56 protein-coding genes, 2 pseudogenes and 1 riboswitch (2 of these 59 only partly in view) are annotated in these 57,671 nt (G+C 48.6%); of the genes and pseudogenes, 40 read left to right on the top strand and 18 right to left on the bottom strand.

Features of this window, described 5'->3' with window-relative positions; genetic code table 11:
* A protein-coding gene (gene rpsI / locus AOA63_RS18065) for a 30S ribosomal protein S9 (RefSeq protein WP_020376653.1) crosses the window boundary here: on the top strand, positions 1-8 show its end. The gene continues 385 nt to the left of window position 1, outside the view; the window shows 8 of its 393 coding nt (coding positions 386-393); the start codon falls outside the window, past its left edge; its stop codon occupies positions 6-8.
* Positions 9-106: 98 nt separating this feature from the next.
* Here the strand turns inward: rpsI and AOA63_RS19915 are convergent, their stop codons facing one another.
* On the bottom strand, positions 107-1,429 hold the full coding sequence (locus AOA63_RS19915; protein WP_082344132.1) for a tetratricopeptide repeat protein: 1,323 nt from the start codon (positions 1,427-1,429) through the stop codon (positions 107-109).
* A gap of 319 nt (positions 1,430-1,748) precedes the next feature.
* Between AOA63_RS19915 and AOA63_RS18055 the strand changes: the two genes are divergently transcribed.
* The 8 genes and pseudogenes from AOA63_RS18055 to AOA63_RS18020 all read left to right on the top strand — a co-directional run.
* Positions 1,749-2,492: an N-acetylmuramoyl-L-alanine amidase family protein gene (locus AOA63_RS18055; RefSeq protein ID WP_053961129.1), complete on the top strand. Its 744-nt coding sequence runs from the start codon at positions 1,749-1,751 to the stop codon at positions 2,490-2,492.
* A gap of 284 nt (positions 2,493-2,776) precedes the next feature.
* Positions 2,777-3,448, top strand: a complete 672-nt coding sequence (locus AOA63_RS18050) for an IS607 family transposase (RefSeq protein ID WP_053961128.1) — start codon at positions 2,777-2,779, stop codon at positions 3,446-3,448.
* The gene (locus AOA63_RS18045; protein ID WP_053961127.1) at positions 3,408-4,937 is read left to right on the top strand and encodes a zinc ribbon domain-containing protein; all 1,530 of its coding nucleotides are present in this window, start codon (positions 3,408-3,410) and stop codon (positions 4,935-4,937) included. Before AOA63_RS18050 ends, AOA63_RS18045 begins: the two co-directional genes overlap by 41 nt.
* Before the next feature lie 548 nt (positions 4,938-5,485).
* On the top strand, positions 5,486-6,385 hold the full coding sequence (rocF, locus tag AOA63_RS18040) for an arginase (protein WP_053961126.1): 900 nt from the start codon (positions 5,486-5,488) through the stop codon (positions 6,383-6,385).
* Positions 6,386-6,478: 93 nt separating this feature from the next.
* Entirely contained in the window at positions 6,479-7,612 is a 1,134-nt protein-coding gene (locus AOA63_RS18035) for a M20 metallopeptidase family protein (protein WP_053961125.1), read from the top strand.
* A gap of 272 nt (positions 7,613-7,884) precedes the next feature.
* Positions 7,885-8,844 (top strand): ornithine carbamoyltransferase, encoded by a 960-nt coding sequence (gene argF, locus AOA63_RS18030; RefSeq protein WP_053961124.1) that lies wholly within the window; start codon positions 7,885-7,887, stop codon positions 8,842-8,844.
* 472 nt (positions 8,845-9,316) lie between these two features.
* Positions 9,317-9,802: a Fur family transcriptional regulator gene (locus AOA63_RS18025; RefSeq protein WP_051351132.1), complete on the top strand. Its 486-nt coding sequence runs from the start codon at positions 9,317-9,319 to the stop codon at positions 9,800-9,802.
* A gap of 38 nt (positions 9,803-9,840) precedes the next feature.
* Positions 9,841-10,149, top strand: a pseudogene (locus AOA63_RS18020) (arsenate reductase family protein); the annotation flags it as partial.
* Here AOA63_RS18020 and AOA63_RS18015 read toward each other — a convergent pair.
* The 6 genes from AOA63_RS18015 to AOA63_RS17990 form a co-directional block, all read right to left on the bottom strand.
* A complete protein-coding gene (locus tag AOA63_RS18015; protein WP_053961122.1) occupies positions 10,146-10,982 on the bottom strand; it encodes a serine hydrolase in 837 nt (278 codons plus the stop codon). The pseudogene AOA63_RS18020 and the gene AOA63_RS18015 sit on opposite strands and share 4 nt — an antisense overlap.
* Positions 10,983-11,292: 310 nt before the next feature.
* Positions 11,293-12,540 carry a molybdopterin molybdotransferase MoeA gene (locus tag AOA63_RS18010; RefSeq protein WP_053961121.1) on the bottom strand — a complete coding sequence of 416 codons (1,248 nt, stop codon included), beginning with the start codon at positions 12,538-12,540 and terminating at the stop codon, positions 11,293-11,295.
* Between the two features lie 42 nt (positions 12,541-12,582).
* A complete protein-coding gene (locus tag AOA63_RS18005; RefSeq protein ID WP_053961120.1) occupies positions 12,583-13,110 on the bottom strand; it encodes a molybdopterin-guanine dinucleotide biosynthesis protein B in 528 nt (175 codons plus the stop codon).
* A 2-nt stretch (positions 13,111-13,112) separates the two neighbouring features.
* A complete protein-coding gene (gene mobA / locus AOA63_RS18000; RefSeq protein WP_053961119.1) occupies positions 13,113-13,688 on the bottom strand; it encodes a molybdenum cofactor guanylyltransferase in 576 nt (191 codons plus the stop codon).
* 41 nt (positions 13,689-13,729) lie between these two features.
* Positions 13,730-14,644 (bottom strand): DMT family transporter, encoded by a 915-nt coding sequence (locus AOA63_RS17995; protein ID WP_082344129.1) that lies wholly within the window; start codon positions 14,642-14,644, stop codon positions 13,730-13,732.
* Positions 14,631-15,482 carry a SirB1 family protein gene (locus AOA63_RS17990; RefSeq protein ID WP_026040833.1) on the bottom strand — a complete coding sequence of 284 codons (852 nt, stop codon included), beginning with the start codon at positions 15,480-15,482 and terminating at the stop codon, positions 14,631-14,633. Before AOA63_RS17990 ends, AOA63_RS17995 begins: the two co-directional genes overlap by 14 nt.
* A gap of 820 nt (positions 15,483-16,302) precedes the next feature.
* On the opposite strand from AOA63_RS17990, the gene AOA63_RS17985 reads away from it, so the two are divergent.
* The gene (locus AOA63_RS17985; protein WP_053961117.1) at positions 16,303-16,896 is read left to right on the top strand and encodes a hypothetical protein; all 594 of its coding nucleotides are present in this window, start codon (positions 16,303-16,305) and stop codon (positions 16,894-16,896) included.
* Positions 16,897-17,228: 332 nt separating this feature from the next.
* The gene (locus AOA63_RS17980; RefSeq protein WP_139061698.1) at positions 17,229-17,798 is read left to right on the top strand and encodes an NUDIX hydrolase; all 570 of its coding nucleotides are present in this window, start codon (positions 17,229-17,231) and stop codon (positions 17,796-17,798) included.
* Here AOA63_RS17980 and AOA63_RS19455 read toward each other — a convergent pair.
* The 3 genes from AOA63_RS19455 to AOA63_RS17970 all read right to left on the bottom strand — a co-directional run bounded on the left by AOA63_RS19455 (position 17,721) and on the right by AOA63_RS17970 (position 18,850).
* On the bottom strand, positions 17,721-17,999 hold the full coding sequence (locus AOA63_RS19455; RefSeq protein WP_139061697.1) for a hypothetical protein: 279 nt from the start codon (positions 17,997-17,999) through the stop codon (positions 17,721-17,723). The genes AOA63_RS17980 and AOA63_RS19455 overlap by 78 nt on opposite strands.
* Before the next feature lie 159 nt (positions 18,000-18,158).
* Positions 18,159-18,584, bottom strand: a complete 426-nt coding sequence (locus tag AOA63_RS17975; protein ID WP_053961116.1) for a hypothetical protein — start codon at positions 18,582-18,584, stop codon at positions 18,159-18,161.
* Positions 18,581-18,850: a YtxH domain-containing protein gene (locus tag AOA63_RS17970; RefSeq protein ID WP_053961115.1), complete on the bottom strand. Its 270-nt coding sequence runs from the start codon at positions 18,848-18,850 to the stop codon at positions 18,581-18,583. Before AOA63_RS17970 ends, AOA63_RS17975 begins: the two co-directional genes overlap by 4 nt.
* Before the next feature lie 368 nt (positions 18,851-19,218).
* On the opposite strand from AOA63_RS17970, the gene AOA63_RS17965 reads away from it, so the two are divergent.
* From AOA63_RS17965 to AOA63_RS17935, 7 genes are all read left to right on the top strand, one after another.
* Positions 19,219-20,349, top strand: a complete 1,131-nt coding sequence (locus AOA63_RS17965; protein WP_053961114.1) for a glycosyltransferase family 4 protein — start codon at positions 19,219-19,221, stop codon at positions 20,347-20,349.
* Positions 20,346-20,771 carry a GtrA family protein gene (locus AOA63_RS17960; protein ID WP_053961113.1) on the top strand — a complete coding sequence of 142 codons (426 nt, stop codon included), beginning with the start codon at positions 20,346-20,348 and terminating at the stop codon, positions 20,769-20,771. Before AOA63_RS17965 ends, AOA63_RS17960 begins: the two co-directional genes overlap by 4 nt.
* A 242-nt stretch (positions 20,772-21,013) precedes the next feature.
* A riboswitch (cyclic di-AMP (ydaO/yuaA leader) is annotated at positions 21,014-21,153 on the top strand.
* Positions 21,154-21,162: 9 nt separating this feature from the next.
* Positions 21,163-22,293, top strand: a complete 1,131-nt coding sequence (locus tag AOA63_RS17955) for a peptidoglycan-binding protein (protein ID WP_053961112.1) — start codon at positions 21,163-21,165, stop codon at positions 22,291-22,293.
* 139 nt (positions 22,294-22,432) lie between these two features.
* Complete coding sequence (locus AOA63_RS17950) at positions 22,433-22,771, top strand: DUF962 domain-containing protein (RefSeq protein ID WP_053961111.1); 339 nt, start codon at positions 22,433-22,435, stop codon at positions 22,769-22,771.
* Between the two features lie 76 nt (positions 22,772-22,847).
* Positions 22,848-23,354, top strand: a complete 507-nt coding sequence (locus AOA63_RS17945) for a hypothetical protein (RefSeq protein ID WP_053961110.1) — start codon at positions 22,848-22,850, stop codon at positions 23,352-23,354.
* A gap of 38 nt (positions 23,355-23,392) precedes the next feature.
* Positions 23,393-24,574, top strand: a complete 1,182-nt coding sequence (locus AOA63_RS17940; RefSeq protein ID WP_242848419.1) for a trans-sulfuration enzyme family protein — start codon at positions 23,393-23,395, stop codon at positions 24,572-24,574.
* A gap of 106 nt (positions 24,575-24,680) precedes the next feature.
* Complete coding sequence (locus AOA63_RS17935; RefSeq protein WP_053961109.1) at positions 24,681-26,090, top strand: aldehyde dehydrogenase family protein; 1,410 nt, start codon at positions 24,681-24,683, stop codon at positions 26,088-26,090.
* On the opposite strand, the gene AOA63_RS17930 is transcribed toward AOA63_RS17935, so the two are convergent.
* Positions 26,065-27,222 carry a pyridoxal phosphate-dependent aminotransferase gene (locus tag AOA63_RS17930; RefSeq protein WP_053961108.1) on the bottom strand — a complete coding sequence of 386 codons (1,158 nt, stop codon included), beginning with the start codon at positions 27,220-27,222 and terminating at the stop codon, positions 26,065-26,067. The genes AOA63_RS17935 and AOA63_RS17930 overlap by 26 nt on opposite strands.
* A gap of 141 nt (positions 27,223-27,363) precedes the next feature.
* On the opposite strand from AOA63_RS17930, the gene AOA63_RS17925 reads away from it, so the two are divergent.
* Positions 27,364-29,502: a RecQ family ATP-dependent DNA helicase gene (locus AOA63_RS17925; RefSeq protein WP_053961107.1), complete on the top strand. Its 2,139-nt coding sequence runs from the start codon at positions 27,364-27,366 to the stop codon at positions 29,500-29,502.
* On the opposite strand, the gene AOA63_RS17920 is transcribed toward AOA63_RS17925, so the two are convergent.
* The 3 genes from AOA63_RS17920 to AOA63_RS17910 form a co-directional block, all read right to left on the bottom strand.
* Entirely contained in the window at positions 29,473-30,531 is a 1,059-nt protein-coding gene (locus tag AOA63_RS17920) for a tetraprenyl-beta-curcumene synthase family protein (RefSeq protein ID WP_053961106.1), read from the bottom strand. The genes AOA63_RS17925 and AOA63_RS17920 overlap by 30 nt on opposite strands.
* A gap of 336 nt (positions 30,532-30,867) precedes the next feature.
* Positions 30,868-34,083 (bottom strand): S41 family peptidase, encoded by a 3,216-nt coding sequence (locus AOA63_RS17915; RefSeq protein ID WP_053961105.1) that lies wholly within the window; start codon positions 34,081-34,083, stop codon positions 30,868-30,870.
* 170 nt (positions 34,084-34,253) lie between these two features.
* Complete coding sequence (locus AOA63_RS17910) at positions 34,254-34,856, bottom strand: pyroglutamyl-peptidase I (protein ID WP_171822789.1); 603 nt, start codon at positions 34,854-34,856, stop codon at positions 34,254-34,256.
* Between the two features lie 818 nt (positions 34,857-35,674).
* Here AOA63_RS17910 and AOA63_RS17900 point away from each other — a divergent pair.
* The 7 genes and pseudogenes from AOA63_RS17900 (at position 35,675) to AOA63_RS17880 (ending at position 41,558) form a co-directional block, all read left to right on the top strand.
* The gene (locus AOA63_RS17900; protein ID WP_020376619.1) at positions 35,675-35,968 is read left to right on the top strand and encodes a metal-sensitive transcriptional regulator; all 294 of its coding nucleotides are present in this window, start codon (positions 35,675-35,677) and stop codon (positions 35,966-35,968) included.
* 66 nt (positions 35,969-36,034) lie between these two features.
* Complete coding sequence (locus AOA63_RS17895) at positions 36,035-37,594, top strand: CAP domain-containing protein (protein ID WP_053961104.1); 1,560 nt, start codon at positions 36,035-36,037, stop codon at positions 37,592-37,594.
* On the top strand, positions 37,588-38,442 hold the full coding sequence (locus tag AOA63_RS17890; protein ID WP_139061696.1) for an alpha/beta fold hydrolase: 855 nt from the start codon (positions 37,588-37,590) through the stop codon (positions 38,440-38,442). The genes AOA63_RS17895 and AOA63_RS17890 overlap by 7 nt, the downstream gene beginning before the upstream one ends.
* Before the next feature lie 35 nt (positions 38,443-38,477).
* Positions 38,478-39,407, top strand: a complete 930-nt coding sequence (locus tag AOA63_RS17885) for an alpha/beta hydrolase (RefSeq protein ID WP_171822788.1) — start codon at positions 38,478-38,480, stop codon at positions 39,405-39,407.
* Positions 39,408-39,705: 298 nt separating this feature from the next.
* A pseudogene (locus AOA63_RS20635) lies at positions 39,706-39,843 on the top strand (transposase); the annotation flags it as partial.
* Positions 39,803-39,958: a transposase gene (locus AOA63_RS20630; protein WP_082344145.1), complete on the top strand. Its 156-nt coding sequence runs from the start codon at positions 39,803-39,805 to the stop codon at positions 39,956-39,958. The pseudogene AOA63_RS20635 and the gene AOA63_RS20630, both read left to right, overlap by 41 nt.
* A 334-nt stretch (positions 39,959-40,292) precedes the next feature.
* Positions 40,293-41,558, top strand: a complete 1,266-nt coding sequence (locus tag AOA63_RS17880) for an MFS transporter (RefSeq protein ID WP_053961101.1) — start codon at positions 40,293-40,295, stop codon at positions 41,556-41,558.
* Positions 41,559-41,604: 46 nt separating this feature from the next.
* On the opposite strand, the gene AOA63_RS17875 is transcribed toward AOA63_RS17880, so the two are convergent.
* The 4 genes from AOA63_RS17875 to tnpA form a co-directional block, all read right to left on the bottom strand.
* Entirely contained in the window at positions 41,605-43,620 is a 2,016-nt protein-coding gene (locus AOA63_RS17875) for a S9 family peptidase (RefSeq protein WP_053961100.1), read from the bottom strand.
* Positions 43,621-44,022: 402 nt separating this feature from the next.
* A complete protein-coding gene (locus AOA63_RS20480; RefSeq protein WP_347474824.1) occupies positions 44,023-44,700 on the bottom strand; it encodes an RNA-guided endonuclease InsQ/TnpB family protein in 678 nt (225 codons plus the stop codon).
* A gap of 6 nt (positions 44,701-44,706) precedes the next feature.
* Positions 44,707-45,147 carry an RNA-guided endonuclease InsQ/TnpB family protein gene (locus tag AOA63_RS20475; RefSeq protein WP_347474823.1) on the bottom strand — a complete coding sequence of 147 codons (441 nt, stop codon included), beginning with the start codon at positions 45,145-45,147 and terminating at the stop codon, positions 44,707-44,709.
* Positions 45,144-45,545 (bottom strand): IS200/IS605 family transposase, encoded by a 402-nt coding sequence (gene tnpA, locus AOA63_RS17865; protein WP_053961229.1) that lies wholly within the window; start codon positions 45,543-45,545, stop codon positions 45,144-45,146. Before tnpA ends, AOA63_RS20475 begins: the two co-directional genes overlap by 4 nt.
* A gap of 168 nt (positions 45,546-45,713) precedes the next feature.
* Here tnpA and AOA63_RS17860 point away from each other — a divergent pair, with 168 nt between their 5' ends.
* The 14 genes from AOA63_RS17860 to AOA63_RS17795 form a co-directional block, all read left to right on the top strand.
* Positions 45,714-46,193 (top strand): NUDIX hydrolase, encoded by a 480-nt coding sequence (locus AOA63_RS17860; protein ID WP_053961099.1) that lies wholly within the window; start codon positions 45,714-45,716, stop codon positions 46,191-46,193.
* A 21-nt stretch (positions 46,194-46,214) separates the two neighbouring features.
* Complete coding sequence (locus tag AOA63_RS17855) at positions 46,215-46,934, top strand: GNAT family N-acetyltransferase (RefSeq protein WP_171822787.1); 720 nt, start codon at positions 46,215-46,217, stop codon at positions 46,932-46,934.
* A gap of 4 nt (positions 46,935-46,938) precedes the next feature.
* The gene (gene menC / locus AOA63_RS17850; protein ID WP_053961097.1) at positions 46,939-48,108 is read left to right on the top strand and encodes an o-succinylbenzoate synthase; all 1,170 of its coding nucleotides are present in this window, start codon (positions 46,939-46,941) and stop codon (positions 48,106-48,108) included.
* Positions 48,095-49,228, top strand: coding sequence for a M20 family metallopeptidase (locus AOA63_RS17845; RefSeq protein WP_053961096.1), 1,134 nt, complete (start codon positions 48,095-48,097; stop codon positions 49,226-49,228). Before menC ends, AOA63_RS17845 begins: the two co-directional genes overlap by 14 nt.
* Positions 49,229-49,332: 104 nt before the next feature.
* Positions 49,333-50,244, top strand: a complete 912-nt coding sequence (locus tag AOA63_RS17840) for a hypothetical protein (RefSeq protein WP_053961095.1) — start codon at positions 49,333-49,335, stop codon at positions 50,242-50,244.
* Positions 50,216-50,911, top strand: a complete 696-nt coding sequence (locus AOA63_RS17835; protein WP_053961094.1) for a response regulator — start codon at positions 50,216-50,218, stop codon at positions 50,909-50,911. Before AOA63_RS17840 ends, AOA63_RS17835 begins: the two co-directional genes overlap by 29 nt.
* Entirely contained in the window at positions 50,908-52,290 is a 1,383-nt protein-coding gene (locus AOA63_RS17830; RefSeq protein ID WP_053961093.1) for an ATP-binding protein, read from the top strand. The genes AOA63_RS17835 and AOA63_RS17830 overlap by 4 nt, the downstream gene beginning before the upstream one ends.
* Positions 52,290-53,117 carry a substrate-binding domain-containing protein gene (locus tag AOA63_RS17825; RefSeq protein WP_053961092.1) on the top strand — a complete coding sequence of 276 codons (828 nt, stop codon included), beginning with the start codon at positions 52,290-52,292 and terminating at the stop codon, positions 53,115-53,117. The genes AOA63_RS17830 and AOA63_RS17825 overlap by 1 nt, the downstream gene beginning before the upstream one ends.
* Positions 53,114-53,962, top strand: coding sequence for a PstC family ABC transporter permease (locus tag AOA63_RS17820; RefSeq protein ID WP_053961091.1), 849 nt, complete (start codon positions 53,114-53,116; stop codon positions 53,960-53,962). Before AOA63_RS17825 ends, AOA63_RS17820 begins: the two co-directional genes overlap by 4 nt.
* Entirely contained in the window at positions 53,955-54,818 is an 864-nt protein-coding gene (locus AOA63_RS17815; protein WP_053961090.1) for a PstA family ABC transporter permease, read from the top strand. The genes AOA63_RS17820 and AOA63_RS17815 overlap by 8 nt, the downstream gene beginning before the upstream one ends.
* A 42-nt stretch (positions 54,819-54,860) precedes the next feature.
* Positions 54,861-55,637 (top strand): phosphate ABC transporter ATP-binding protein PstB, encoded by a 777-nt coding sequence (gene pstB / locus AOA63_RS17810; RefSeq protein ID WP_082344125.1) that lies wholly within the window; start codon positions 54,861-54,863, stop codon positions 55,635-55,637.
* Between the two features lie 33 nt (positions 55,638-55,670).
* On the top strand, positions 55,671-56,327 hold the full coding sequence (gene phoU, locus AOA63_RS17805) for a phosphate signaling complex protein PhoU (RefSeq protein ID WP_028962750.1): 657 nt from the start codon (positions 55,671-55,673) through the stop codon (positions 56,325-56,327).
* Positions 56,328-56,460: 133 nt separating this feature from the next.
* Entirely contained in the window at positions 56,461-57,468 is a 1,008-nt protein-coding gene (gap, locus tag AOA63_RS17800) for a type I glyceraldehyde-3-phosphate dehydrogenase (protein ID WP_197648420.1), read from the top strand.
* A gap of 1 nt (position 57,469) precedes the next feature.
* Positions 57,470-57,671, top strand: the 5' end (the start) of a protein-coding gene (locus AOA63_RS17795) for a phosphoglycerate kinase (RefSeq protein ID WP_053961089.1). The gene runs 1,001 nt beyond the window's last position; only the first 202 of its 1,203 coding nucleotides appear in the window; it begins with the start codon at positions 57,470-57,472; its stop codon lies beyond the right edge, outside the window.

The following is a 57,671-nucleotide window of genomic DNA, read 5'->3' as shown; positions in this document are numbered from 1 at the left end:
AGCGGTAAAAAGCCCATCTGGGCTTTTTTATTTTGCGACGTACTGCGTGCGTGGCCATATAAAAATACAGCCTCCGCTGGGTGAGGCTGTATTTTTGATGCCGGGTCTAATTAACCGCACCGACCACTTCCGGTGCTGAAATGACGGGAAGACGGGGCGTGAATTTCCGCGGTTCTGAAGAATCATAGGCCGGATCGGTTAAATGTTTCCATAATTGGTTCAACGCATTGGGGTCACCGAGCTGGCTTTGCACAATGTAATATTCACATTCCAAATCACGTTGCTTACTCACGGGGCTCATGGCAAGGGCTTGACTCAAATATTCTTTGGCTTGCTCGTAATCGCCATGAGCCACGGCTCGGCGGGCTAATGCTCTTAACGCAAAGATTTTTGTGTCTTCCCATGGCCATCCTTCCGGTGCTGCCAAAACGCGATGAGCATATTGGTCCAGCATTTTGTCTGAACCCGGAATACGTAGCAAGGATTCTAAGATGACGGCTTGACCTTCTTGGAAATGGACGCGGTCAAACACGGTCAAAGACGCCTGCAATAATTCGCGTGCCCGGTCAACACGTCCAATATCTATCAGGACTTGCGCAATGTCCGCCTGCAAGGCCGCACGTTCTTCAGCACCACGAATTTGCGGAAGCAAACTCATGGCTTCATCAACGGCTTGTGATGCTTCTGTATTATGTCCAAGACGCCATTCTGCTGCGGCAATCCGGCTGAGTAACTCAGCTCGTCGACAAGGGCTGAGCTGCTTTTGCTCTAAGGCCATTCGATATAATTCCAAAGACGAAATCCATTGCCGTTGGCTATAACAGAAGTCGCCATAATGTTGTGCCGCTTCTGCGCGAATATTGGGTCCATCCCGTGTGTCAAGGCGTTCTGCATACTCCAATGCCTGCTGGAAGGAATTCATCGCCTTGTGGAATGAACCGTGGCGAGCTGCAGCCATCCCTAAGGTATTCGCGATTTCAATCGCTTGTACAGGATGATCGTCTGGATGAATTAGACTCAGGCTTTCTTCTAAATGCGCCAACGCTGCTTCCAAATTACCTTGGGACATTTCTAGTTTACCCATGGTCGCTTTAATGCGCGCTAAAATATCTTCACGACCGGTTCGCTCTGCCAAGGTTAAAGCTTCTTGTAATCCCAACATGCCATCTTCAAGCCGCCCGCTATTCCACAACGCCTGCGCTGCCTTTAATAGGACCTCAATGGTGCGCATATCGTCGCCGTTTTCTAAGAAGTAACCTAATGGTTTACCCAACCGGCTGGCGATAATTTCTAACGCTTTGTGGGATGGATGGATACGGCCCAATTCAACCTGACTAACATAGCTTTTAGTCAGTTCATCTCCGGCAAGTTGCTCTTGGGTTAATCCGAGTTTTTTCCTCAGGTCGCGAATTTTGGTCCCTACCATCATACATCCCTCCTAGGCATTAATGTACCATAAGTAAACCAAATATACATCATTAGTCTTGTAAAAAATTTAATAATTATCTTTTTGGTCAAATGCAAAAAGCATTGTGATATGAAATTATATCGAAGACACTAAACTAAACCGACAACATAAAAGGTTAATAGGTATAGTCTCATATTACTAGGCAATTAATACATGACTGATGACATCATATATATCAGGAATTTAGGCCGACATACTTGCTGCCAAATCGGTCTACACTAGGTTAAACACACTAAAATAATCCGTTATGGTCCTTGACAAATTTTGAGAGGAGATTCTCGTGAAAAAGCAATTAAAACGACGACTAGTTCATGGAATCCAGCTGGCTTTTTTTTCGGCGTGTAGCAGTCTTTTGCTGGGAATAGGAGACGTTCATGCCGCGATGTCTCCTGCTAACGGTATTGAAGGCGCATTATTGCGGGGACGAACCATTGTGATTGATCCAGGTCATGGAGGTTATGACCCGGGGGCTCGGGGGCGTATTGCCCGAGAAGATGAAATTAATTTAGCTATCGCTTTAAATCTGCGAAAATGGTTCGAGGATGCGGGAGCTCGTGTCTTGATGACATGGGACAAACCAGGCCAAATACCCTCTTCGCGAAAATATCGCGTCCAACAACGGGTAATCTGGATTAATAGAACTGGAGGCAATGCGCTTATCGACATTCATTGCAATTCTGCGGGATCACGGTGGCGCGGTCCCCAAACTTTTTATTGGAATGGAAAGGGTTCTTATTATTTGGCTCATGATGTTCAGGAGGAATTGCAATATTTTACTCATACCAATCGCCCGGTAACTCGCATCGATCAATACGTTTTGCGCTATGCGAAAATGCCGGCCATTAATGTTGAAGTGGGCTTTATTTCTAATCCGCAAGAAGAAAAACTCCTGATGAATCCCGAGTACCAACGGCAGATTGCCTGGTATATTTTTTTAGGGACGGAACGTTGGTTTCTCAAAGGGCATTGGCCTGAAACTCTTTTGCAATCTCCGCCTCCGACTCATTTATTAGTTCGTGACTAGCTTTGACTTCGCTATAATGAAAAGAGGTATTGGAAGGCGGTCGATGTCACGGGTATGGATAACCTGATGCGGCCGCTTAGGCGGCGAGCTGTCTAGTACTAGCCCAGTGTGGTCACCAGCAGATAATGGCTGGAGAGATCCAAAGGTCGGAATCAGTGGGAATGAGACCGGACGCGCTTAATGGGAAGCGAACTTCGTGGGGCGTCAGATTATCGCATTGAGAATAAAATGTGCTAGACACTGGCTACAGAGGTAACAATTATATATACTATTATCATCAATTTATGGAACAGGAAAAATTTCTCTCGATTGGTAAAGTCGCTCAAAAGCTCGGAGTGAGCACGCAAACCATCCGACGGTGGCAACAGAGCGGGAAGATCCAAGAGGTTCGATCCCCGACAAACCGCCGTTTATATAGCGTACAAGAAGTGCAACGCATTCTCGGTCGTCATCAAACGGCCCGCGTTGTGATTTATGCGAGGGTATCCTCTCCGAAACAAAAGGCGGACGGCCACTTAGAGCGGCAGGTCGAGCGGCTCAAAGCGTATGCCGCGGAACATGGCCTGGAAGTCTTTCGCATCTTTCAGGAACAAGCGTCGGGCCTTAACGAGAACCGCCAGCAACTCTCTCAACTTCTCGCGATGGCTGAACGGCGCGAATTTCAACGAGTATTGATTGAATATCCTGATCGATTGGCACGTTTTGGCTATCGCTATCTGGAACGATATTTGAACAGCCACGGCGTCACCATTGAGTCCGTGCACGTTCAGGAATCGAAAACATCGCAAGAAGAATTAACAGAAGATCTGCTCACGATCATTACCGTGTTTTCGGCACGGTTATATGGCAAGCGTTCGCAGGAATTTCGGCAGAAAACCCAACACCTCGTGAATGCGATGAAAGAAGGGGAGCCACATGGCGATGGTCACGAAGACCATCAAACTGGGTGTCCATAAGGAAGTCCATGCCATCAAGCGAAAGGCCATTGTCGAAACGCACGTCTTATACAACCGCGTCATCGCATTTTACATGGACTTCTTTGTGGCACACCGGGGCGTGTTTGAGGAACACGTCCCGTACACCAAGAAAAACGGCGAACCAGCGGAGCGGCACTTGACAAACCAAGAACTCCTCACATTCGCGGAACGGCATACCCTGTCCACCCCCGCGCATCCTCACCCGTTAATGCCGCTGGAAGCGATTCCCCAAGCGAAAGGGATGCCGACAGGATTACGCCGGGCGGCGATCAATCACGCGGCGGGCAAAGTCAAAGGCTGGTGTGTTCTGCTTCATCAATGGGAACAACACGGAAAGACAGGGCGCGAGCCACGGCTCGGTGAACCGAACGAACCTGTGACTTTCTATGCGGACATGGTCGATTATCCCGACTGGGACTTGTTGCCGCAAGCTACCGTGCAACAGACGTTTATCGCCGTCAAGTTGTGGTACGCAGGTCAATGGCAAAAAGTGCCCTTGCCGATTGTCTTACCCCGTTACGCGGCCGAAGTGTTCCGATCCGCTCAAGCCGAAAGCCAGCGGATCCGTACCGAGACGGCACTGATCAAGGCAAGAAAAGCCCCGAACGAGCCCTGGACGGATGAAGAGCGCGCTGCCGTGCGTCCCAAGGTTTGGGTCGCACGGTCGCTGTCGCTTTACGCACGACAAGACACACGCTATCCCGGCCATCTGCGCTTTGCCTTACACGTCCCATTAGAAAAATACGTGCAGACGCCCAAGAAGGCCCAAGAACAACTCCAAAAGAATCCGGATCTGTCTGTCGTCACCGCAGATCTAGGGGCCAATCGGTTAGCCGTCATGGGAGCCTTTCAGTGCGGTCGATTGCTCGCTACCCAGTTTATCTCTGGGAGTGCTCTCAACCACCAACGCCACCGGCTACTCAATGCGATTAGCCGCAAACGGGCACAAAGCGGTCGGTTACAAAAAAACGTGCCAGACAATGTGTTTCTCTGGAACAAGGTGCGCCATCTCGACGAGAACGCCGCGCGGCAGGTTGCCCGCCGGATCGTCGATTTTTCCCAACAACACGGGGCCAAAGTCATCGTCTTGGAGTATCTTCGCGGATACAAAGCCCCGAAAGAAAAAATGAGCCGTGCCGGGCGAAAGAACCATAAACGCGCTTACTGGCTGCGCGGCCAGATTGTGCGATGGGTACGCGACCTCGCATTCCGCGAGGGGATTCTGACGGTCGAGCGCAATCCCGCCTATACGTCGCAAATGTGTCCGCATTGCTCTGCGGACTATCGACAGGTAGGAGTCCGTCAACGACACACATTTACGTGTTCGAACCCGGATCACGCCTATCAAGCGGACGCCGATTTTGTCGGCATGATGAACCTGTATCGCAAGTGGAATGGCACCTTTACGTATCCTTCGAAGAAAAAGAAGACGAAGGATGAACTCAAGCCGACGCAGGCCACGGCCTAATACCGCGCCGGTCTATCGAATCGCCAAGGACGGTTCGATAGTGCCCCCGTGGTGGGGGATGTTTCTGAGGATGATCAGCAGGGGGCTGACTCACGCCAGAAGAGGGGATCATCCACACGCCGACAAGAGGATACACCCAAACTCCTCTCCTCTCGTCAGAGAGAGACAAAGGTCAGACAAACGGCAGTTGTTCATGTTTGATGATGTTTTGGGGCAACTGTTGACACCACGCAAGGACTCATGGTGGGGGTGACCTGACCTTGGGCCCGGGATGAATGATAAGAATACATAGCCCTCTCACATCGACAGGATGGTGAATATTAATGACTTAACCCGGCCAGGAGTAGAACCCAGACGATTCCCTCGCGAAGATTGAAAGCCTGTTACTGGGAACCACTCATCAGGTTATGATGGGCAAAAAAGTTTAACGAGATCCAGTGGCTTGTCACAACTGTTTGACAAAGTTATCGACCACTGAGACTAACAAATAAGGAGGGCGTGGTGCTTCTCCTGGCCTGAAGGCCGGATTTTCGCACCGCGAATAACTGATGAAACTTAAGACGGTACGCATCATCGGCGTGCCCCTCGATTATGGAGCCGATCGCCGAGGTGTCGATATGGGACCTAGTGCGATTCGTTATGCAGGTCTTCATGAGAAATTGCGCCAAGTAGGCCACAAGGTCATTGATATTGGAAATCTTCCGGTACCGGTCCCAGAAAGTCGCACCAAAAATGATACCCATCTAAAGTATGCAGACGAGATCGTTAAGGTCAGCCGCGTGCTAGCTCGCGCTGTAGAAAAGTCTTTGGATGATAATAACTATCCTTTGATTCTCGGGGGCGACCATAGTATTGCCATTGGTACGATTGCCGGCTTATTACGCAAATTTTCCCGCTTGGGCGTGTTATGGTTTGATGCGCACGGGGACTACAATACCGATCAAACATCTCCGTCGGGTAATGTCCATGGGATGCCGGTGGCGACGGCAGTAGGGTTAGGTCACCCGGCCCTCAAAATTCCTTTTCACGGTCATTTTGTTGATCCACACAAAATCGTTTATGTCGGAGTGCGGACCTTGGATGCGGACGAAGCCGAAGCCTTACGTCATTCTGGAGCTACAGTCTTTTCGATGCACGAAATTGACCGTTATGGGATGCGTGATGTGATGGCCAAAGCGATGGATATTGTCACGGACCAAACCGATGGGGTGCATTTAAGTTTCGATATTGATGCGGTTGATCCGCTATATGCCCCAGGCTCAGGTACGCCATACAGTGGCGGGCTCACGGAACGCGAGGCGCATTTAGCTTTGGAATTGCTGGCCGAAAGTGACATTGTCTCTTCGATGGAAATGGTGGAAGTGAATCCGATTCTTGATGAACATAACCGGACTGGAGAACTCGCGGCAAACTTGATTGCATCGGCCCTTGGACACCGAATTATCTAAGCGGCTGATGAAAAAATGTGATAGGGCTGTCCTTCCCGAACTGGTATCATAGCATGGAGAAAGAAAATTTCGCCGATTGGGAGGGATGGGATAATGGCCAACTGGGAACAGGACGTCATTACATATCGCCGGGATTTACACCAAATTCCGGAATTAGGGTTCCAAGAGACCGAAACCAGTCAATATTTATTGAATACGTTACAGCATTTAGGCTTAGATCCTGTGCAAATTGCGGATACCGGGGTAATGGCTGATATTGAGGGCAATCGTCCTGGCAAAACCATTGCGATTCGAGCAGACATCGATGGGTTGCCGCTTGAGGAAGACACGAACTTGCCTTTTCGTTCGCAACATCCAGGCGTTATGCATGCCTGTGGGCATGATGGTCATATGGCTATTGTCTTAGCTTTAGCGAGCCGGCTTCAAGCGGCACGGAATTTTCCTGGCCGGGTTCGTGTGTTTTTCCAGCCAGCTGAAGAAAGACCCCCAGGCGGCGCACCCAAAATGATTGAGGCCGGATGTTTAGACGGAGTCGATGAAGTATTAGGTCTTCACCTCTGGGCGAGTGATCCCGTGGGTACGGTTGCCATTCGCAGTGGCCCATTCATGGCCAATGCAGACCAATTCACAATTCGCGTCAAGGGAAAAGGCGGGCATGGCTCGGAACCGGCTGATACCAAAGATGCCGTTCTCATTGCCTCGATGATTGTCATGAATCTGCAGACCATTGTGTCACGGCGTCTCAACGCATTTGACACGGCTGTTGTGAGCTGTGGCACGATTCGGGCTGGGGCGACATTTAATATTATTGCGGAGACGGCGGAAATTACGGGGACCGTACGGACTCTTTCCAAAATCGTTCAAGATAAAGTCATTCAGGAAATCGAGCACATTGCCAAGACAACCGCAGCATTATATGGTGCCGAAGCAACCGTTTCATACCAATATGGCTATCCCGCGGTGATCAATCATCAGGCCAGTGTTGAACGTTTAGAACGCTCCGTCTCAGGGCTCGTCGATCTTCTTCATCCTGATCCGGCTATGGGGGGAGAAGATTTTGCCTATTATCTACAAAAAAAGCCTGGGACATTTTTCTTTTTAGGATGCCGACCCGAAGGGGAGAGTTTTCCGCATCATTCACCACATTTTCAGATCAACGAAAAAGCGTTACCTTTAGGCGTGGACGTGTTGTATCGCGGTGCTATAAGCTTTTTGGAAGGAAATTAAATGCCTTCATCCAATAAAACCTCTCTTTTCTGATGATGTCAGGGGGAGAGGTTTTTTAAAATATCATAAGGACATTGTTCGCCTAGGAGTGACATTAGGATTTTGATTACGAAGAAAGCCTGATGCCTTTCACCTAATAGGCGAAAAAATTTGCAAGCATTTCAATAGCAACAGTCTGGCATAGGAAAGTTATGAATTCCTGCGAATATTAATTGATAGTTATTGCATAAATATCCTGTGCGATGTATAGTAATGCACAGGAGGCGGTTTGTGTGGTTGAGCGGTTATTAGCAAAGGAAGCGCGGTTACAAGGTCGGTCTGTAGTGTCATTAAAGGACTGGAGTCCCAGTGAAATTAAGCAAGTATTAATGACGGCAAAATGGATGAAAACAAATCCGAAAGTGGCAGAAATTCAATATGCGCTCAAAGGCAAGTCTGTGGCCATGATTTTCGAATTACCATCGACCCGCACGCGGGTATCCTTTCAAGTGGCTATTCAGGCGCTAGGGGCAGCCCCGGTGATTTTGGACTGGCAAGATAGTCAATTGGGTCGCGGGGAACCGATTGAAGATACAGCACGTGTTTTGTCCCGGTACGTGGACGGGATGATTGTCCGGGCCAAGAGTCATCAAATGGTTCAAGCATTACAGAAATGGGCGACCGTCCCGGTGTTTAATGCGTTGACGGATATGGCGCATCCTTTTCAAGTCTTAGCGGATGCCTTGACGATATGGGAACATGTCGGTTATCTGTCTGGAGCAAAAATGGCCTATGTGGGCGATGGCAACAATATGGCGAATTCCTACATGATCATTGGCGCGAAACTCGGGATGCATGTCAATATTGCGTGCCCTGAAGCATGGCAACCGTCAGCAGATATCATTGCGTATGCTCAACAGGAAGCAGAAATGACGGGTGGTTCCGTTCAGGTGATGACAGATCCTGTGCAAGCGGTGCACGGCGTTGATGTCGTAGCTACCGATGTGTTCGTGTCGATGGGTGATGTGGACAGTGCCAGTAAACGGCAAGCTTTGGCTCCATACCAAGTGAATGCAGCTCTGATGCAACAAGCAAAAGCGAGCGCGATATTTCTGCATTGTTTACCCGCTCACCGGGGAGAAGAAGTGACCGAAGAGGTCTTAGAAGGACCGCAATCCGTCGTATTTGATGAAGCCGAAAACCGGTTGCACGTGCAAAAAAGTGTGTTATACCATACCTTGGCAGAATTTTAATTCGTATGAGAACCCGCTATTTGTGTGCAGATCTGGTTTCCACAGTGACAGATTGAAGTGGTCCAGGTGGATAAGCGAATGTTCCGGGAAGCAACCAGTCCAGAGCAGGGCTGGTTGCTTTCTTTCGCAATCTTCCGATCTTCGCGAGCTTCAGAGTCTCTAGAAATCTTGGTTGTTCTTTCGGTGTTTCCATCATCCATTGTGAGACGGCAAAGAGCCGGGGGAATTTGGTCAGGAAAATCCTTATACGTCTATTAGCCTGTTATATGAAGACATCAGCGGACAGTTAAAATAGGGCGGAACACAATGCGGTTATAGAGGTTAAACGTGATTTAACTGGCATTACTTTCTGTGCAGCGGAATTGTTGAAGATCGGTGGGAAAACATCGAACAAATAACTCAATATGATCGTGCGATAATGCCGAGTAAAGTGGTAGACTATTCTCATAGATATGAGAATGAGGTGCTGCATATGGTACACCTGTCTTCTGTATACCGGAAACTTGAAGAGGGCGCCAAGCGGCTGACTCCTCAACGAGAACTTGTGATTCGCATATTTGCTGAACATCCCGGCGAACATTTATCGGCAGAAGAAGTGCATCAACTTGTTAAGAAAGATTTTCAAGATATTGGGCTGGCAACAGTATATCGCTCATTAGAACTTTTAACCGATTTAGAAATTCTGAACCGGATTAGTTTTGATGACGGGCGGGCTCGTTATGAGTTTAATCAAGAAGAGACCCACCGCCATCATCATCTCGTTTGCATTCGATGCGGCAAAGTTGATGAGTATGGCGAAGATTTGTTAGATCCCTTAGAAGGGCGCATCCTAAAAGAGCGTGGCTTTCATGTGTTAGATCACGAGTTGAAATTTTACGGATTGTGCCGAAGTTGTGCGGCGAAGCGGGAGAAGACTGAGCGAACGGAAAAAGGAATCAAAGGAGAACGGATTCGATGACGATGCTATATTGCTATAGCCGATGAACAACCTGTGCCAAAGCACGAGCGTGGCTCCGTGCCCACCACATTGATTTTGAGGAACATGATTTAATTGCGGATCCTTTGCCGAAGGACCACATTGCCGAGTTAGCCGAAAAAGTTGGAGGCGTTAGCGCATTATTGTCCAAAACGAGCCCATCATACCGGAATTTGCGGCATCTCGTGCACTCGGAGTCGGAGTGGATCCAGCATATCGCTGAGGAACCGCGGTTGATTAAACGGCCAGTCTGGGTCATTGATGATCACTATTTTGTGGGATTTTCTGAAACGGTTTGGCAAGAAGCCTGGAATCGTTATGGCCATTAAAAGGACTGTGTTTGCGTAAAATAATCAAAAATGAACCGGCTAATCCGGGGAAGGACCACAAGCGCTTCATTGTCTATGTGGAACCGTAAATCGCGGGAGCGCTCACTGAGAATGGCCAACACATAATCACCCCACGGTGTGACAACGATCCCCACATCATTTCGTATGCCTTCAAGTGAACCACTTTTACTCCCGATTTGCACCCGAGGAGGATTATTACCGTCTTCTGTGATCCACTCATAAGGAAGGTGACGCGTCATAATGGTATTGTACTGTTGGCGACATAAAATATCCCACATTATTTCTGACGCATCCTTATTGACAAGCGTTCGGTGATAAAGCTGTGTTAATATCGTCCCCAGTTCTTTGGCCGTTGCCAGACCGATGGGACCGGGAATTGTAAAATCAATGCGTTTGAGCAGTCGAGTTTGGGAAAGACCGAGCGACTGGATAAAGCGATTGACATGGGGAATGCCGACATAACGTAAAATCATGTTGGTGGCTGTATTATCACTGACAATAATCATCAGCGTCATCACGTCTTTGAGAGAAAGGGAAAGCCCAGGAGACAGATATTGCAAGATACCGGACCCATCCACGACGTCCTCAACCTGTAACGTTAGGGGATCAGCCAAAGACTTGTGCTCATCGACAAGATATTGAAAGGTGGCTGCCATAATGGGGAGTTTGATCACTGAAGCAGTTTCCATAACATGATCGGAATCATGGATCAAGGTCTCATGCGTTTGCATGTGTTCTGCATAAAAACTTATATGACCGCTAAACGCGTGAATAACGTTTTCGATTCTTTTCTCGGTCTCAGCTTTTGTCATCGTTCGTCGGCGGAAAGCTTAACCTCTTGGACCAAGAGGAATGCGCCTTGTTCCCCCTGTCGTGGTTGTGATTGGCCTCAATAAGGCCTTTAGGGTCATTGAGCAATTTTTCGATTACACAAGACCGATCTTCATGTCTATATTTTTCTATATTTTGTACCAGGTGTACGTTGTCTTCCTTTTCCTTTCACACATTCTCTCTAGACAGTATGACAAGGATCGAATCAGGTCTCGTATAAACGTCTCTCTGGCCGTTCAATTTTTCGAAGTGCCAGATATCCTTCCCGGATTCTTTTTAGATTACAGCATCTTAAGATGGCGGGGATTTTTGACGTTTTTGCGCAAGCCAATATAGGCGTTCTGATCCCAATCCGGGAATCATCAAGCCCTTCACTTCCGTCTTGGCCGGAACCGGAGGACTATCCTTAGGAATAATAGCTAAAACGTCAGATTGCCGGTATGCCGTAATTATATCAGAGCCTTGCGGCAACTGCGTATCAAAAAATATCTCTCCTTGCTCAACCTGGATGCGGGCGCGTAAATACCTTGTTTCGCGTGTCGGTTTCATAAAGGGATGCCGTAATCGGCCGCTAATGTGACGGACTGGAAGATAAGCGCCGTACAACGATACCACAAAGGGTAGGCCGATCAGATACCAAGACATCATGGCCGCTCCCGGATTGCCTGATAGCGCCAAAATCGGTACATTATCTTTCTCGGCGCCGGCAATGGACTTACCCGGGTGCATATCAACCCGCCAAAACAGAAGCCGGGAATGGTTGCGAAGAAATTGGATGACATGGTCCTTGTCGCCCACCGAGACCCCGCCGGTGGTGATAACCAGATCGTATGATGTCAGGTCGGATAAAGCTTCAGCCACGGCATGGGACGTATCTGCTGCAGGAGGAGCCCAGATGACCTCAGCACCGGCTTCGCTTAATAACGCTGCGAATAAGTAACGGTTCACATTATAAATATGTCCCGGCTGTAAGGCTTCCCCTGGATTTTGTAATTCATCTCCCGTTGTCACTAGCAAGACGCGGGGTTTTCGGTAAACTTTGACAGTGGCATAGCCGGATAATGCGAGCAAACCCATTTCCAATGAACCGATATACTGTCCCGGTTGGAGTACTGCTGTTCCACCGGTGATTTCTGAACCTTGTGTACTGACGTTCCGCAAGGTTTTAACAGCCTGGCGAAGCTCGATATGCTGGTTATGCCGAGTTACGGCTTCTTGTTCGATCACGGTATCCAATTCTTTAGGAAGGGGTGCTCCTGTCATAATGCGCACGGCATATCCTTGGGGTACGGGCTGGGTAAACACTTCTCCTGCATTGACTTGGCCGAGGATGGAGAAGGTGCCAGGGGTATCCCCAGAACGCAAGGCATAACCATCCATGGCAGCGCGGTGAAAAGGAGGAGAATCACTATGGGCCACTACCTCTTCGGCCAGGGTGCGGCCCCAGCACTGTTCTATGGGAATTTGTTCGCTGTCCTGAATAAGTCCTCGAACACTTTTAAGCAAATCCAGAGCTTCGGTTACGCTAATATAACTCATATCGTCTGCCTTTCTTGGGTATCTCTGTAATAGGAGAACCGATTATCTGCTAAATTTGCGATGATAAACGAGTTGTGCGGAAGGATCATTCCACTCGAAACTTAACATCTTATGTTGTTGAATGATGTATTCGGCGAGATTGTCACGGGTTTCCTCGTTTAAGGGGAGGCATGTCGGATAAGCACAAACCGTAGAAAGTTTTCGAGAAGGCGGACCAATGATTAAACGAATATTGGAAACGTGTTCAAGAATGTCCGCCGAGTTGAAAACAATCTTCGGAGTTGGAAAATGTTTACCTCCTTCCCATATCATCCACTCAAAATGTTGAGCCACCTGCGACCAATCAATGGGTAACGCCAAAGAACTCCGCCATGTGGTTTGACCGGGCTGGATCAAGAGCGTATCCGCATGGTGAGCGGCTAAACGATCGGTATCGGAACCCGGGCGATCCATTGAGGGATGATGAGAAAACTTCAACACGAGTATGCGCCCGTTCAGACGTTGACACATGGCTTCAATCAGGCGTGTTTTTCCGACATTGGAATAGCCGACGATATGGAACACGCGCATGATTAATCACGCTCCTGATGATTTAGCCATGCTTGCCATTCACTAGGAGTATTGACGTTACGTAACCATGCCTCAGGCACCGGAACCCATTTCACGGTATGCCGCTTTAAAAAGGTTTCGACTTTCTGACCGCCCGTTTGGCGGAAATGGACCAGGTCAGTTATTAACTGTGTCGACCAAAATCCGGCCAAGGGCTGGCGATGGCGCTCGCCCTGTGGCAGGAGGGCTTCAACATCGTCTGACAAGTAAGGATGCAACCACTTATAAAAATCTGTCGGAAGGTTGGGCAAGTCAACAGCCATCACGGCTAAAAAATCCGCATGAGAAGAGGTCATAGCCCGTTCAATTCCAGCTAAAGGACCCTCAAAGGGTTGGCTATCCAACAAATCGTCATCACCTGGGTTTGCATAATTCCACGGTCTAGAGATCCATAACCTGCCGTTAACAACCGTTTTTAGTAACAAAACTGCCCGGTCCACCAGACGCATGCCATTGGGTAAAGGCAGTTGGGCTTTATCTTCGCCCATGCGCGATGATTGTCCCCCTGCCAATACCACTCCATCTATGATTGGGTCCACATTCCGCTCCTCCCCATGATTCCCATTATAATATACCTGTTTTAGAGGCCGGAATCCGCAGGATTCGGTTCCTTCGTGGAGATGAGGGTCATAACGATTCCCAGCGTGAGTAAGGTAAGACTGATCCATACCGTCCACGAAGGCATTTGCTGGAGAATGAGCCACGCTAACATCGCAGATCCAGGAATTTCACCAATCATGGCCATGGATACTTGTCCCGCGGGCATGAATCGCAATAACCAGTTAAATGTGGTATGTCCGCCCAAAGTTGGAATGATAGCCATGAGAAGATATAAGATCATCACATGCTCATTCATCGGACCAAGGGAATGGTTCTGAAATATATTGATAAGAAACAAGATGAAGCTGGACATGAGATAGGTTCCGGAGGAATACTGGCTCGCGGATAAGCTTTGTCGGGAGTGCTTTCCAGCCATGAGATACAATCCTGCAAAAAGTGCTCCTAACAAGGCATCGACCATGCCATCTGTTTGATGAAAGGACCAGGCTGTCCCAATGGGTAATATCACAAGACCTATGGTAGCGCTGGTTAATCCTATCTTAATGCGCGTGGGAAAGGGCTGTTTGCGCACGATACGCGTGTATGATGCGATAAGTAAAGGATGCGTCGAGACTAACGCCGTCGACAAGGCGACCGGTAAAATCATGAGCGATTGAATCCAGAAAATAAAGTGCAACGCTAAAAATAATCCCGATACCGTGAAATGTTTTAGATACCTTAAGCTGAACCATGTTGGCGGTTGGCGGAGCACGACGGGCATTAAAAGCAGGGCGGTCAGAATTAGGCGCCAAAAAGCAATGGCGTTGGCTGGGGCCGGCGTTAAACGTATAAGCACTGAGGCACTCGAAACAGACAAGACCCCAACTGCTACAGCCCCGTATAGCTGAAGAGCAGTTGGGGTGTGAGGTGTCCGAGATGGCTCAGACTTTAGCATAAGACTGGGTTAACATATCCCGAAACGCGCTTAAGGAATCGGCACGATCCGGATCTTGCGTGCTATAGATTTGAATAAGATTGGTCAACATGCGAACAAGCATAAAACGCGTGGGAGTCGGACTTAAATACGCTGGATGGAAGCCAAAACCATTGGTCATGAGAAATTGAACACATTCGCCCCGGTTCAACAATTGGCCTTTTTCAAAGGCATCAATGAAAAGGCTATCGTTATATTGGAGGAGAAAGTGTCCGGGCATGCTGATGCCGACCACTGGGATGCGTAAACGACGGGCAATCAATAGGTAGACTAAAGACAAACTAATGGGAATCCCTAACCGACGATCCAACACCTGGTTGAGATAGCTGTTATCGGGATCATAGTAGGCTTCTTTATTTCCCGTAAAGCCGAGCTCATCAAAGAAATAGTGATTTAAACTCTCGATGAGTTCACGACCTTTGAGATTGTGCTGATCCATGTGAACTTTAAATTCTTGGGCCATGGAATCCAGCATGTCTCGATAATGTTGGCGATTAATTGTCGGGTATCCGGATTCAGCAATGAGAAAGGCACCTTCTTCTAGGTCGATCCAAGCGGACGGCATGGCCGCAAAACGTTGGAAGCGTTCTCCCAGTTCGTCAAGACGAAGTCGTTCGAGAATACTATAGACCCGCGTCCGAACATGTGGATCCAAAGACGTTCTGGCTTCTTCCAGATATGGCTGAGCCTCCTGACGAGATTCGATCAATCGCTGTCGGGCTATTTGCGCCGTCTTGATATCATCATCCCCCAAGAGACGAATCAAAGCTTTAATTTCTCTCTCAGTCAATGTTTTCATGGCCGCCGCTCCTTTCTCCATGGCTCAAATGCGGCCGAGGTATCAACGTGTATACCTCCATGATATGGAATAGCGATCCTCAAGGTTCGAAGCCGCTACCAGCCGTTAACATATTATTCGCGTTAGGTCGTGATTCTCCTGCCAAATTTGAATCTCGCTATAAGAAGTAGTCGAGATTGTATATTTATTATACAAGGCTTGGCAAGAGCGTAGCACCGCATTTACCTAAGCTGTACCATTTTTCCCCGAATTTTCTAACAGCAAACCCGTTTGTCGCCCTCTTTGAGTTGAATTGGGAATGAGATTGAAATCTCTTGCCGTTATGTCGTCAACATCAGTTTATTGTGCGCAAGATTCTTTGTGGACCAGAACCCAAGGAGCTTTGATGAACGAAACTTGGCATTACTTTAAAAGCAATGATATCATAAGAATAAAGATGAAAAAAAGGCATCGTCCATGGAGGAGCTATGGTGATGAACATCCATTGGGACCGTCTCTCCCGTGTTGACGAAGGGGCGAGAGGATGGGTGTTTTTGTACATAAAAGGGTGTATAGTGTCTTCTTTCGGAACGATAAATAACGGCTGTCGCGGACACGTGTTTAGCGTGTCCGCAACGTGATTATCCCCAAACTCGGCAACATGCAAGCTGTTCTGGGGCAAAGCGAGATTTTTCTATTTCTACAAGGATATTTCAAGAAATCTTTCATATAAAAACTGGAACTTGCTGTCATGATTGAAGAGACAGCAAGTGGGAACCCTGATACTGATATAAGGATAGATGTGTTTGGCATCGTATAAGGGAAAGGAGGGTATACTTTTTTGGGCACAGATAATCAAAAAGTCCTTGTTTATATAGGGAGAATCGCCCAACAAAACCCTCTGATTCAAACCATTATTGGTTACCTAATGGCGGATCCGAGTCGGACACGTTTTGTTTATCAATTAAAAGAAGACTATGCCTTAAGTATGGCAATGTCTATTCATCGGCGTATTGAGATTCCCTTGGCTCCATGGCAGGGATTTATTCGGGGGGTCCCCGTTCCCGATCCGTTGACGTGGATTCAGGCGGCACAAGATTTTAAAGGACAGTCGATCATGGTGCGTATTTCCACTGATGATCCGGTCCTCTTGCAATTATTGAATACTTTACTGAAGGACGAAAAGGCCCAGGAATATCGGAATCAATTATTGGACCGGATGGAAAGTGTCCGCAAGGAACTGGACCGGGCGCTCGATCTATATAATGAGGTGCGCCACATTATGGAAATTGACCATGAACGTCAACCAGAACTTATAAAGTTTCTGGCTATGGCAGAAGATCAAATGCAGGGCATGGGTCAAGAGCTGAAGACCTTGAAAGCCCATTTGGAAAATACGCAATCGTCGTCTTGGCGTGAAGGAAGTGATGACTGATCAACCGCGTGGGGCCATGATGACCCTGTTGAAATGATGGCACACGTGGTCATTGCTTGTCAGTGCGCAAAGAGGCCATGAAACGCTTACTGGTCAGTCATGAGACCTCCCTCTTTGGCAGACCGCCTTATTTTTACGGGCCATCCTAGGACAATGGGCCCGAGTTACTGAGCGTGGCACGGCCTGGGTTGACATATCAAGATGAGTATCGACGGCGATGACTGCGAGTTATCAAAATGTTAACTTTGCCAGTTAAACCTCTGGGTGTAATTTGCCATCTTACACCTTTATCCACGGCGTCATAAACTGCTACAATAGCAACGGTGACGTATATGTCAGACGCGAACGAAGAAAAGCCAAATAATTTTGTGCAATGGCGGCATGCCCCGGCTAGTCAATGGATCTATTGTCCATTATGTCGCGAACCCTTGTTAAATCACACGTGGGATGGGCGGGAACGTCGCTATTGCTCTCATTGTGGTTTCGTTTATTGGGAACGGGCATTACCTGCGGTGGCGGTATTGGTTTTTGAACCGTCGCGTAAGGAAATTTTATTGGTGACACGCCGGTATCCGCCTTTTGTTGGAGGATTAACCTTTCCTGGCGGCGGGATTGAACTGGGGGAAAGTGTCGCCGACGCCGCAGTGCGAGAGGTTGAAGAAGAAACCGGGCTCGTTGTATCGTTGGATAGACAGTTTGGAACTTGGTCAACACCTAGTAATGATACGATCATTACATTTTTCCGCGGGCATCCCATCGGGGGACAATTGCAAGCTGGAACGGATGCGCAAGAAGCCCGTTTCTATCCCTGGGAAGAGGCTCCCTCACTCGCGTTTAGTTTGCACAATATGGTTCTTCAACTGTTTCGCATGGAGATGCGGATGACAATCCCGGCGTCGTAATGTTAATGGATACATGTCCGGAATTTGTACGGTTAAGGCATCGAGCACATCATGCAGCAAGGTAATCGTTTGATAAAAGTTTCGCGGATTAGGCTTTTGATGATAGTCCTCAGCTAAAGTGACCAATGTTTGTTGCAAAAATTGGATGAGAATATCGACGTGCCAGGGGTCTGATTTATCGCGGATATTGTTTGGCATCATGATCCCTCCCGTGCGAATTCCTGTTGTTTCACCCTATGTGGAAAGACGGCTTGGGGTGACCCAGCAGGAAATTTTTTGCTAAGAACAGCAAACACAGGCCTTCCCCGGCAGAACATCGCATCCGTTGATGAGAGTTCTGAGTTCAAGGAAGGCCTGCCATTACGACGGGATACTGGATGATGGGGGAGACTGTTTGGTTTTGCGTCTTTTGTGCCACAATGAATAACCTAAGGCCAGTGTCGATAACCACCATGGACGTACTTTGGTTTTCGGTCGTGAAGCTTTGAGGGTTTTCGCCTTACGGGATTCGATGAGTCCGGCAATGCTTGTAGCAATCAGTCCTATGCGATACGCCGAAGCCTTAAATTCCTGAACGGTTTGTCCAAGCCGGGAAGATGATTCCCGGGCCGTTTGAATCAATTCCCCCAATTGCCGGCGAAGAACAGATACTTCCTGTGTAATGGTCTTTTCTAGACGGATGACGCGTAAAGTTACGATGATAAGCATGACACCGAGCCCGACGACAATTAACGTTAGGATGACAAAACAAATAGCAATAATCGTTAAGGCGGTGCTTATGGTCATGCACCTTGATCCTCGTGAGGATCCTCACTGTCATCGAGCGGAATCTCGGTTACGGATTTTTTAAATAAAGCTTGTCCTTTTTGCGTTAACGATTCGCGAATATCACGTACATTCTTTTGAATTTGATCTAAGGAATCCTGCGTTTTCTTTTTTATGCTGCCCCGAGTTTCCGCGCCAGCGCTGGGAGCTAAAAGTATTCCTGCGAGCACGCCTAATGCGGCTCCTACAACTAATCCGCTTAACCGATCCCATGTGCGATCGTTCATAATTTCGCCTCCTCGATTTTCTTCTATTGTGACATATCTCGAGGCGATGGAAAAGTCCTGGTAGATAGCATTGTGAAAGACGCCCAGACATGCCCTCAGGTAGCCATGAGATGAATTTAGCGTACAGGAGTCTTTTTGGGGCCTTTATGGAGTCTGGTGGAATGCCTTTCTCGAGAGGATTATGGCCTCAATGGAAACTGACTATCGATGATGAATATTACGAACAATTGGGATTTACGCGATCAGAAGGCGGAAAGGACAGGACAGATCGGCTATGATATACTATGCTGGTTCAAAGAATATTTGGGTCAACATAGATACATGGTGGGATTGAGTGTGCAAAAAACGCACTTTTGGGCGTTGAAGATATGAGAATTGCATTTGTTACAGAAACATGGCGGCCGTCCACGGATGGGGTGGTAACCCGGATTACGGAAACAGTCCGGGAACTTAAACGGATGGGACACGAATTATTTATTGTGGCTCCTTGTGGCGGAGAACCTGTTTTTGAAGGGATTCCGGTAAAATCCGTACCCACATTTTCCGTGTCTTTTGTCTATGGAGGAAAGCCTTGGGGCATTCCCTTGCCTCGCGTCCAAAAATTTCTCGATGAATTTCGTCCCGATGTGGTTCATGTGGTGAATCCGTTTGTCTTAGGCATTGCAGGCGTATATGCGGCGCGCCGCCGCCAATATCCATTAGTGGCATCGTATCATACAAATATTGCGCAATATGCCGACTTCTACCATTTGGGATTTACCAAGCCTGCAATCTGGGGACTTTTGCGCATGTTACATAACCAGGCTGTGTATAATTTGGCGACATCTGAAGCCATTATGAAAGAAATTACGCAGCATGGAATCAAAAACGCGCGGCTGTGGCGACGAGGCGTGGATCTCTCAGGATTTCATCCGCGTCACCGGAACGAAGCCATGCGCCAACGGTTAACCGGTGGACATGCTGATCGGCTCATTGCGTTATACGTGGGACGCATTGCTAAAGAAAAAGGATTAGAACGGTTATTATCTTTGTTTCCAGGCAATCCCGGTGTGCACCTGGCTTTGGTCGGTGATGGGCCGGCTGTCGATTATTTTAAACAGCGCTTTGAGCGGACTCCTACGACATTTGTCGGAAAACTCTTAGGCGAAGAATTGGCAAGCGCATATGCCTCGGCAGACTTTTTTGTGTTCCCGAGTACGACAGAAACGTTAGGCTTGGTGTTATTAGAAGCGATGGCTTCGGGGTTGCCCATTGTGGCCGCGGAATCTGGACCGTCGCATGAACTCATTGATCCCAGTGGGGCAGGAAGACTATTTCCGAGTACCCAACCGTACCAATTAGCCCAATTGGTAAGCGAATTGATGAAGGACCGGACTTTACTGGCGGATCTTGGAGTGAAGGCGCGCCAAGAAGCGGAGAAATGGGGATGGAAAGAACCTACGCAAGAACTCGAGGCGCTCTACGAGGCGGCGATTCGCCACGTAAAGGGACATCAATGAGTCGGCTATGGCAATTTATCCAATTCGTATCGGTCGGATTGGGGAATGCCATAATCGATCTATTAGTTTTTAATGGGTTGTATTGGCTCATTCCTACACGGAATGTCGATCAGCTCGTGGTGTATAACACGTTAGCGGTAATGGCTGCAATCCTTAACAGCTATATTTGGAATAGTCGCTGGACATTTCGCCAGAATGTTAAAAAGCATGGGAAAGAAGCGCTGCGTCAACGCGTTTTGTTTATTGTGCAGTCACTAATTAATATTGTGGTAAACGATTTAATTTTGTGGTTAATTGCTCCTTTAGTCTTGCAGATTCATGCCATTCCCCATGTCATGGCCAACAATATTGCTAAATTGGCAGCGATGTTTTTAGCTTCCCTAACAAGTTTTATTATGATGAAACTCATTGTATTTACGTAAGTTGTCCGATCCAATTTGTGACATGTTTCTTCCAGTCAAATCCCAGAGGATAGCAAATATCTCGCCCAAACGTCATTTTTTGCGGTCTTTCCCACATCGCTTTAAACCCTGTGCGCTAAAAATTGGTATGATAGCGCAATCATGGACAAATATTGCGATTGTCTTGAAAAGGGACAGCGGGTGGGGCAAAACGCAAGGATAACCAGCATTATGGCATCTGACAGGTTGTCCAATCTTTCCTAAACTGACGCCAGCCAAATTGTTGATGATTCAACAACCGGGGGATCCAAATCTGGGGTGAATTCGACAGTTTTCGGTCGAAGGGGCCACTCTCCGCGCCCTAACCCGTCAGCTAACTCCGGAGGCAAAATTGTTGAGGGGAGATTGTTTAATGCATTATCGTTTTCTTGCCGGAGCCCTAATGACTGGGGCGACTGCAGCACTCGGTATGATGATTTCTGGATCTGCTGAAGCTGCCTCAATTCCCGAAACCACTCAAATGTTAGCGCAGCAACATCCTGCCATGAATCAAGTGCTCCAACAAGGGAGCGTGGGACACTGGGTGGCCACACTACAAGCCGATCTCTATTTATTGGGATACCACAGTGTCGGAACGGATGATGGAATCTTTGGACCCAAAACGCTGGCGGCTCTTAAGGCCTTCCAGGAAAATAACGGGTTTGCTCCTACAGGAGTGACCAGTCCGCCCGTTTGGCAAGATATTTTAGCTGGGTTTAATCTGACTCCGCGTTACACCGGTCCTATGACATTCTCCGTCAATGTGCCTCCCATTAATGCACAAGAACATCCAGCACTTTATCAGAAACTCTCCATCGGTTCCCAAGGACATTGGGTGGCGACGCTACAAGCTGACCTAAAGTTACTGGGGTATACTCAAGTGGGACCGACAGATGGAATTTTTGGACCTAAAACCCAGGCAGCGGTGGAAGCTTTTCAGCGAGCTCAGGGACTGACCCCTTCGGGTGTAACCACATATGATACCTGGAAACAGATTTTGATTGGTCTCGGAATTTTAGCGCCCAATACTGATCTGACCGCTGCAAATACGGCACAAACAAGTGTCAGCAACACGACCTCCAGTCAGAACACCCAAGGCACCCAAGCGGCTAACGTATCAGACGCGTCGCAAGTGTCCTCGTCGTCTTCCTCTACGCCCAGCACGATTGATGGCCGCCCCGTGATTGCGGTCTATCATATGCGCGCAACGGCATATGGTCCGAGTCTTAAAGACAACTACCCCTACGGACCGGTCGATGCATTTGGCCAACCTTTGGAACCGGGAATGATTGCTGTGGATCCATCACTCATTCCATTAAAATCCTACGTGTACGTGACCGGATACACCGATCCCAATTTGCCGGCCGGCGGATTTTTAGGCCGCGCAATGGATACAGGTGGAGCGATTGTGGGACACCGAATTGACATATTCATGGATGCCAATTCTCAAACCGTCTCCAACTTTGGCATTGAGCCCGTTACCGTCTATGTTCTAGGCAAGTAATTTCGCATTAGACAATGAGAGCAGTATTTCGCTGCTCTCATTTTTTATGGAAAAAAATAGATCAAATTGCTAGTCTGTGCCTCTCTAAGGAAGGATTTTCCGCGATTCTCGCGAAATATTATGATGAGGTGAAAAACAGATGAGAATGCATTCATTTGAAGAGTTTTGGCCATATTATCTTGCGCAGCACCAAAAGTCCGCTACGCGTCTCACCCATTTCATTGGCACTGGCACGGCGTTGATTGCGATTTTGCTGGCTCTTCTAACCTTTAACGCTTGGTATTTATTGCTTGCCCTTGTCATGGGTTATGGGTTCGCTTGGTACGGCCATTTATTTATTGAACAAAATCGACCGGCAACATGGCGTTTTCCTCGGTATTCTCTTCAAGCAGATCTGTTATTATTTTGGATTATGTTGACACGAGGATTTGCTTTTGAAGATTTCTCCTTGCCGCGCAACCCGTTGAAAGGAAAATGAGGTTCAAGACCTGTCGACCTGGCTAACATAGTTCGCTCCTCAACCGATATATATAGGGCAAGAGGAGGCGAGCGTGATGTCATTGTGGTTGCGCCATGGGCGGCAGATAGTTTTGTTGATGGGTGTCAGCGTCGTTCTCGCCGGTTGTGGCAGCCCCAATAGCATTGGCAACATGCCAGGACCCGTGCGCAAGATTATCAATACTCCCACCCTATCCGGCTATAATATTGGGGCGAATATTTTGCAGGCGACAGGCAACCAGGAATATCTGGGTAGTGGTCAAATTCCTGGTTACTATAACTATGGGCCGGCTTATGATAATGGCTCAAACACGTATTACGTTACGTTAGAAGTACCAATAAATGTGGCGGGTCTGGAAAAGAGCCTCCACTATCTCCCCCATCCCATTGAGTCGACAACGATTCCGGAAGAAGTCTATATTAATATTCCGCCGCTGCCGAATATGGCTTTTGACCGTCTTTATTTTGATCCCAGCACCCATTTAGCCCCGTTCTCCTTTAAACTATTGCCCAATGGGCAAGTTCTTGATGTCTCGTGGGATGCAGTCCTCGTCAACAGTTGAGTTTTCGTGTCCGGGTTGCTTAAATAGAAGAGTGGACCATGAAACTATACCAAGAGGTGGTGGCGACCGCGAATCAATCTAAGGATCAGCACGAAGACTGGGGATTTAGCACACGAGCCATTCACCAAGCGCAAAGCTCATTAGACCAATCCCGGTCGACAACAATGCCTATCTACCAAACCAGTACATATACCCAAGCGCTTGATGGGACACCCGTCCACTATGAATATGGCCGCGGAGATTCACCGAATCGGGAAGCGTTGGAAGATACGTTGACGGCGTTGGAACATGGCCAGTTTGCTGTCGTCTTTGGGTCGGGAATGGCGGCTTGTGATGCCATTTTACGGCACTTAAACCCTGGCGACCATGTCATTGCGGGATTAGATCTCTACGGAGGCGTCTACCGGTTATTAGAACAAGTCTATCGCCAGCATAATATCGCGGTTGATTATTGCACGTTCGATACCGATGATTGGGTGAAAAGGATCCGACCCACGACCCGTCTCATTTGGTTGGAGACACCAACCAATCCCCTTTTACATGTCATTGATATTGAACGTGTAACGCGCCAGGCGCATTCGCATGATTTGACAGTGGTTGTCGATAATACTTTTGCCTCACCCTATCTGCAAAATCCTCTTCGCTTAGGAGCCGACCTGGTGGTTCATTCGATGACAAAATATATTGCCGGGCATTCCGATGTCATCGGTGGTGTGGTAATTGGGGGGGATGGTCGCTGGCGCGAGCCTTTGCGGTTTCTTCGCAATGCGACAGGCCCGATTTTAGGTCCTTTTGACGCATGGCTTATTCTCCGTGGAGTGAAAACTCTGGCCTTACGCATGCAGCAACATACCCAAAATGCGTTACGTATTGTTCAGTTTCTGAAGACTCATCCCCGAGTCAGTCGGCTTTATTATCCGGAAGGACAAGTGGCCTTTTCCCAACAAATGCGGGGTGGCGGGGGAATGATTTCCTTCGTGTTAAAAGATGCTGATACCAAACACGTCTACGAAGTTTTGCGGAAGTTTCGCGTGTTTGCTGTCGCTGAAAGTCTAGGCGGTGTGGAATCATTAGTTAGTCATCCCGCCACCATGACACACAGTGCAATTCCTGAAGAGGAACGAAATCGCCGCGGCATCGTGCCAGGGCTGATTCGGCTGTCGGTGGGGATTGAGGACGTCAAGGATCTCATTGCTGATTTAGAAAATGCTCTGGATTGACATTTCAAGCGTTATTTCTGGTACTCCTTTCACTTGAGGTCACGGGACATCGGAGTAAAAAATATTCCATAACAGCGTCCAAAGTCTGTTAAAGAGGTGAGAGAACATGGCAGAGGTATGGATTGATGGGCGAAGAGTGCCTGTTGCAACCGCGTACCCGGTCTATCACAAATATCGCCATCAGGTCATCGGTATGGCTGGAGAAGCGGATGATACCGCGATAGCGTTAGCAATTGACAGTGCCAAGCGGGCTAGAAGTAAACCTCTTAGTGTGCATGAACGCTACCGTATTTTAGAGAAGGCGGCCGATCTTTTGCAAGAGCGGCACGAAGAGTTTGCTAAATTGATTTGTCAGGAAGCGGGGAAGCCGTTAAAAGATGCGCGCACGGAAGTCAGCCGGGGACAACAGACGCTCCGGTATGCGGCCGTGGCTGCGAGAACTTTACATGGTGAAGAAATTCCCGTGCGCGGCAATCCCGGATCGGAGAATCGGTTAGCTTTAACCTTGCGAAAACCCTATGGCACTATTTTGGCCATTACTCCGTTTAATTTTCCTCTCAACCTCGTCTTACATAAAGTGGCCCCGGCCATTGCGGGCGGCAATGCCGTCATTTTAAAGCCGGCTCCGCAAACGCCTTTGACGGCTATGAAATTGGCAGAACTTATGGCTGACGCGGGGCTTGCTCCGGGATGGCTCAATGTTCTTACCGGCTCGGGCCCGGAATTGGGGCAAAAGCTTGTGTCCCATCCCGACATCCAACTGATTAGCTTTACGGGGTCCGAGAAAGTGGGACAAGAAATCCGAGCCCATGCAGGACTCAAACCCGTCCTTTTAGAACTTGGCAACAACTCGGCGAATATTGTGCACGAAGATGCGGATATTGACTTGGCGGCTAAAACCCTCGCCGCCCGAGCCTTTGGATATGCCGGACAAGTGTGTATAGCCGTTCAGCGCATCTATGTTCAGCGTAACATTTTTGAGCAATTTCAAGAACGCTTGATTGCGGCATCGAAGGCTTTGGTGGTTGGCGATCCCGAAGATCCCCGTACGGATGTAGGGCCTATGATTACCGAAGATGCAGCCAACCGGGCTTGGGCCTGGTATGAAAATGCCTTACAACAAGGAGCGCATGCCCTCTTGCCCGCGGAAAAACAAGGCGCTTTGGTGACGCCGACCATATTAGTCAATGTGGCTCCTTCTATGCAGGTTATGGCGGAAGAAGTGTTTGCGCCGCTTGCGGGTTTAGTTCCCTATGACAGCATCGATGAAGCGATTGCTTGGGCTAATGAGAGTCGTTACGGCTTACAAGCCGGGGTATTCACCCGCTCTTTGTCGGTAGCCATGCAGTGTGCGCAGCAACTCGAAGTAGGAGGCGTCATCATCAATGATTCTTCCTCCTACCGAGCCGATAATATGCCATATGGCGGAATTAAAAATTCGGGTCTGGGACGAGAAGGGCCCGAATATGCGATTTTGGAAATGACCTATCCTACCGTCGTGGTGCTAAACTTATAGGATCTTGGAGGATCTGGGCCAAAATAGTTAAGCCCCGGGCCAGGTCCTCTTCTGATGAGGCTAAGGAAATGCGTACATAGTTGTCGGTCACGGAGCCAAATGCGGACCCCGGAGCTACGGCAACTTTTTCTTGTTTGAGCAGTTGCAGTGCAAAGTCTCGTGAACCCATTCCCGTGCGGGAGATGTCAACTAAGAGATAAAATGCTCCATCAGGGCGGTGAGAAGGGATCTGATAAGAGTTCAGCAAGTTGACTGCGAGATCACGCCGCCGCCGATAATGTTCAAGACGGGTCGTAATTCCTTGGGCACCGGTTTTTAGGGCGGTGAGTCCCGCATATTGTAGTGGTTCGGAAACGGATGACCACAATCCCATCGCAATACGGTTCAACGATTCGCTGTAGGGCCATGGCAGGGCCACATATCCTAACCGCCATCCTGTCATGGCATATGTTTTAGAAAATGAATACACAGAGATGGTGCGTTCTGGCGCAAGTTGTGCGGGAGAAATCACGGTATCGGTGTAGATGATTTGATCATAGACCTCATCAGAGATAATCCACAAATCATGTTTGTGAGCAAACTCGACAAGCGCTTCAATGACCTGACGCGGGGGAATGCTGCCTGCGGGATTGCCGGGGAAATTCACCACGATGGCGCGAGTTCTTGGTGTGACGAATTCTTCTAAAAGAGAGAGATCCGGCCAAAATTGGGGAGCTGGTAAGGGATAAAAAATCGGATCAAGATGCAACGCACGAATGCCACCTAAATAATCCGGCCAGCCCGGGTTGGGCACAAGAACCTGATCCCCAACACCGAGCGTGCCAAGAAAGGCTAAAAAGAGACCAGGGCTTCCTCCGGGAGTGACCAGAATTTCTTCGGGTGACCGAATTACGTGATTGACGCTGCGAATTTTTTCCGCTAGTGCTTCCCGTAACGGCAAAATACCCCATGAGGACGTATAACGATTGTGTCCGCCACGAGCCGCTTCGTTAAACGCGTCGATAACGGCCGGATCGGGAGGGAAATTGGGTTCTCCGGTTTCTAAGCGAATGGCCCCGGGCATTTGCAAAGCGATATCGAGAATTTCTCGGATTCCTGAAGTTGGCAGATTGTCTGGTTGGGCCCAGTACACAGATGTTCCCCTTTCTTGGTGCAAAAATGATTCAGTCACGGTAAACTCTAGTTTAAAACTTTATTGGGATTCGGAAAAGACAAAATTTTTCGTGCTGCTAAGGAAACAGGAACTTGTCCCTTTTATCGCGAATGATATGGTATGGACACCATTGGCATTTCCGAATCATTGCACCGAAAAATTGAATGGACTTTGCACAACGTTTTTCATTTGCCTGATTTCCGGCCGTTACAACGGGAAATCATAAGCCATGTGTTTTTAAACATCTCGCAACTCGCCATATTGCCTACTGGGGCTGGTAAATCGTTATGCTATCAACTTCCCAGTGTACTCCTTCCCGCTCCCACCGTGGTTATCTCTCCATTATTGAGTTTAATGCGCGAACAAACCCAGCGTTTGAATGAGCTGGGCATTAGGGCGGCGCACTGGAGCCATTGGGAACACTTGGGTGAGGGCACCGAAGATGTCTTGACAGCATGGGCTCGGGGACGATTGCGGGTGATTTTTCTCGCCCCTGAACGGCTTAGGCATCCGGATTTGCTGAGACAGATTGACCGCTTGCCGTGCAGTTTACTAGTTGTTGATGAAGCCCATTCGATTTCGGAATGGGGCCATGATTTTCGTCCCGATTACCGCCGGATTAAACAGTTTCACCGCTTACTGGGACAACCTCCCATTTTGGCGTTGACGGCCACCGCAACTCCGCAAGTGGAAGATGATATTCTCCGGCAATTAGGGCTCAGCCCGGAAAAATGCCTGGTCACACGACAATCTATGGATCGCGCCAATATTTTCTTAGCGGTAGAAAAAGTGGCCAGCAGTAAGGAACAGCACCACGCCGTTCTTGATGCGATACAGCAAGAATCTGGAGCTGTTATTGTCTATACTACCACCCGTAAACAAGCGGAGTATTGGGGGCGGTGGATTCATCAAGCCATTCATGAACCGACCGGTATTTATCATGCCGGACTTACGCAGAAGGAAAGAATGGCTGTACACGATGCATTTTCCACGGGTCACTTACGGATTGTGGCGGCGACCACCGCATTTGGAATGGGAATCGACCGCAGCGATGTGCGCGGGGTTTTGAACATTGGGATGCCGGAGTCATTAGATGCTTACACCCAAGAATGGGGACGGGCCGGACGTGATGGCCAAAGAGCTTGGGCTCGCTTGATTGTTACGCCCCAAGACATGACACAGCGGCGCAGAATGTTAGAACGAGAACGTCCGCGTGAACAAACGGTCCAGCAAATTATGAAGATTGTTGACCGTTGGCCGTTACACCGTGGAGTATGGTGGGACCTTAACAGCGCGGGGACGATGACGCTAGATGAAGGAAGTTTAGATTTTGAAGCCATGGCGGAGGTTATTGTGACGGCGCTGGAAGAAATGGATGTGGTTGAGGTACTGGCAAAAAAAGCGCATCAAATGTTCGTGCGCGTCAAAAAACCCGTGGAATCCTGGATGACCCAAGCCCTCAATGACAGGCTTCAACGCTTATATGCTCACCGAACCACCCAATATGAACAGATGAAAGCGTATATCGATACAGCCCGTTGTCGGCGTGAAGCGATTTACCAATATTTTGGCCAATCCCTGTCTACCCCTTCGCACACTCCTCAGCTGTGCTGTGATCGGTGTGCACAGTCTTCATTTTCCGGGCCACAACCGGCGTTGATAAACACGGAAAGTGATAGAAAGGTGTGGGAAAAACTCCGGGCATGGCGCCAGCAGCAAGCGCTTGATGAAAAGGTTGCTGCATATCTTATTTTTAGTGATCGAGTGCTGCACGAACTCTGTGAGCGCCAGCCAAAAACGTGGGAAGAATTGCGCCAATGTCCGGGCATAGGACCGGTAAAATTAGCGCGCTACGGTCAAGCCCTGATAGCGCTTTTTCGTCAGGCCTCTGAAGACAAGCCGATAAAGACATCTGACAGAGTTCGGGTGAAGTCGGCGAAAGAACAAGCGTGGAATCTTTTTGCTGAAGGATTGCCGGTGCCAGAAGTGGCTGAGCGAGTGAACCGAAGGCCTTCCACTGTCATCGGTTACCTAGAGGAATGGATCATCCAAGATGAAAGCCGGGCATGGAGTTGGTATGGCGAGAGTCTGGTTCATCCCGAGGTTCAACAACAAGTGGAAGACTGTTTGACCCATGATCCCAACCAGACGTTAAAGAGTTTGTTCATTGCTTTACAAGGAAAGTATTCCTATGACCAACTGCGCATTGCCCGAGCCCTGGTAAAGAAATCACGGAGAGCGCCCGACATGCGCTGCTAACCAGACGCCGATGCTCACACTGCCTCCGGTTGCTAGTAAGTGACATGCCGGACGGTTGAGTTCATGGCGGACTTTGCGGTCGGATAGATAGAAGCCGAGTAGCCCGCGGGCAACATAACGGTGAAAAGCCGCGTCAGGAAAGTTTCGGGCCTCTTGGACAATATGGTGATAAATCCATTGAAGCCGCTGGGTTGCCTGTTCGGGACTGTGGTAATAAGTGACAAAATTCAAATCGCCGCCTTCACGGTCCTCTTCTTGATCGATGAGATAATCGAGTAGAATGTGTAACGCCCCAATCCAGGGAAAATAGAGACGAAATAAGGTTTCGATTTGTTTATCGTCCGGATCTTTTTCTAATGCTAAGGTGAGTAAAGCAAAAATACCAAGAGTAGACCCCGTCGCGGCAGCAAACTCCCACCAAAATAAGCCATTTTCGGGATCCGATTCCTTTTGAAACCAGGTGGTGAGACGATCCAAGCGAGTAGGCACCGGACCATGCTTATACACTTGTAAATCCACATAGAGGTGAACTAAACGCGTGATCGCGGGTTGAACCGCTGGATAGCCGGGGAAATGGCTTAGGGCGGCTTGCGAACGGTGCACCAAAGACGCCAGGTAACCGCCATCTTCGCCATGGGGATGATTCCGGTAATAGTCTCTGACGGGGGCTAAGGGCGTGATGGCATCGATTAAGCCTTGATGCAGTTCCCGCAAATTGTCCGGATCTTGGGAGGGACCTCTGTCGGTGACGGTATCCAAGTAGTCGCATAAACTTTGGTAGGGGACTAGAAATTCCAAAAGATAGCCGTGAGGATCACGAGACGGTCCTCCAAACACCCCTCCGCCTTCACAGTGAAATTGTTTGGTTTGTAAAGAGCTCAAAGCCTGTTCACGTAAAACAGGGTCTGGGATGTCTTGCGCCATTTGGTGCAACTCACCGATTAAATGGACGACACGGGGACGCACTACCCGAAAATATTCTGCTCCCCATTGCCATGACCTGATGAAGTCTAGAATTTTTCCTGACATGGTATTCTCCTTAATTCGGCCTCCATAATCGCTTACCACAGTGTATGTCTTATCATGGCCGCTGATGCCACGTCGCTCAAATTAGGCTGGCTGTGAAAGGCGCTAGAGCCGAAAGGAATCACAACCAAAGAAATCGCAGAGACCCGCGTTCAGCGCGCAACGAAAACAAGTGGGCACGTGACTGATGGGACATTGTTGATGAATGACCCGTAATGAAACATTATGCAAAATAGTACCATGCGCGTTTTGCCTGTTACTAGTCTCTTAGACTATGCCTAAGTATTTCTGAGATCTTCTAGCGATATTTCAATTGAGACCGTCATGAAAAAGCCGAGCTTAAGCTCGGCTTTGGGGTCTCGGTGGTAAATGTCCTGGCGTCAATACCGGTTTTTGACTAAAATCCGGCATCGCGGGGGGATTTTCAGTGAGCAGGCGCATGCCCTCAGCAATGGCCCGATCGAGCTGGCGGTCATAACCATTATGGTAGTCTTCAGGACGGTTTTCTACGGGAATCGTAGGATCTGTCCCATAATTTTCAACTCCCCAACCCACATCTTTAAACCAAAAGGAAAATTCGGGTTGCGTCGTAATACTGCCATCGACTAACCGGTGCCGGGCCCATATGCCAATGACCCCGCCCCAGGTTCGTTGTCCGACTAAGGGACCGATTCCCATCAGCTTAAAGGAATGCGAGAAGATATCGCCGTCAGATCCCGCATATTCATTGGTGAGGGCCACAATAGGGCCCAAGATACTGTCTTGCGGATAAGGTTCCGGCTGACCATGACGGGGCACATCATAGCCCAGACGCTGGCGTTGCAAGTTTTCTAAAATCAACTGCGAAACATGTCCGCCGCCGTTGAAGCGTACATCTACAATGAGCCCTTCATATTCCGATTCTTTAAGGTAAGCGCGGTAAAATTCGGCGAATCCGCGGGGACCCATGTCAGGAATATGCACATACCCTAGCCGCCCTGAAGAGGCATGATGCACCTTTTCGCGATTATTATTGACCCATTGTCGATAATAGACAGGCATTTCTTGAGGTAACGCAAGGACATCGGCGGTTTTAAGAACCCTGTCACCTGGCCGAATATAACTCAGGCGTACGGCTTGTTTTGCCTTGTTGATTAAATGCGCCTCGGGAGGCAATGTGGGATCTAATGGCTTGTTGTCTACCATGGTGACAATATCGCCTTCTTGAATGTCGATACCAGGCGCCAATAACGGAGAGTTTTCCCCCTCAGTGGTGCTGTCGCCCCGTGCAATCGCAATGATTTGATAGCCATTAAATTCCGGAACCCAACGCCATTTGGCAGCTAAGAAACCAATTCGGTTACTAGGTTCTTTGCGATAATCGCCACCGATTTCATAGGCGTGGGATGTGCCTAATTCGCCCTGCATTTCCCAGACTAAGTCGGAAAATTCGGAGCGGGTGGCCACTCGCGGAAGTAGAATTTGGTATCGGTGAAAAATTTGTTCCCAATCAATGCCCGACATCGATTCAGACCAAAAGTTGTCCCGCATAAGCCGCCAGGCTTCACGCAACATTTGTTCCCATTCTGCGCGCCGGTTAACAAATAATGAGATACGTTGAAAATCAACGAAGCCTGTTTCCCGTCCCGGTTTTGTCGATGCTTTCTCATCCAGTTTGTCCCCGGCTTTGGCAATTCGCAGCTTTTTGCCCAATCGGATAGCCATAGTGTTACGGAGGGCGTTGAGCGAAAAACTGGTGATGTGAGAGCCTAATACCTCCTCCTTCAAGTCTTTTAAGGAATATTCGTGAAGAGTCGCCTGGGATGATTCACCGTCATAAAATGAGGTATGTAAACTGCCGTGAGGTTCCACCGTGGTCCAGTACACTTTATCGGGGCCGGCTTCTAACTGACGATACAGCCCTTCTTGCACGGGAAAGGGCACAGCCCGGTCTAATATCCCTTCAAAATCGATAGTGACCAGTTTGTTGGCATCAGACCCCTCCGTCTCGGATTTGTCATTGGTGTCCACGACAGGACGTGGCTCTGGCATGAAGGGTGAACGTTGTTCCTTTTGTAAAGGAATGAGATAAGGGTGCATGCCATTTGGAAAACCCAAATCAAAACGCAGATTATCGTACACCGGATCAAAAACTCGGTGGGACAGGAAATATAAAAATCGTCCAGCGGGATCAAAAACCGGGTCGGAATCAATCAGAACGGGGCGCGTGATCCACTGGCTTTCGCGACTAATCAAATTATACACTTTGATGGCGCAGGTTTTGGAAGATTGATGCAATCCATAAGCGACCCAGCGACTGTCGGGGGAAAAGTTGATACCGCGAACCGGACCATAAATCGACCCATCAATTTGAGATAAGGTAAAAGCCTTTAAATCCGCTAGCCATAATTCATGGCGTTGATTGGCTATGACAGCAAACTGGCCATCGGGCGAGACTTTCAATGCCGTAGCTTGGCCAATGCTGCCGGGAAATCGCGTGCGGGAATGGGTTTTTGGGTCCAGTAATTCGAGCCCTTCTTCACCGCCATCATCAGAGATGGTCAAGACCTGATCACTGCCTGGTATCCACTGACTTAACCGGTACCGCACTCCTTCGAGAGCGCCTAGAGGTTCGACGGGTCCTTCCCAGTTACCCATTTGAAAAAGCTTACCACGGGTGGTGATGAGTACTTTCTCTCCCGAAGGATTTAACGCATAGTCCGTCCAATAATCTTGAGCCTTGGCATAATAGGGTTCGACTTGGGTTTTTTGGCTGTAATATTCAATAGCCAAACGGGTATTCTCACCGCTTAGAGGATCGAGGACATATAAGTCAGCACCAGCATGATAGACAATAAAATGACCATCTGTGGAGGCATTACGTACGTAATAGGTTTCATGGTCGGTATGGCGTTCTAAATGGCGACCATCTGGCTCAATCGAATAAATATTGGCATAACCTTCATGGTCAGAAATAAAGTAAATACGGTTTCTAATCCACATAGGGGATGCAAAATTTCCATTGACCCCTTCATAGCGCTCAAAGTGGCCGCTTCCGTCTTGATCGATCCATAATTGACCGCGTGTTCCGCCCCGGTACCTCTTCCATCGGGCAGGATCTGCGGTATTACGTCCTAATACCACGCCTTGATCCGGCCCAAAGGCAATGTTGTTAGCTGGGCCCCAATGCATCGGTTCAGGCTCGCCGCCACTTAAAGGGAGACGATAAAGCATGAACAGTGAACGAAAGGGCTGGCCCGCATTGGATGAAATAATGAGGGAACCGTCAGGATGAAAGGCGACGGGTTGTGTGTTAGCGCCTAAATATGTCAAGCGGGTGACTTCTCCGCCTTCCTGAGGCATGATATAGACTTCATTGTCGCCTTCTTCGCGGCCGACAAAGGCAATCCATTGCCCATCGGGTGACAATAGGGGACGAGTTGCCGAGCCCCATCCTGCAGTGAGCCGCCTTGCCACCCCTCCATCCTGGTCTACGGTCCATAAATCATCTTCGGAAACAAAAACGACGTGATGTTGAGCAATGGTTGGATACCGATAATAACCGGCAATACCCATAATGACCCTCCTTAATTGAGCCGTTTGAAACCCGGACAATTTCCGTATCGGTTATGTCCAGTTTTTGTTATAGGGAAAAAAGACATACTGAGATGCTTAAAGATCGATCCTGTGATGGTCCTCCTCCCTCGTGCGGCAGATGAAGAGAGGACCTACGCGCCTGGGGACTGTCACCGGGACTCCTCTTCTTGTAGCCATAGCCAAATGGTTTCCAAGACGATACTGACCACGGCAATTTGGTCCGTTAATCCCATACTTGGCATATGCCGTCTTGAGGCGGCTTGGCTAGGTAAGAGAGGCAAATGCAAAAATCCTGCCGGGATGTCCTTTGCGCTATGACGCATAAGATATAAAGCCTGATTGCACATAAACGCTCCCGCTGACAAGGACAATTCGATGGGCAAACCGTGTTGGTGAACGGTCTCGACAATCCGACGGACGGGAAGCGTACTAAAATATGCCGGGGGACCGTCTGGTCTAATCATCTCATCATGATATTGTTCATGTCGGTTGTCCTCGATACGGCTATCAATCAGATTAATGCCAACACGCTCCAGAGTTGGTACGACACGGCCTTCGGCCTGTCCTAAACCCAAAATGGCATCGGGACGCACTTTGGCGATCAATTCAGGAATTTGTTGTTCCACGTCGCGCTTACTGGTTTTCAGTTCAGCACTGACAATATAATCGCGCTGGGGAAGACGGGTGGCAACTTCTTTGGACACATTGATCGTATCACCACCAAAGGGATCAAAGTATGTCACCAAAATCACAAGATTCCGTCCTTTCTTGGTTGAACCTCCGCGATCATCCGCCGGGATATGGAGCAATAGGAGAACCCAGAATAACCGCTTCACGGTAGCGCCTGATATTCCTGCCCTGAACGACGAGGTTTTACGGCGCATCCTGATAAACTATGTCCAAAGCAAAAATGTACGGCAGATTTGGAGGGTACTCTGCCGTACGTTATATCTGTTCCCTATTCATCGACAAAAGCCCTTTTCTAGTATATGGAAATGGACGCCAGACGGCAACTTACGCCGTGTGACTCATTGGTGGTGTTGGATGTTCGGCGCTAATTAGGTCAATCGGAATCCACGGTTCTAGATCCTCGACATAAGAGCAGATCGGATAATTATCACAGATTTTGTAGACGTCTCCCGAAATATGGTTGGTGACCGTGCGAAGAGGATGTCTCCGACATTTGGGACAAATCATAATTGTTAGCATCTTATTACCCCTCCTTGAAAATAACCATGCAAATGAACACTTCAAAAAACACAAGAATCCGTGTCAGTTATTACACACAATCAAAATGTTTAAACTTTACAAACGCCGTGTCATCTATTCATCAGTCAAGAGTTTCTAGGAGATAGATGAATAACTATGGTTGTTGATGTTATTAAACACGGAAGTTGTTTCAAAGATGTTTCAAGTTTCAGAAGATCACCTGAAAAGGTTGAAATTATTGGCTCCTCACCCGGTATCTCGTCTTCATACCGGGTAGGGTATATAATATGAAGATGTAACGGCATTTTTTCACGATGAGCCGGATATCCTAGAGACGGCAAAGGGCGGTGAGGGGTAAAGTATGGACACAGAAAAACGCCCTGTCATTGCGAAATATTGGGACCGAGACGATTTAATACGCCGTATGCGTCGGATCGAAGGCCAAGCACGTGGCGTCCAGGCCATGCTTGAGCGCGACGAGGATTGCAAAGCTATTTTGACTCAATTGGCGGCGATTTCTGGGGCACTCAGCCAAGTCGCTCGTGTCGTTAGCGCATGCGGGGTGGTAGATGGAATTGAACAAGCAGCCGGACCACTAGATCCGGAACAGATTCGAGCGATTTTAGCCGAACTCAATGCGAAAGGTCGGTTATAGGTCTAGAATAATAGCGGGAAAATTGACCTAAACTCAACCAGGGCAAAGACATTTCAGGAGGACTGAGTGGCTGGAATTCCTCGACTCGGCAAAATCGTTATGGTGTTATTGTTGGCTTTTGGCGGTAGTCGTCTTGATGCCGGCGTCACAAGCTTTGTGATACCGCCAGCAACGGATGGAATTCTTCCCGCTCCGGCAACGATATTTGGCCCGGATTCGACCCAAACCAATTATGGTTATGAATCGGCTAATACAATTAGCCCAATTATTCCCAATTCCTATACCGCGATCCGTTCACCGAAATTTGTCGGCGTTCAGTTTATTGGGGATAATCCTGGGATCTTAAAAGCAGACAACTTTCAGTTACAACTTATCGGCAGCAAAGGTCTCATCCACACGAGCCCACTGCGCTATGAGTCCAATGGATTTGTCGGGGTTCACTTGAAGAGACCCTTATTGCCAGGTCGTTATACGGTTCGTTTTATAACCCCAGGGTTCCAAACCCCGCTTTCTACGTGGTCGATTACCGTCAAGCCGTGGTCGACGGCTCAACAACAAAGTCTCCAGCCTTATTTAGCAACTGCTGATCAAAAGAATTTTATTAGGGCGTTAAATGCTGTACGGAGCCGTTTGTATGAGGCGCCCGTGTCCTGGAGCAAGGGACTGACTTGGGCTGCTGCCGCTCATGCGCGCTATGTGCAGCAAAATGGCTATCATGCCCCGTCATTTCATCTTGAAGAGCCTTTCAAACCTGATTTTACAGGACGAAATCCGTGGGACCGTGACATGACTTTTGGCTGGCCCACGCCGCTAGATGGTGAAGTCGGTATTGAGTGGAGTGTTCCCATGGCGCCCGTTGCGGTTATTCAAAACCTTGTCGATACGGTTTTTCACCGATTGTCTATTTTATCCCCTAATGCGGTGGCGATGGGAACAGGCGAAAGTACAGGTCCAACAGGAGCCGTGGTCATGGACCTAGGCTTTGGATACCGCTCCACATTGCCATTTGCCGTGGTCTATCCAGCGCCGGGACAGCATGGAGTTCCCACGGGATGGATAGATATGGAAAGTCCGAGCCCGGTAGTGGGAGGATTTTCAAAGCAATTTGGATACCCTATTACCGTGGACTTTCCCACGGTGCAACAACTTAGTGACGTGCATGCTGAGATTACATGGGGCAATGTCACACTCCCGGCGGTTGTTGATGAACCGGGTCTTCACGACATGGCTAGCAATCAGGTGGGCATTGTTCCTTCTCAGGTGCTACGACCCGATAGCCAATATCAGGTGTCGGTGACGGCCAATGCCCATTTTAATAATCAAAGTGTGCATCCCATCCGCTTAAGTTGGCATTTTACAACGGGAGGTAGTGATCAATCAGTCGCTGTAGAACCGCGTTCATCCGGTATCGTGACGATTTCTGTGGTTAAAGCGGGTAGTGGTGTTCCGATTCAAGGGGAAGCGGTCCGCATCTATCGTGCCGTTTCCCCTGAGCATTCCATGGTTGTGGGACAGGGAGTGACCAATGGTGAAGGTTTGGTATCGTGCCGTATCCCCAAACCGCCTCGTAAAGAAATATTTGAAGCCATAACAGCTAGTGGAAACAGTGCGCAATTTTGGTGGTGACAAACGTGCTTGCCGATCCAAGAAAACAGACGACGGTCATTCTTCTAAGAGATCGCCCTCTTCGCTTGGTGTATTCCTTGTGGCCAGGTCAGAGTGAACGCCCACCCTGGATATTTATCCACGGCATGGGATCATCACGGTGGGCGTTTGCCGATCTATTGGTACGCAGACCTGTGCCCGGACAATATCTTGCAGTGGATTTACCGGGATTTGGCGATTCCATGTTGCCCCCTTTCGTGCAGACGTTAGATGATTTTCGGGAAGCAGTGCATCAACTCATAGAACAGTTGCACCTGGTGCGGCCAATTTTGGTGGGGCATTCTTTTGGTGGGATGGTGGCAGGGAGCGTGGTCAGCCATTATCCCCAAGATGTGGGGGGATTAGTGTTAGTGGCGAGTGCAGGCTATTTTCCGCCTGACAATGCTATGAAAACCTTGCCATGGACGTGGCTTAACCGTATTGGCATTTGGATAACGAGTTTTGACTTTTATGGGGACCGGATGTTACAAGCTTTAGGACTGAATCCTTCCCAGATCCCGCCTATCACGCGCGAACGGATGCGCTATGGGTGGCGGCGGGCTAAAGAGATGGCTCGGATGCGAGAATTTTATGCTGCACCGAATTTCGTGGAAGACATTGCTCAGAGTCGAGTGCCTACTGTGGTCATTCATGGGGATCGCGATATTTTGTTTCCGTTGCCAAAGGTGCGTGAAGCCATTGGTTCGGCATTTCCTCTTCTCGTACTTCCGGGCGCCGGCCATCTTCCCTATGACTATGATCTCGATAGGTTTATCGGGCTATTAAATGAAGCCTATCAAATGATTCAGCATAAGGAAAAAGAATCGTGAAGAATATGGCACGTGTCCTTAAAAAAGGGCTAATTATGGCGTTAGTTGTTTTTGTGGTGGCTACGATATACGAGCTTGTCGCTGGATGGATGTTTTTACATCCCAGACGGTCACCGGTGGTGGGAAATCCTTGGGGCTGGGGAATGGCCTACCAATCGGTGCATTTTGGACATCCCCTAGTGCTATCTGGATGGTGGATTCCCCAACCGTCGAATCACTCTGTTACGGTTATTATTGCGCATGGTTATTCATCCAACCGCTCCGAACCTTGTATTCCTTTATTGGCTGTGATTCGGGTTCTTCATGATATGGGAGTTAGTGTCTTAGATTTTGATTTTCGTGCGCATGGGTTATCACAAGGCCATATGGTGACGATTGGCGCATTAGAGTCGCAAGATTTAAATATGGCGGTTGATTATACCAGCAGATATTTGGCCCCAGGCAGTCATATCATTTTATTAGGCTATTCGATGGGGGCTTCCACAGCCCTTCTGACGGCCGAATCGAATTCCCACGTTTCTGGAATTATTGCCGATAGTCCCTATGATAGTTTAAAACGGTACTTGGAAGAGGATTTGCCGATTTGGCAGTACTTGCCCCGCAGCATATTCCAACCCGTTCTCATGACGGTATTGCCTCGTGTGGCGCATCTCTCTTTGGACGATGCCAATCCCGCCCAACATTTAAGGCAACTTGGCGATCGCCCGTTGCTCATCATTGCGGGAAAGCGAGATCCTTTAGTGCCAGTTCATAATGCCGTGGACCTGTATCACAAGGCGCAAAAGACCGATCCCAATGCGAGGTTATGGCTTGTTCGGGGAGCGGGGCATATTCAGGCATTTAAGGTGGTCCCATTTGATTATGCTGAGCATTTATATGCGTTTTTATCTCGCTGGGGCCATTTGTATGCTCCGTCCTATCTACCTAGTTTAAAGACCACCCATGGGAGAGGGGGTCCGCATTGACACGTTATTGGCCTCATCGTTCATCAGAAATTTCGGGGTGTGAGAGCTATCATGTTCGGCCTCAGGAGGATCGCCATGCTCTTCTTTGTGTACGATGAATGGGATTCACAAGGCTTTAAAACAGTTAAAAAACGGTAACGATGCCTTAATCAGAGCTGTTGGTGTTGCTGGCACGGATAACGGCGCGGTCTTGGTAATTTCCCACTGTCTTGTCTAGGGTGACGATAGGGGCAGTTCGACACTCTTTTCTCGGAGCAATGAGCTATCTGCACAAAAAGCGCGTCAAGAGGCGTGAGCGTTGAAAACCGCCCCGCGGGACGGATTCGACGGCGAGAGGGACCATGGACATGGGTTCATCGCTGCCCCGCCTAAGGTCGTGATTTCTCGACCGGGGAATCGCCTTCAGCGCGTCTCATCCCGCCGGGTCCGTCAGAAGTCCTACCGCGCAGGGAGCGAGCCTATGGGGCGGGAACCTCTGGTCGCCGACTTATTTTGCCGGATCGACTGGGGGATCTTCCCTGTCGATCATCAAGCAATACATCGGACAGTAAGAAACTCCACATTGATCCCTGCGGGGTAACGCCGTAAAATGGCACATCCTGATAAAATTATTATTAGCAAAGGGAATGCCTACGCCTCCAGACGTATTGCTAATGGGAGTTGGCAGGCGGCACCCTTAAATTTTTTCCAGTTTGTCAAGACGGCCGAAAGGCTTGGTAATGCGTGAACTTTTCTGACATTTGAGTGATTCACGTGGTTCCGGGAATCATGCAAGGGATTTCCTCACCCGACTGCTTATGGCGAATATGGGTGTTCCTCGATGCAGTGTTCCTTGGGGTGTCAACACGATTAAAGAAGGATTGTTTCCCAACGTCTCTCGAGAAAGTGTGGTGGACACCTTTGGCCACTCGTTCTGATCCCGCATTGGCGCTTCTGAGAAGAAATCACGATTTCGGCAAACTTGCACTGGGTCTCTTCTTTTCCACACTCGGCGACGCCGCGCTCTCCGTCGCCGTGGTGTGGCGGATTACCATGTTGGATGTGCACTTTCTGCCTCTCCTGGGTCTGGTTGTGATGATTCCGCGGATTCTCACGATGATAGGCGGATGGGTGGCCGATCACGTGCCGTTGCGCCGATCCATGATGTCTCTTGACCTGTTTCGCGGAATCGTCTTGATGGGAGCCGCGTTAGGCGTCAGTCACTGCAACATGGATGCCACCGTCTTTATCGGGATCGCGAGTTTGGGCATGGTCGCTTTAGCAGATGCTGTCTATGATCCCGCCCGCATGGCACTGATGGCACAGATCGTCGAGGCCGACGACCTTTTGGCTGGTAACGGGATTATTACCACCGTCAATCATTCCGGCCGAATTGCCGGGCAATTATTGGGCGGATTAATCATGGCTTCTCTACGATTCAGTGCGGTATTGTGGACTGATGCCGCGACCTTTGTCATCAGTGCGCTCTTGTTAGGCTGGATACACAACCGGGCTGAAAGTCCGGTAACCATATCGAAAAATGTTCTGAACCGCCGGTTTTTGGCCGAATTCTCGATATTCTGGCGCGTGCGGTGGCTGATGACCTTCGCGCCGGCTAGCGTCCTGATCAACATCGTTTTTTCGGCGTCCTTTTTGCTTTTATCCGCTTTTATCAAACACCGTTTCCATGCAACGGCTCTTCGCTATAGCCTATTTTTAATCATGTGGTCGGTCGGGCAGATTCTGGGGGCGATGACGGTGCCCCGCTTTCAGAATTTTCCGGTCAAAACGACGGCTGCGGGTGCTGCGTGTGTTCAAGGGCTGTGCTTTATGGTATTTGTTTTGTCTCCAAACATGGGTGTGAGTCTAGCGGCCTTCATGGGAGCTGGATACGCGAACAGCGCCAGTAACGCCTTGAAAAACACGTTATTTATGCGAGCGACCCCTTTGAATCTGCGAGGACGTCTCTTTGGCTTTCTCGGAGGCTTTGTGCAATTGGGCACGCCCTTGGCACCCCTGTTGGCTGCTCTCATATTAGATCATGAACGGTTGGGGATGATATGGATCGCCACTGCGGTGGTAAGTTTTTTGTTGGCAGCGATATATCTCACCTTGCAAGTCGATCCCTCCCACAAGGGAGATGAAGCATATGATTGTCAGAAAATTCCATGAGATAGGGCCCAGCTGCGTAAAATGCCAGCTGGGCACAGGATAGAAGTTAAACATATTGGGCTAACCAATCGGTGAAACTGTTGAGGCGAAAGATACGGTGCCAGGGTTTGCCATTACGACTCATACCGTGAAATTCCTCGGGATAGCGGATGAATTTCACGGGCGCCTTATTAAGATATTTGACGGCGGTGTACAGGATTTCGCCTTGTTCTATTGGGCAACGTAAGTCACCTTCTTGATGCTCAATAAGCAAAGGCGTGGTGATATTCTCGACATAAGTAATCGGACTTTGTTGACGATACCATTGATCATCCGACTGCCATGGCTTTTGGTCATGTGCGCGGCGCATCCAGTGCCATCCTCCATCTCCGGTGCCGACCATGGCTTTCCAGTCGACCACCGAACGCATGGTGATAGCCGCCTTAAACCGGTTTGTGTGCCCAACAATCCAGTTCGTCATATAGCCGCCATAAGAGCCTCCAGCCACAGCGAGGCGGTCTTTGTCGATCCAAGGGTTTTCTGCTAATGCGGTCTCAAGCCCTGCCATGATGTCCTGATAGTCAAGATTTCCCCATTCGTGTTGAATAGCTAAGCAAAATTCTCGACCATAACCTTGGGAACCCCGAGGGTTAGTGTAAATGACACCGTAACCGTGAGCGGCCAACCACTGAAATTCGAGGAAAAAGCTGTCCGCGTACATCATCATGGGCCCGCCATGAATTTCAAGTACGGCCGGATATTTCTTCCCCTCTTCGCGGTCGATAGGAGGAAGGACCCAACCATCGATTTCCGGACCGTTTTCCGCATGATAATGGAATCGTGTCGGTGTTGAAAGCTTTAAAGATGATAATAGTTCCTGATTAGGATTCGTTAATAATTGGGTGTCATAAGACGATGCGGATGATTCCAACCATTCAATTTGTGAAGGGTTGGTGGGAGAATTTTTCGCCAAGATCGCGAGCTGTCCATCGGAGGAGATATCGTAACTGTAATAGACATGGTCGCCCTTGGTGAGTAATTCCACTTGATCATGTTGCCAGTCAATGCGAGCCAGTTGCACAGTGCCGTTATAGCTAGTTAACGAGAAAATATGGGAGCCATCGGCATCAAAGCGCAGGGGGTTACTAGCGGGGCCTAACATATCCGATAAGGATTCGTCAGCAAAGGGCCGGTCCCACCACGGCGCAATCATGTGGATTTGATCCGGATGAGTTAAGGGGACGACATATAAAGACGGGTTGTCATATCCCAAATCTTCAGTCCGTGTACCGATAAAGAAAAGGTACTCGCCATGAGGATGCATGGTGGGAGATGCGGCACTAAGACCTGGCGGCGAGACGCGCTGGGGTTCTCCAGGTTTAGACGATTGTGTGTCCGACACATCGAGGACATAGATATGATGTTCAAAGGATTCGCGGTCGTAGTCTTCGCCATAACGTGAGCTAAAAAATAGTTGGTGGCCATCAGGGGAGATAGCCAGTTGACTATGGCGGTATGGCCCAAAGGTTAACTGTACAGGGTTAGCACCATCACGGGATAAACGTATAATGTGGGGACGTCTTGTCCCGTAGAATCCAATCCCATCCATTTTATGCGATAATTCCGTGATGACTTTAACATCTTTATTGAATTTTACATAGTCGTCGTCATTATCCGTAGCGGTCTCATCCACAATACCGGCATCGGTTAACAGCGCCGTGGCGTAGAGGGTGCGGGAATCGGGCGCCCAAATAAAGGACTCAATGCCGCCATCAATATGGGAAATTTGTTGGGCTTCTCCGCCTGCGGTAGACATAATCCAAATTTGTTTTTGTCCACTGCGCTTGGATATGAAGGCAAGCCACTCGCCATCGGGCGAAAATTGGGGCGCTTGATCATGCGGACCTTGTGTAAAGGGTTCGGGTTTTTCGCCCGGCCAAATTTTTATGAGCCGGGTATGATAACTGTTAGTTTTGCGATCAGCCTGATTTTCCACATAGACGGCAAGTTTCCTACCGGGACAAATCTGAATATCACCGCCTAATTTAAAACGAAACAGGTCGTCGCCTGCTATGGTTCTCATCTTCTATGATGCCTCCCAATATTGGCTGTTATTAACGGGCTTTATCCTTATGGCCTGGTCCTGCCCTAAGTGGGAAGATCTCGTCGCTATAGGGGAGGACTCAGAATGTTTCTCAATACACCTTAAAGAAACACCATAACCGATTTTTCCCAGGTTATTTGTTTTTTGGTACATGACCATATTACCGGAAAAAAGAGTGTGGCGACCACGGCAGAAAAACCAAATGATGAAGGGGTTTGCGCTGCATTTGTCTATGATAAGGATGCAGGTTTTCTCGACTTTGGTGACTTGCTCCCACCACCTACGCTAACGCTTAGAGGTGGGGGCTTCTTGGGACGTACTAGCTATCGCTAGTATAATGACCAAGCTATCCCCGTGTGCCCCACGGTTCTTTAGGACGGATTAGGCGATACCCAGTATCCGACACCCTTCATTTTTGATGTTGATGGCTGCATTGATGTCTCTGTCTAACTCTGCCCCACAATGCGGACATATCCACACTCGATCCGCCAATGTCAACGGTTTGTTGTCTTTTTGACAGAATCGACACCGTTTACTAGACGGAAACCATTTGTCTATGACAACAAGTTGTTTCCCTTGATCAGCCAGTTTGTATGCCAGAAAAGTTTTGAACATCCCGAATCCATTATCGTTCGTAGACTTTCCTAAATTAAGGCTTTGAGCCATATCACGCATATTTACGTCTTCTATCACAACTGCTGTATAGGCATTGGCTATCTGCCTAGAGAGTTTATGCAAGAAGTCTTTGCGCTGATTGGCCACTTTTTCGTGCAGTTTAGCCACTTTACGACGTTGCTTTTCACGGTTCTTACGGCCTTTTTTACGTTGGGATAATTTACGTTGAGCCTTCTTCAGTTTCGCCTCGGCTTGACGATAGAACTTGGGGTAATCCACAGAATTTCCTTGACTATCAATAACCAAAGATTTCGACGAATAATCCAATCCTAATACCGTTTCTGTTACGGGTGCCACGGGCTGACTACTCATCTCGAACTCAACCAATAGGGAAACATAATATTTACCCGTTGGGGTTTTACTAATAGTTGCAGACTTAATCACAGACCCCTACGGTAAGGAACGATGAAGCTTAATTCGCACATCTTTTAGTTTGGGCAATCGAAGCGTCTTATTATCTATTAACCGAATCGTGCCGCCTTGATTGTTCGTTGTATAGGACAACTTATCACGATGCTTACTTTTGAACTGCGGAAATCCTACGGACTTATCTCGGAAGAAATTCCGATACGCTGCCTGCAAATTGAGTTGTGCATTTACCAAAGCCAAACTATCCACTTCTTTGAGCCACTTAAACTCTTTTTTGAAATCGGCTGGAAGTAAATATCTTTGTTGTTTCAGAGATTCTTTGTCATCCTTGCATTGCTCATAGATTTCCTTACGATTCGCAAGCATTCGATTATAAATGAAACGGACACAACCAAACGTTTTATTGATGAGACTTTCTTGTTCAACGCTCGGGTCGATGCGATATTTGAATGCTTTATTCATATTTTTTTCCCCTGACTTTCAATATATCGGCTAACCATTTCAATCGGCGCACCACCTGTTGTAAGCAAACAAAAACTTCTTGACCAAAAATACTCTTTCCATAGGGATTTTCTTATGCGCGGGTAGTCTTTTTTGATGAGGCGAGATGATGCACTCTTATAGGCATTGATGAACTTCGACAATTCACTGTTCGGCTGTGCTTTGAACAAAATATGCACGTGATCTTTATCGTGATTCCATTCCTGCAATGCCACATGGTAAGTTGGTGCAATATACTCAAATATTTCTTTGAGACGATTCGATATTTGATCGTCAATGACTTTTCGACGATACTTTATCACAAGGATAAGGTGATAGCACATCAAGAACACTGAATGATTATTACTATCCAATTCCACAGCATCACCGTCAAATACAACTATACAACTGGTTATACCATGACGATGTGTATGTTGTAAGCAATGCTTTGAAGGCGGCAATTCATCTCCCACCTAGAGAGGATAGGAGACTTCTTGCCGCATCAGGTTAAAATAATAGTGAAGGGTTTATGTTAGGGAGATAAAAACGTGTGGGAGCCACCCTTGGGATTTAAAGCCGCTTCGGTAAGTGTACTTGTTGCTTATGATCAAGATGATTGGTGGATGCTCTTTATTAAGCGGCCTTCATGGATGAAGGAACATCCCCTCGAGATGGGTTTTCCCGGCGGGAAAAGGGAGGCCGGGGATGAAAGCCTATGGGAGACGGCAATGCGAGAAACTGAAGAGGAAGTCGGAATTTTATTGACAGCCACTCAGTGCTTGGGATGTCTAACTCCGGTCGTCGTAAAGGCGTCGAAATATTGGATATGGCCTTGGCTTGTTGCCACTTCTCACAAGGTTGCGTTGACCCCTAATCCCCAAGAGGTGACTGAAGCGGTTTGGATTTCTTGGCGAGATCTCCGAGCTGGATGTTACAAGGGCCCTTACGGCATAGCATATCGAAGTGATATCGGCACAATTTGGGGAGCAACGGCTCGCATTATTCAACAACTTCTACCATATGCGTGAATTGAGGACTGGAGTATGCCCGTGACGATTCGGTCGTTACAGACGGACGAGGAATTGCAACAAGTTCTGCATATTGAACAAAACGTGTGGCGCCATGGACATAGTACGCCTGTGAGTTTATTAAGGGTATTTGCGGATCACGGGGGACTCATTTTAGGGGCATATGATGAGGAACATAACATGATTGCCATGTCCGCTGCTTTTCCGGCCCGGTATCATGGGTTATGGTATTTGCATTCCCATATGATGGCGGTGTTACCCCCCTACCGCAGTCAAGGTATTGGCCGGCAAATGAAATCGTATCAGTTGAAATGGGCCCTGGACCAAGGATATGAGTTTGTAGGATGGACTTTTGATCCTCTGCAACGGCGTAACGCCCAGTTAAATCTCGGTATATTAAAAGCTCGAGTTTTAGAATTTTATCCCAACTATTATGGTGTGTTACATGACGCGATTAATGGGGCATGGCCTACTCATCGCTTTTTTGTGGGGCTTAATCCGAATTGGCCGGCGACATCGAACAAGACGGCCAAGAAACTTATCCCGATTCCGGAAAATATAGCGGTATTACGTCAACAAGACCCTTCTAAGGCCATGTGGTGGGCTGAATATTACGTGACCCAGTTTTCACAAGATGCCTTTTCGGTGCTGGGGCTGGCGAGATCGCCTCAAGGACGATTATGTTATGTATGCAGTGATAAACCAAGGCTCGGCGAGACTCGAGAAACGCGAAGGGGATAAATGTATGCGTCTAGAAGAAATTCAATTACAATTCATTTCACTGCCGTTGAAAACACCCTTTGCCACTTCCTTTGGCCGCGAAGACACAAAGCGTGCGTGGATCATTACGGTGCGCGGAGACGGCATTGAAGGCTATGCGGAATCGGTAGCATCGGATTGGCCCTTATACAGTGAGGAAACCCATGCATCCGTCTATTACGCCATCCGTGATGCCATTATTCCCCGCTTACAAGGAGACATCACGGACCCTCGGGAGATTTCCGTCCGCTTACAAAGTATACGCGGCAATCGCATGGCGAAAGCGGCTGTGGAAATGGCGATATGGGACTGGTTTGCCAAATCTGAGCGCCAGCCTTTGTATCGTTTGTTAGGAGGTCGTGAGGTAGACCGGATTCCTGTTGGGGTATCCATTGGCATTCAAGACAATCTCGAACAACTAGGCTCCGTCGCAGAAACCTATTGGAAGCAAGGCTACCGACGACTGAAAATCAAAATTCGACCGGGTTGGGACATAATCCCCTTGCGCATGTTACGCGCACGTCTTGGAGATGAGGTTCCTATAATGGCCGACGCGAACTCGGCTTATCGTCTCGCTGAGCGAGATCATTTCAAAGATTTTGAGGACCTGCATTTGATGATGATCGAACAACCCCTTGCCTATGATGATATTGTTGATCACGCGACGTTGGCAAAAACGCTTTCGACTCCCATTTGTCTGGATGAGTCCATTCATTCGGCTGATGATGTTAGAAAAGCGTGGGAATTAGGAGCGCTCGGCATCATTAACTTAAAAGTAGGGCGTGTAGGCGGTTATGGCCCGTCATTAGCCATTGAAGCATTTGCCCGGCAGCATCATATTCCACTATGGTGTGGGGGCATGTTGGAAACAGGGATTGGACGGGCTCATAATCTTCATTTAACGACTTTAGCGGGATTTACCTTACCAGGCGATACCTCCGCGAGTGACCGCTATTTTTGGCAAGATATTATTACAGAACCTTTTGTATTAAATGGTGATGGAACCTTAACCGTTCCCAAGGGTCCTGGCATCGGCGTCAATTTGGATCCGAAGCGTATGCAAGAAGTCTGTACGTATGAAGAAACGTGGAAAATTGCTGGTGGCATGGATGATCTCAACCTCAAAAGGAGGTTTCCGGAACTTGACTTGGGATGATAACCAGGGGAAAAAGCTATTGGCTGACTTGGTGCATATTGAATCGCCATCGCGGTATGTCCAAGGAATCCGCCAAGTGCAGGAACGGGTTCTTGACGCCTTAAAGCCTCTTTCTCTTCAATACCAGTGGCATTTTACCGAGCATGGTCCGATTCTTGAGATTTTCCGAATAATGCCTGGGCGCCAAGGTCCCCTATTACTGGCGCACGCTGATACCGTCTGGCCGCTGGGTACTCTCAAGACGATGCCCTTGCAGATACAAGGAGACCGCATTTTTGGACCAGGCGTTTTGGACATGAAAGCCGGTTTAGTGATTGGCGTCGGCGCTTTATACGATGTGCCTGCCGATGTTCCTTTTTGCTGGTTGATTACTCCAGATGAAGAAATTGGTAGTGCGCTGAGCCGACAGCTAATTGAAGAGAAGGCTCGAAAGGCATCGGTGACACTCGTTTTAGAGCCCGGAGGCAATGAAGGTGCATTAAAAATTGGCCGATCCGGTGTTGGCAATTTCCGAATGGAGATTACCGGCATTGAAAGCCATGCCGGTCTCGACCCGGATCAGGGAGCAAGTGCCATTCGGGAATTGGCTCAACAAATATTGTGGCTGGCGAGTTTAGAAAATCGTGTTCTTGGGACAACCATCAATGTAGGGGTGGTCAAAGGGGGCAATACGACCAATGTGGTGGCAGCATCGGCGGTTGCTGAAATCGATATCCGGGTCAAAACGCAAAAAGAGCAAGAGCGGATTGAAAAGACTTTGAATGCGCCGCCTCAGTTTGACACGAGGACCTCAACCCGGTACGTAGGAGGGTTTAACCGGCCGCCAATGGACCATGGTCCGGTGGCGGAGCAGTGGTTTCGCCAAGCCGCGGAAATCTGGGAAAGCGTGCGGGGGAAGCCATTAGCTGGAATTAATGTGGGCGGCGCCAGCGATGGGAATTTTACGGCGGCTATCACACCAACCTTAGACGGGTTAGGAGCGGTAGGGCAGGGAGCGCATGCGCGCCACGAACACATTGAATGGCGATTCGTGCCCTGGCGTCAAAGACTCGTTCACGAGTTGGTTGTCCGGGCAGGACAAGAACCGATGGATTCGTCAACCACCCTATTTAACGATTGAAGTTGTGTGGGCAGGTCATAGGTCATGGTGGACCCAGATACCTTCGACAAAAGGAGGAGCGGGAAGGGAGCCTTCAGCAGGCTCGGGGTGTTCCGCACTAAGGAATGAAAATTTATGCGTTAATTGGTCCGAGTGGCACAGGTAAGAGCCACCGAGCCTCAATGGTGGCAATTGAAAAGAATGCCGAAGCGATTATCGATGATGGGCTATTAATTGCAGATGGTCGTATTGTTGCGGGATATTCTGCGAAGCGGGAAGCGACTCGGGTCGCGGCTGTGAAACGTGCCATTTTTTCTGATCCCGAGCACGCGGCTTCGGTCCGTCAAGCGATTGCTCGCTTAAACCTGTCATCCTTATTGATTCTTGGTACCTCGGTGAATATGGTCAACCATATTGTGCATGCTCTCCATTTGGACCCGGATTCGGTGATGTGGATTCCCATTGAAACGGTCGCGTCCCCAGAGGAACGGGCCTTAGCACAAAAGATCCGTCGAGAACAAGGCAAGCATGTGATTCCTGCTCCGACGATGGAAGTGCGGAAAAGTTTTTCTGGATACTTAATCGATCCATTGCGGTTTATCTTTCGACGCAAAGGCCGGTCCGTGTTTGTGGAAAAATCGATTGTGCGTCCGACCTATTCAGGATTGGGGCGATTTTATATTTCTGATACCGTGATTACGGCGATTGTCATTCATGCGGCACGCCAAAGTCGAGATGTGTCCCATGTTTACCGGGTGGTCGTTCAAAGTGCGCCTGCTGGAGTGAGTATTACTGTGGAACTAGGCGTGAGTCGTCAGTTCCAGTTATTTGCGTTATTGGAAGAGGTACAAACGCATATTCGCCAGGCGATCGAGGAGATGACGGCGTTAAATGTGCTGGCATTAGATGTTGAAGCTAGGCATTTTAGGCTTAAGACGCGTTCTGAGACTTTGACGAGCGAATCGTCGTCACGAGTCTTACCTTCCCAAGTCGAGAGAGGAGGACATCATGCCGCAACGGGTGTTGGTCGTGGATGATGAAAAAGCCATTGTTGAATTAGTGGCTTACAATTTAAGACGTGAAGGCTTTGATGTGCTTACTGAATATGATGGACAACAAGGGCTCAAACGCGCTTTGCAGGATAAACCGGACCTGGTGGTTTTAGATGTCATGTTACCGGGACTCTCAGGACTTGATGTGTGTCGTTCAATTCGGCATGAAACCGACATTCCTGTAATCATGCTGACAGCCCGTAAAGACGAACTCGACCGGATATTAGGATTGGAACTGGGAGCCGATGATTATGTGACGAAGCCTTTTTCTCCGCGGGAATTGGTGGCCAGAGTCAAGGCGATTCTCAGGCGAGTGAAACGGCCAGCGGACAAAGATACCACAGAACCCGAAGTCGTGGAACATTATGGCTTGAAAATCGAATTTGACAAACGGGAGGTTTTGCTGGACGGGACGCCTTTGCCGTTGACGTTTACAGAATTTGAATTGTTATCGATTCTGGCGAAGAACCCTGGACGGGCATTCACTCGGGATGATTTGCTGGTCAAAGTGTGGGGACAAGATTTCTTTGGCGATGCCCGTACAGTCGACGTCCATATCCGCCATCTGCGGGAAAAATTACAAGAGGATTTGCAGTCACCGCGTTTTATTGAAACGGTGCGGGGAGTGGGATATCGGTTTAAAGAGTTATGAAAAAATGCAACCGCTGCTTTTTATTACCTTTGGCAATTCTGCTTGTTGCAACCCTGGCAGGACTGATTATGCGGACACCGCATGGTCCCGTCGAGGCCATTATTCTCTACGCGGTAGCGTGGATTTGGGCTTTTCATTTTTCTGAATGGTTAAGACACCGGGACCGGTTACTTGATGAAACGGTAATCCAGCTAACAGAAACTGTGGATCGCTGGGCTTCGGGGGATTTACAGGCGCGAGTTTACCTCGATCAAGCCGATCCATTAGATTCTTTAGCGCATGGGATGAACCGGGTGGCAGAGGTTTTAGCTGAACGTACTGAAGACTTGCAACAGGATAAAGAGCGTCTGGAAGCGATCCTGAGTAGTATGGCGAACGGTATTATTATTTTAGGGCACGGTTTGACCATTACTCTCATTAACCGGGCGGCGTATGAACTGTTTGGATTGGGTGATGAACCCGTAACCGGCAAACATCTTTTGGAAGTGATTCGGGATATGGCCCTGGATGATGCCGTGACCAAAGTAACGCGGGAGGGAGGCACAGATACTGTTTTATGGAGTCCTCCCGATAATGATAGTTTCGTTGTCGAAGTAACGGTCGGGGCATTAAATCAGCCTATTGGCGGCCTTGGCGCCGTTTTAGTGGCTCGGAATGTTTCCGCACAAAAGCAGGTTGAACGAATGCGCCAGGACTTTGTGGCCAACGTAAGTCATGAACTACAAACGCCTTTAACGGTCATTCGGGGATTTACAGAAACATTGTTGGATAATCCCGATGATCCTTCCGCACGCCGGTTTTTGGAACTTATTCATGAGGAAGCCACCCGGATGAGCCGTTTGGTCGATGATTTGTTGACATTATCTCGCATGGAACACCACTCGATGCCCATGAGACGCCAAGGTGTGGATGTTCCGGTCTTAATCGAGTCTGTAACCGTCAAATTGTCCCCCCGTATCCAAAGTGCCGGTTTAACCTTGGAAAATCACATTCCGGCACATATGCCTCTTGTGGCCGGGGATCCCGATCTTTTAGCCGAAGTCTTTATGAATTTGGTATCCAATGCTGTGCAATATACGCCTGCTGGGGGACGCATTACCCTGGATATGGCACTTGATGTGCCTAATCATATGGTCGGTATCTCGGTGAAAGATACTGGGATTGGTATTCCGGCTCAAGATGTTCCACGTATTTTTGAACGGTTTTACCGCGTGGATCGTGCTCGTTCTCGGGCTTCTGGTGGTACCGGATTAGGTTTAGCCATTGTAAAACATATCATGGAACTCCACCACGGCCGCATAGAAGTAAAAAGTACAGTGGGTGTCGGCACCGAATTTTTGCTATGGTTGCCAGAATTCGAGAGTGAGCGCGATGATTAATGATTTCACGTCGGCAATTCGTTATGGGCATACTGAGCGGACCATTGCTCTATGGAGCTCTTCGGGTTATCCATTTGCTCCGCACACAAGATCCCATCTTGCGTTTAACGATTATGGGAGCGAGCTCGTGTATGGGCTATGTGAAAGCGGTGCTCCCAAATTGGGAAAGGGGGCATAGTCGTGTTCATGTGGCCATCAGTGGGGGAGGATCTTATGCCGGTTTAAAGGCTATAGCTAATGGACAAGTTGAGATGGCCATAGCGGACGTGATACCTCCACCTGGCTACATTGTCGTCCCGTTGCGGCGATATTCTTTAGGGCGGATTCCCATTGTGATTGTGGCGCATTCTGGTGTGGGGATTAAGCGGCTATCATGGCAACAAGCCCGTCAAGTGTTTCAAGGTCTCATTCAAAATTGGCGACAAATTGGCGGTCAAGATGTCCCCATCGTGGTGGTGTCCCGGCCTTTGAGTTCTGGGGCCCGTGAGGTGGTACAAACCAGACTGTTGGCCGGAAGCGAGTTTTCGCCTCATGCTATTATTCAATTGTCTAATGGTGCGGTAGCGAAAACCGTGCGAGAAACTCCGGGTGCGATTGGCTATGTGGAAGCGGTCATGCCTTTAGATAATCTGCACATTATGTGTCTAGGTAATCATTGTTACCAGAGAAATGATCCGGGACAGTGGGTGTTATTTGCAGAACCTGCCATCTTCATCCGGGAAGATGCCGAACCCTTGGTCGTGGATTTGGCGGAATATCTCGCTCATGATCCTAGTCGTCCTGCATTTGGCATTTATCCGGAGCCTACCCAGGGAGGCGCGTCATGACAACGATGGATAAAATCATGGACCAATTAACCCATTTCAGTCTTGCCCTGTTTGTGGTGGTATGGCTTTTTGTCGTGGGCATTATCGTACAGGGTTCATGGCAATTTATCCGCCATCACGGGCTTTCCCCTATCGTTTCGTCGCATTGGAGTCCCTTGCACGGGCAATTTGGATTGTGGTCTTTTATCCTTGGAAGCATTATGGTGGCGGTATTAGCCCTGGTACTGGTTTTACCCTGGGGTCTTGCTTTAAGTGTATTGGGAGCCAGAATATTGCGAGGAGTGTGGCAGAAACAGTTTATACGCTTTTTAACGTTATTTGTAGCCATTCCTTCGGTTCTTTACGGTTGGTGGGGGTTAACGGTAATTGTGCCGTGCATCAGACGTCTTAGCGGGACATCCGGCTATGGCCCATTTTCCGCCAGTGTGGTATTGGCATTGATGATTTTGCCGACGTTTAGCATTTTGTCCTTTGAAGCCTTACGGCATGTTCCGCCATCATATATTGAAGGATCGATGGCCTTAGGCGCCACGGAAGATCAAACGCTGTGGGCTATTATCTTGCCTACAGCCAGACCCCGTATTATTCAAGCGGCATTAATTGCCATGGCTCGGGGATTAGGGGAGACGATTGCGGTCCAGATGGTGATTGGAGGTCAACCCCGCCTTACTTCAATATTTCATCCTGCGGCGACATTGACGACCCAGCTTCTTACCGATCTTCCCTTATTACCACCAGGAACTGCGGGACATCATGTGCTCGATTTCATGGCCCTATGGCTCATGATCTTGATGCTCGGAATTGTGTGGATAACATCCCGACTTCGAGGTGTTCGAGATGACTAAACCCCCTTTACATCCGCCTAAAGTGTTGAAACCGACACGTCAAGGACGTACATTTCATATCCTGCTGGCGATTCTAGGCGCCATGGCGATAGGATTTTTGCTGCTGGTGATCATTCCCTTGATTGTACAAGGCGCTTCTCGTATCACTCCACAATTTTTATTCTTGCGTCCTCAAGAACTGGGGGGAGGAGGCATCGGGCCAGAAGTGATCAATACGCTTGCAATGGTGGGCATTAGTCAAGGTATTTCGCTGCCCCTGGCACTTTTGATTGCGATATACCGGGTTGAGTATGATCATTTTTCCCCACTTATCCGATGGTTTGATCAAGGGTTGCAAATCTTGTTAAGTTTGCCGACTATGGTAATTGGACTCATTGTCGTGGATGTGGTCATAGTCCGGTGGCACTGGCCGGTATCCGTCCAAAGTGGCATTGTGGCCTTGACCCTAATCAATTGGCCCTTTGCTATATCGGTTCTTATTACCGTTTTACGGCGTATTCCCGGAAGTTGGCGGGAGGGATCCTGGGCTCTTGGAGCATCTCGCTGGCAAACAATATGGTATTTGATTTTACCCGTCGCCTTGGCGGATATGATTGAACAGGTAGGCTTGACTGTGGCCCGCTTGATGGGCGAAACGGCCGCGTTAATTTATACAGCAGGTCTCAACGTGGGAAACCATTTCGCCTTGTCGGCACCAGGGGAAACTTTAGCTGTCCATTTATGGTATGTCAGAACCGAGGGGCTCATGCCAGATGCCCATCAAGAAGCGGCTGCCACTGGTGTGGTGCTGCTGGCAGCGGTTTTCTTGGTGTTATGGGGAAGTCAGAAATTGGCGCAGTGGGTGAAAGGTCTGTAAGAGCCCAACGCTTATGGCTGTGAAAGAGAAAGGAGAGGGAGATTGGGCAACGTGGACGATCGTTCTGTACCCGATATTGAAGTCCGCCATCTTTCGGTATGGTATGGCCATACGCCAGCCTTGAAAAACATTAACTTACGTGTTGATGCTGGACAAGTGTTAGCCATTATTGGTCCGTCGGGATGTGGAAAATCCACCTTTTTGAGGGTGTTAAACCGGATGATTGAACGGTTGGCACTTGTCAGAATTGAAGGGAGCGTGCGGGTAGGGAGCTTCGATGTTCTCGATGATCACGTTGATGTGACCCATTTGAGACGTACCGTGGGCATGGTCTTTCAACATCCTAATCCCTTTCCTATGACGATTTTTGACAATGTGGCATATGGCCCGCGAATTTTTGGCATCAAATCCTCGACACAATTACGTAAAACTGTGGAAGATAGCTTAAAGCGAGCAGCGTTATGGGATGAAGTGCGAGGAAAGCTGCGGCGAAGTGCTAGCACATTATCGGGAGGGCAGCAACAACGCTTATGCATTGCGAGGGCCTTAGCCGTCGATCCGCAAGTCTTATTGTTGGATGAGCCCACGGCTTCTTTAGATCCCGTTTCTAGTGCCAAGATTGAGGAATTGATTGTGCAATTAAAGTCACAATATACGATGATTATTGTGACGCACAATTTGCAACAAGCCGCGAGGGTATCCGATGTGGTGGCCTTTTTTGAACAGGGCCAGCTAATTGAAATGGGTTTTACCCAAGATATCTTTACGGCTCCAAGAGAAAAACGAACGGAAGAATTTTTGACTGGCCGATTTGATTAATTCCTCCCAATAGACCTTGAGGAGTCTTTAAGCATGGTGCGGCAAACATTTCATCACCAATTAACGGAACTTGAGCAGGAATTAATACGCATGGGGGCATTGGTCGAAGACCAATTGCGGCGTGCTGTACGGTCTTTAACCGAACAAGATGTCGCCTTGGCGCATCAAGTGATTGCCGATGATGACCGGGTCGATGCCATGGAAATGGATATCGAGCGCCGGTGTTTGACGCTTTTAGCCCTGCAACAGCCTTTAGCCAGTGATTTGCGTGTGGTTTCGACGGTTCTTAAGATTATTACAGATCTTGAGCGGATGGCGGATCATGCTTCGGATATTGCCAAAGTGACGGTGAGGCTGAATCATGAGCCCCCTATCAAACCCCTTATCGATATCCCGGAAATGGCGCGACTCACCAGTTCCATGGTTCGCCTAGCATTAAATGCCTATATTCACCGTAGTATTGAAGAAGCAATGACCATGATCCGATTGGACGACGATGTCGATCATCTTTATGCCCGCGTGTTCCGAGAATTGCTAGAAATTATGCGGGCTCAGCCTGAAACTATTGGACAAGGCACCTATCTTTTGTTTGTGGCCAATTATATTGAACGGGTAGCGGATCATGCGACGAATCTTGGCGAATGGGTAATATATATGGTAAGTGGTCAGCGCCAAGAATTGAATGACTAGCGGTTCACCTCGAACCCGACGTAAAATTGGCAAAAGTCAACTCATTTCACCGAGAAAGTGATGCCAAATTCCGTTGTTTTCGTTACAATATTCACGAGCGTCATTTCATCCCATGTCTATAGGAGGTTATACAGTGGTAAGAGTTGGTATCAATGGATTTGGAAGTATTGGGCGTAGGTTTTTCCGAATTGCGCAAAAACAAGATATTTTTGAGATAGTTGCTATCAATGATTTGACGGATGCCACGACCATTGCTCATCTCCTGAAATATGATTCCAATTATGGAATTTTTGATGCGGATGTGAGGGCAGAAGGTTCAAATCTGATTGTAAACGGAAAAGAAATCATCGTCTCTGCGCAAAGAGACCCCGGCGCAATCCCATGGAAACAATATGGCGTTGATATCGTGATTGAATCGACAGGATTGTTTACGGATGCCAATAAGGCACGAGCACATATTGAAGGTGGCGGGGCTAAAAAAGTCATTATATCGGCTCCAGCATCGAATGAAGACCGGACGATCGTATTAGGCGTAAACCAACAACTTTATGATCCTTCCCACGACAATGTGATCTCCAACGCCTCTTGTACCACCAACTGCTTAGCCCCTGTAGCGAAAGTTCTTGACGAGGTGTTTGGTATCGAATCCGGTATGATGACCACCGTGCACTCGTATACCAATGACCAAAAGTTATTGGATCTCCCGCATAAAGATTTGCGGCGGGCGCGAGCTGGCGCCATTAACATTATTCCAAGCAGCACAGGAGCCGCCCGGGCACTGCATTTGGTGCTCCCCCAATTGAAAGGCAAGCTAAATGGCATGTCTTTACGCGTTCCCACTCCCGTTGTTTCGATTGTTGATTTGACAGTCAATACCCGCGAATCCGTATCGGTTCAAGCCATCAATGAATCCTTCCAGAAAGCCGCTGAAACCTCATTGAAAGGGATTTTGCAATTTACGGATAAACCTCTCGTGTCATCTGATTTCAAGGGCAATCCGCATTCCAGTATTGTCGACGGGTTAGAAACCATGGTTGTCGGGGATCATATGGCCAAAGTCTTGGCGTGGTACGACAATGAATGGGGTTATGCCAATCGGCTGGTCGAATTGACCGAACTCGTTGCGGAAAAGGGCGTGTAAGATGACAAACGCATTTCGTCGCATGGAGGAACTGGGAGATATCTATGGAAAGCGTATTCTTGTACGGGTCGATTTTAATATTCCCATCGATCCCACTACGGGAAAAATTACAGATGACAGCCGCATTCAAGGGTCATTACCCACGCTAAAATCCTTGTTGCAAAAAGGTGGTCGCGTGATCGCGATCAGTCACCGGGGCCGTC

Source organism: Sulfobacillus thermosulfidooxidans (genome assembly GCF_001280565.1).
Taxonomy (GTDB): Bacteria; Bacillota; Sulfobacillia; order Sulfobacillales; family Sulfobacillaceae; genus Sulfobacillus; species Sulfobacillus thermosulfidooxidans_A.
This window is presented reverse-complemented; position numbering and strand designations above follow the sequence as displayed.

Coding starts and splice junctions, on each gene's coding strand:
- AOA63_RS19915 (WP_082344132.1), bottom strand. CDS start 1,429: ATGATGGTAGGGACCAAAATTCGCGACCTGAGGAAAAAACTCGGATTA.
- AOA63_RS18050 (WP_053961128.1), top strand. CDS start 2,777: ATGGAACAGGAAAAATTTCTCTCGATTGGTAAAGTCGCTCAAAAGCTC.
- AOA63_RS18045 (WP_053961127.1), top strand. CDS start 3,408: ATGGCGATGGTCACGAAGACCATCAAACTGGGTGTCCATAAGGAAGTC.
- rocF (WP_053961126.1), top strand. CDS start 5,486: ATGAAACTTAAGACGGTACGCATCATCGGCGTGCCCCTCGATTATGGA.
- AOA63_RS18035 (WP_053961125.1), top strand. CDS start 6,479: ATGGCCAACTGGGAACAGGACGTCATTACATATCGCCGGGATTTACAC.
- AOA63_RS18025 (WP_051351132.1), top strand. CDS start 9,317: ATGGTACACCTGTCTTCTGTATACCGGAAACTTGAAGAGGGCGCCAAG.
- AOA63_RS18015 (WP_053961122.1), bottom strand. CDS start 10,982: ATGACAAAAGCTGAGACCGAGAAAAGAATCGAAAACGTTATTCACGCG.
- AOA63_RS18010 (WP_053961121.1), bottom strand. CDS start 12,540: ATGAGTTATATTAGCGTAACCGAAGCTCTGGATTTGCTTAAAAGTGTT.
- AOA63_RS18005 (WP_053961120.1), bottom strand. CDS start 13,110: ATGCGCGTGTTCCATATCGTCGGCTATTCCAATGTCGGAAAAACACGC.
- AOA63_RS17995 (WP_082344129.1), bottom strand. CDS start 14,644: ATGCTAAAGTCTGAGCCATCTCGGACACCTCACACCCCAACTGCTCTT.
- AOA63_RS17990 (WP_026040833.1), bottom strand. CDS start 15,482: ATGAAAACATTGACTGAGAGAGAAATTAAAGCTTTGATTCGTCTCTTG.
- AOA63_RS17980 (WP_139061698.1), top strand. CDS start 17,229: ATGTCAGACGCGAACGAAGAAAAGCCAAATAATTTTGTGCAATGGCGG.
- AOA63_RS19455 (WP_139061697.1), bottom strand. CDS start 17,999: ATGATGCCAAACAATATCCGCGATAAATCAGACCCCTGGCACGTCGAT.
- AOA63_RS17975 (WP_053961116.1), bottom strand. CDS start 18,584: ATGACCATAAGCACCGCCTTAACGATTATTGCTATTTGTTTTGTCATC.
- AOA63_RS17970 (WP_053961115.1), bottom strand. CDS start 18,850: ATGAACGATCGCACATGGGATCGGTTAAGCGGATTAGTTGTAGGAGCC.
- AOA63_RS17965 (WP_053961114.1), top strand. CDS start 19,219: ATGAGAATTGCATTTGTTACAGAAACATGGCGGCCGTCCACGGATGGG.
- AOA63_RS17960 (WP_053961113.1), top strand. CDS start 20,346: ATGAGTCGGCTATGGCAATTTATCCAATTCGTATCGGTCGGATTGGGG.
- AOA63_RS17955 (WP_053961112.1), top strand. CDS start 21,163: ATGCATTATCGTTTTCTTGCCGGAGCCCTAATGACTGGGGCGACTGCA.
- AOA63_RS17950 (WP_053961111.1), top strand. CDS start 22,433: ATGAGAATGCATTCATTTGAAGAGTTTTGGCCATATTATCTTGCGCAG.
- AOA63_RS17945 (WP_053961110.1), top strand. CDS start 22,848: ATGTCATTGTGGTTGCGCCATGGGCGGCAGATAGTTTTGTTGATGGGT.
- AOA63_RS17940 (WP_242848419.1), top strand. CDS start 23,393: ATGAAACTATACCAAGAGGTGGTGGCGACCGCGAATCAATCTAAGGAT.
- AOA63_RS17935 (WP_053961109.1), top strand. CDS start 24,681: ATGGCAGAGGTATGGATTGATGGGCGAAGAGTGCCTGTTGCAACCGCG.
- AOA63_RS17925 (WP_053961107.1), top strand. CDS start 27,364: ATGGACACCATTGGCATTTCCGAATCATTGCACCGAAAAATTGAATGG.
- AOA63_RS17920 (WP_053961106.1), bottom strand. CDS start 30,531: ATGTCAGGAAAAATTCTAGACTTCATCAGGTCATGGCAATGGGGAGCA.
- AOA63_RS17915 (WP_053961105.1), bottom strand. CDS start 34,083: ATGGGTATTGCCGGTTATTATCGGTATCCAACCATTGCTCAACATCAC.
- AOA63_RS17900 (WP_020376619.1), top strand. CDS start 35,675: ATGGACACAGAAAAACGCCCTGTCATTGCGAAATATTGGGACCGAGAC.
- AOA63_RS17885 (WP_171822788.1), top strand. CDS start 38,478: ATGGCGTTAGTTGTTTTTGTGGTGGCTACGATATACGAGCTTGTCGCT.
- AOA63_RS17875 (WP_053961100.1), bottom strand. CDS start 43,620: ATGAGAACCATAGCAGGCGACGACCTGTTTCGTTTTAAATTAGGCGGT.
- AOA63_RS20475 (WP_347474823.1), bottom strand. CDS start 45,147: ATGAATAAAGCATTCAAATATCGCATCGACCCGAGCGTTGAACAAGAA.
- menC (WP_053961097.1), top strand. CDS start 46,939: ATGCGTCTAGAAGAAATTCAATTACAATTCATTTCACTGCCGTTGAAA.
- AOA63_RS17840 (WP_053961095.1), top strand. CDS start 49,333: ATGAAAATTTATGCGTTAATTGGTCCGAGTGGCACAGGTAAGAGCCAC.
- AOA63_RS17835 (WP_053961094.1), top strand. CDS start 50,216: ATGCCGCAACGGGTGTTGGTCGTGGATGATGAAAAAGCCATTGTTGAA.
- AOA63_RS17830 (WP_053961093.1), top strand. CDS start 50,908: ATGAAAAAATGCAACCGCTGCTTTTTATTACCTTTGGCAATTCTGCTT.
- AOA63_RS17825 (WP_053961092.1), top strand. CDS start 52,290: ATGATTTCACGTCGGCAATTCGTTATGGGCATACTGAGCGGACCATTG.
- AOA63_RS17820 (WP_053961091.1), top strand. CDS start 53,114: ATGACAACGATGGATAAAATCATGGACCAATTAACCCATTTCAGTCTT.
- AOA63_RS17815 (WP_053961090.1), top strand. CDS start 53,955: ATGACTAAACCCCCTTTACATCCGCCTAAAGTGTTGAAACCGACACGT.
- phoU (WP_028962750.1), top strand. CDS start 55,671: ATGGTGCGGCAAACATTTCATCACCAATTAACGGAACTTGAGCAGGAA.